General features: G+C 61.1%; 54 protein-coding genes (2 of these 54 only partly in view). 23 read left to right on the top strand and 31 right to left on the bottom strand.

Features of this window, described 5'->3' with window-relative positions; genetic code table 11:
* On the top strand, positions 1-92 hold the end of the coding sequence (locus ACP3TE_RS12460; protein ID WP_105657082.1) for a potassium channel family protein. 547 nt of this gene lie to the left of the window's left edge; the window shows 92 of its 639 coding nt (coding positions 548-639); its start codon lies off the left edge, out of view; its stop codon occupies positions 90-92.
* Positions 93-167: 75 nt separating this feature from the next.
* On the opposite strand, the gene proC is transcribed toward ACP3TE_RS12460, so the two are convergent.
* The 6 genes from proC to ACP3TE_RS12430 form a co-directional block, all read right to left on the bottom strand.
* Positions 168-1,010 (bottom strand): pyrroline-5-carboxylate reductase, encoded by an 843-nt coding sequence (proC, locus tag ACP3TE_RS12455; RefSeq protein ID WP_426733754.1) that lies wholly within the window; start codon positions 1,008-1,010, stop codon positions 168-170.
* 4 nt (positions 1,011-1,014) lie between these two features.
* Complete coding sequence (locus ACP3TE_RS12450; protein ID WP_105656960.1) at positions 1,015-1,839, bottom strand: sugar phosphate isomerase/epimerase family protein; 825 nt, start codon at positions 1,837-1,839, stop codon at positions 1,015-1,017.
* 54 nt (positions 1,840-1,893) lie between these two features.
* Positions 1,894-2,913 (bottom strand): Ppx/GppA phosphatase family protein, encoded by a 1,020-nt coding sequence (locus ACP3TE_RS12445; protein WP_105656961.1) that lies wholly within the window; start codon positions 2,911-2,913, stop codon positions 1,894-1,896.
* 32 nt (positions 2,914-2,945) lie between these two features.
* Positions 2,946-5,735: a type I DNA topoisomerase gene (gene topA / locus ACP3TE_RS12440; protein WP_105656962.1), complete on the bottom strand. Its 2,790-nt coding sequence runs from the start codon at positions 5,733-5,735 to the stop codon at positions 2,946-2,948.
* Between the two features lie 149 nt (positions 5,736-5,884).
* Positions 5,885-6,535 carry an ArsR/SmtB family transcription factor gene (locus ACP3TE_RS12435; RefSeq protein WP_105657083.1) on the bottom strand — a complete coding sequence of 217 codons (651 nt, stop codon included), beginning with the start codon at positions 6,533-6,535 and terminating at the stop codon, positions 5,885-5,887.
* 23 nt (positions 6,536-6,558) lie between these two features.
* Complete coding sequence (locus ACP3TE_RS12430) at positions 6,559-8,148, bottom strand: DUF7059 domain-containing protein (RefSeq protein WP_388063441.1); 1,590 nt, start codon at positions 8,146-8,148, stop codon at positions 6,559-6,561.
* A 73-nt stretch (positions 8,149-8,221) separates the two neighbouring features.
* Here ACP3TE_RS12430 and ACP3TE_RS12425 point away from each other — a divergent pair, with 73 nt between their 5' ends.
* Positions 8,222-8,800, top strand: a complete 579-nt coding sequence (locus ACP3TE_RS12425; protein WP_105656964.1) for a GNAT family N-acetyltransferase — start codon at positions 8,222-8,224, stop codon at positions 8,798-8,800.
* Between the two features lie 54 nt (positions 8,801-8,854).
* Here the strand turns inward: ACP3TE_RS12425 and ACP3TE_RS12420 are convergent, their stop codons facing one another.
* Positions 8,855-9,754 carry a rhodanese-related sulfurtransferase gene (locus ACP3TE_RS12420; RefSeq protein WP_105656965.1) on the bottom strand — a complete coding sequence of 300 codons (900 nt, stop codon included), beginning with the start codon at positions 9,752-9,754 and terminating at the stop codon, positions 8,855-8,857.
* A 165-nt stretch (positions 9,755-9,919) separates the two neighbouring features.
* On the opposite strand from ACP3TE_RS12420, the gene ACP3TE_RS12415 reads away from it, so the two are divergent.
* Positions 9,920-10,576 (top strand): GNAT family N-acetyltransferase, encoded by a 657-nt coding sequence (locus ACP3TE_RS12415; protein ID WP_105656966.1) that lies wholly within the window; start codon positions 9,920-9,922, stop codon positions 10,574-10,576.
* 98 nt (positions 10,577-10,674) lie between these two features.
* Entirely contained in the window at positions 10,675-13,005 is a 2,331-nt protein-coding gene (locus ACP3TE_RS12410; protein ID WP_133833579.1) for a DEAD/DEAH box helicase, read from the top strand.
* 15 nt (positions 13,006-13,020) lie between these two features.
* Here ACP3TE_RS12410 and ACP3TE_RS12405 read toward each other — a convergent pair whose 3' ends face one another.
* The 7 genes from ACP3TE_RS12405 to ACP3TE_RS12375 form a co-directional block, all read right to left on the bottom strand.
* Positions 13,021-13,416 carry an Rv3654c family TadE-like protein gene (locus tag ACP3TE_RS12405; RefSeq protein ID WP_133833578.1) on the bottom strand — a complete coding sequence of 132 codons (396 nt, stop codon included), beginning with the start codon at positions 13,414-13,416 and terminating at the stop codon, positions 13,021-13,023.
* Positions 13,413-13,748 carry a TadE family type IV pilus minor pilin gene (locus ACP3TE_RS12400; protein ID WP_105656969.1) on the bottom strand — a complete coding sequence of 112 codons (336 nt, stop codon included), beginning with the start codon at positions 13,746-13,748 and terminating at the stop codon, positions 13,413-13,415. Before ACP3TE_RS12400 ends, ACP3TE_RS12405 begins: the two co-directional genes overlap by 4 nt.
* Before the next feature lie 3 nt (positions 13,749-13,751).
* A complete protein-coding gene (locus tag ACP3TE_RS12395) occupies positions 13,752-13,934 on the bottom strand; it encodes a DUF4244 domain-containing protein (RefSeq protein WP_105656970.1) in 183 nt (60 codons plus the stop codon).
* 126 nt (positions 13,935-14,060) lie between these two features.
* Entirely contained in the window at positions 14,061-14,597 is a 537-nt protein-coding gene (locus ACP3TE_RS12390) for a type II secretion system F family protein (protein WP_133833577.1), read from the bottom strand.
* On the bottom strand, positions 14,594-15,274 hold the full coding sequence (locus tag ACP3TE_RS12385) for a type II secretion system F family protein (protein WP_133833576.1): 681 nt from the start codon (positions 15,272-15,274) through the stop codon (positions 14,594-14,596). The genes ACP3TE_RS12390 and ACP3TE_RS12385 overlap by 4 nt, the downstream gene beginning before the upstream one ends.
* A 3-nt stretch (positions 15,275-15,277) precedes the next feature.
* Positions 15,278-16,519, bottom strand: a complete 1,242-nt coding sequence (locus tag ACP3TE_RS12380) for a TadA family conjugal transfer-associated ATPase (protein ID WP_133833575.1) — start codon at positions 16,517-16,519, stop codon at positions 15,278-15,280.
* On the bottom strand, positions 16,516-17,640 hold the full coding sequence (locus ACP3TE_RS12375; protein WP_133833574.1) for a hypothetical protein: 1,125 nt from the start codon (positions 17,638-17,640) through the stop codon (positions 16,516-16,518). Before ACP3TE_RS12375 ends, ACP3TE_RS12380 begins: the two co-directional genes overlap by 4 nt.
* Positions 17,641-17,727: 87 nt before the next feature.
* Here ACP3TE_RS12375 and ACP3TE_RS12370 point away from each other — a divergent pair, with 87 nt between their 5' ends.
* Positions 17,728-19,377, top strand: coding sequence for a bifunctional 3'-5' exonuclease/DNA polymerase (locus ACP3TE_RS12370; RefSeq protein ID WP_426733748.1), 1,650 nt, complete (start codon positions 17,728-17,730; stop codon positions 19,375-19,377).
* A gap of 6 nt (positions 19,378-19,383) precedes the next feature.
* Here the strand turns inward: ACP3TE_RS12370 and ACP3TE_RS12365 are convergent, their stop codons facing one another.
* Both ACP3TE_RS12365 and nth read right to left on the bottom strand, forming a co-directional pair.
* The gene (locus ACP3TE_RS12365) at positions 19,384-20,061 is read right to left on the bottom strand and encodes an NUDIX hydrolase (RefSeq protein WP_105656976.1); all 678 of its coding nucleotides are present in this window, start codon (positions 20,059-20,061) and stop codon (positions 19,384-19,386) included.
* Complete coding sequence (gene nth, locus ACP3TE_RS12360) at positions 20,058-20,852, bottom strand: endonuclease III (protein ID WP_105656977.1); 795 nt, start codon at positions 20,850-20,852, stop codon at positions 20,058-20,060. Before nth ends, ACP3TE_RS12365 begins: the two co-directional genes overlap by 4 nt.
* A 203-nt stretch (positions 20,853-21,055) precedes the next feature.
* Between nth and acs the strand changes: the two genes are divergently transcribed.
* Both acs and aroQ read left to right on the top strand, forming a co-directional pair.
* Positions 21,056-23,032 carry an acetate--CoA ligase gene (acs, locus tag ACP3TE_RS12355; RefSeq protein WP_426733746.1) on the top strand — a complete coding sequence of 659 codons (1,977 nt, stop codon included), beginning with the start codon at positions 21,056-21,058 and terminating at the stop codon, positions 23,030-23,032.
* Between the two features lie 130 nt (positions 23,033-23,162).
* Positions 23,163-23,615 (top strand): type II 3-dehydroquinate dehydratase, encoded by a 453-nt coding sequence (aroQ, locus tag ACP3TE_RS12350; RefSeq protein ID WP_105656979.1) that lies wholly within the window; start codon positions 23,163-23,165, stop codon positions 23,613-23,615.
* Between the two features lie 9 nt (positions 23,616-23,624).
* Here aroQ and ACP3TE_RS12345 read toward each other — a convergent pair whose 3' ends face one another.
* On the bottom strand, positions 23,625-24,815 hold the full coding sequence (locus ACP3TE_RS12345) for a MarP family serine protease (protein ID WP_286134139.1): 1,191 nt from the start codon (positions 24,813-24,815) through the stop codon (positions 23,625-23,627).
* Between the two features lie 204 nt (positions 24,816-25,019).
* Between ACP3TE_RS12345 and ACP3TE_RS12340 the strand changes: the two genes are divergently transcribed.
* Positions 25,020-25,697: a Crp/Fnr family transcriptional regulator gene (locus ACP3TE_RS12340; RefSeq protein ID WP_022874282.1), complete on the top strand. Its 678-nt coding sequence runs from the start codon at positions 25,020-25,022 to the stop codon at positions 25,695-25,697.
* A gap of 68 nt (positions 25,698-25,765) precedes the next feature.
* Here the strand turns inward: ACP3TE_RS12340 and ACP3TE_RS12335 are convergent, their stop codons facing one another.
* On the bottom strand, positions 25,766-26,680 hold the full coding sequence (locus ACP3TE_RS12335; RefSeq protein WP_105656981.1) for an NUDIX hydrolase: 915 nt from the start codon (positions 26,678-26,680) through the stop codon (positions 25,766-25,768).
* Positions 26,681-26,741: 61 nt separating this feature from the next.
* Positions 26,742-27,218, bottom strand: coding sequence for a RidA family protein (locus ACP3TE_RS12330; RefSeq protein WP_426733744.1), 477 nt, complete (start codon positions 27,216-27,218; stop codon positions 26,742-26,744).
* 225 nt (positions 27,219-27,443) lie between these two features.
* Here ACP3TE_RS12330 and ACP3TE_RS12325 point away from each other — a divergent pair, with 225 nt between their 5' ends.
* The 4 genes from ACP3TE_RS12325 (at position 27,444) to ACP3TE_RS12310 (ending at position 34,620) form a co-directional block, all read left to right on the top strand.
* Positions 27,444-29,744, top strand: coding sequence for a transglycosylase domain-containing protein (locus ACP3TE_RS12325; RefSeq protein WP_105656983.1), 2,301 nt, complete (start codon positions 27,444-27,446; stop codon positions 29,742-29,744).
* A 119-nt stretch (positions 29,745-29,863) separates the two neighbouring features.
* Complete coding sequence (locus ACP3TE_RS12320; RefSeq protein WP_105656984.1) at positions 29,864-30,817, top strand: metallophosphoesterase; 954 nt, start codon at positions 29,864-29,866, stop codon at positions 30,815-30,817.
* A 174-nt stretch (positions 30,818-30,991) separates the two neighbouring features.
* A complete protein-coding gene (locus ACP3TE_RS12315; RefSeq protein ID WP_426733741.1) occupies positions 30,992-32,815 on the top strand; it encodes an ABC transporter ATP-binding protein in 1,824 nt (607 codons plus the stop codon).
* Entirely contained in the window at positions 32,812-34,620 is a 1,809-nt protein-coding gene (locus ACP3TE_RS12310) for an ABC transporter ATP-binding protein (protein ID WP_400341982.1), read from the top strand. Before ACP3TE_RS12315 ends, ACP3TE_RS12310 begins: the two co-directional genes overlap by 4 nt.
* Before the next feature lie 85 nt (positions 34,621-34,705).
* On the opposite strand, the gene ACP3TE_RS12305 is transcribed toward ACP3TE_RS12310, so the two are convergent.
* Positions 34,706-35,611: a phosphoribosylaminoimidazolesuccinocarboxamide synthase gene (locus ACP3TE_RS12305; protein WP_332498200.1), complete on the bottom strand. Its 906-nt coding sequence runs from the start codon at positions 35,609-35,611 to the stop codon at positions 34,706-34,708.
* A 15-nt stretch (positions 35,612-35,626) separates the two neighbouring features.
* Entirely contained in the window at positions 35,627-36,913 is a 1,287-nt protein-coding gene (gene purD / locus ACP3TE_RS12300; RefSeq protein WP_426733738.1) for a phosphoribosylamine--glycine ligase, read from the bottom strand.
* Positions 36,914-37,215: 302 nt separating this feature from the next.
* Here purD and ACP3TE_RS12295 point away from each other — a divergent pair, with 302 nt between their 5' ends.
* From ACP3TE_RS12295 to purM, 4 genes are all read left to right on the top strand, one after another.
* Positions 37,216-37,596, top strand: coding sequence for a sterol carrier family protein (locus ACP3TE_RS12295; protein WP_105656988.1), 381 nt, complete (start codon positions 37,216-37,218; stop codon positions 37,594-37,596).
* A gap of 4 nt (positions 37,597-37,600) precedes the next feature.
* A complete protein-coding gene (locus tag ACP3TE_RS12290) occupies positions 37,601-37,927 on the top strand; it encodes a hypothetical protein (RefSeq protein WP_426733736.1) in 327 nt (108 codons plus the stop codon).
* A gap of 105 nt (positions 37,928-38,032) precedes the next feature.
* The gene (gene purF / locus ACP3TE_RS12285) at positions 38,033-39,556 is read left to right on the top strand and encodes an amidophosphoribosyltransferase (protein ID WP_105656990.1); all 1,524 of its coding nucleotides are present in this window, start codon (positions 38,033-38,035) and stop codon (positions 39,554-39,556) included.
* 79 nt (positions 39,557-39,635) lie between these two features.
* A complete protein-coding gene (purM, locus tag ACP3TE_RS12280; protein ID WP_332485915.1) occupies positions 39,636-40,778 on the top strand; it encodes a phosphoribosylformylglycinamidine cyclo-ligase in 1,143 nt (380 codons plus the stop codon).
* A gap of 245 nt (positions 40,779-41,023) precedes the next feature.
* Here purM and ACP3TE_RS12275 read toward each other — a convergent pair whose 3' ends face one another.
* Positions 41,024-41,914 (bottom strand): Sir2 family NAD-dependent protein deacetylase, encoded by an 891-nt coding sequence (locus tag ACP3TE_RS12275; protein ID WP_105657085.1) that lies wholly within the window; start codon positions 41,912-41,914, stop codon positions 41,024-41,026.
* 191 nt (positions 41,915-42,105) lie between these two features.
* Positions 42,106-42,324: a DUF3073 domain-containing protein gene (locus tag ACP3TE_RS12270; protein ID WP_105657086.1), complete on the bottom strand. Its 219-nt coding sequence runs from the start codon at positions 42,322-42,324 to the stop codon at positions 42,106-42,108.
* 222 nt (positions 42,325-42,546) lie between these two features.
* Here ACP3TE_RS12270 and ACP3TE_RS12265 point away from each other — a divergent pair, with 222 nt between their 5' ends.
* Positions 42,547-43,188, top strand: coding sequence for a septum formation family protein (locus ACP3TE_RS12265; RefSeq protein WP_105656992.1), 642 nt, complete (start codon positions 42,547-42,549; stop codon positions 43,186-43,188).
* A gap of 73 nt (positions 43,189-43,261) precedes the next feature.
* Here ACP3TE_RS12265 and clpB read toward each other — a convergent pair whose 3' ends face one another.
* Positions 43,262-45,850 (bottom strand): ATP-dependent chaperone ClpB, encoded by a 2,589-nt coding sequence (gene clpB / locus ACP3TE_RS12260; RefSeq protein WP_426733733.1) that lies wholly within the window; start codon positions 45,848-45,850, stop codon positions 43,262-43,264.
* Between the two features lie 170 nt (positions 45,851-46,020).
* Here clpB and ACP3TE_RS12255 point away from each other — a divergent pair, with 170 nt between their 5' ends.
* The 3 genes from ACP3TE_RS12255 to ACP3TE_RS12245 all read left to right on the top strand — a co-directional run bounded on the left by ACP3TE_RS12255 (position 46,021) and on the right by ACP3TE_RS12245 (position 48,506).
* Positions 46,021-46,515, top strand: coding sequence for a DinB family protein (locus ACP3TE_RS12255; RefSeq protein WP_133833563.1), 495 nt, complete (start codon positions 46,021-46,023; stop codon positions 46,513-46,515).
* Positions 46,516-46,545: 30 nt separating this feature from the next.
* On the top strand, positions 46,546-47,013 hold the full coding sequence (locus tag ACP3TE_RS12250; protein ID WP_133833562.1) for a GNAT family N-acetyltransferase: 468 nt from the start codon (positions 46,546-46,548) through the stop codon (positions 47,011-47,013).
* A gap of 308 nt (positions 47,014-47,321) precedes the next feature.
* Positions 47,322-48,506 (top strand): TerC family protein, encoded by a 1,185-nt coding sequence (locus ACP3TE_RS12245; protein WP_105656995.1) that lies wholly within the window; start codon positions 47,322-47,324, stop codon positions 48,504-48,506.
* Positions 48,507-48,579: 73 nt separating this feature from the next.
* Here the strand turns inward: ACP3TE_RS12245 and ACP3TE_RS12240 are convergent, their stop codons facing one another.
* On the bottom strand, positions 48,580-48,990 hold the full coding sequence (locus ACP3TE_RS12240) for a YccF domain-containing protein (protein WP_105656996.1): 411 nt from the start codon (positions 48,988-48,990) through the stop codon (positions 48,580-48,582).
* Positions 48,991-49,116: 126 nt separating this feature from the next.
* Here ACP3TE_RS12240 and trmB point away from each other — a divergent pair, with 126 nt between their 5' ends.
* On the top strand, positions 49,117-49,974 hold the full coding sequence (gene trmB / locus ACP3TE_RS12235) for a tRNA (guanosine(46)-N7)-methyltransferase TrmB (RefSeq protein ID WP_133833561.1): 858 nt from the start codon (positions 49,117-49,119) through the stop codon (positions 49,972-49,974).
* 50 nt (positions 49,975-50,024) lie between these two features.
* Entirely contained in the window at positions 50,025-50,651 is a 627-nt protein-coding gene (locus ACP3TE_RS12230; protein WP_400341976.1) for a GNAT family N-acetyltransferase, read from the top strand.
* On the opposite strand, the gene ACP3TE_RS12225 is transcribed toward ACP3TE_RS12230, so the two are convergent.
* From ACP3TE_RS12225 to dnaK, 4 genes are all read right to left on the bottom strand, one after another.
* Positions 50,648-51,076, bottom strand: coding sequence for a heat shock protein transcriptional repressor HspR (locus tag ACP3TE_RS12225; protein ID WP_105656998.1), 429 nt, complete (start codon positions 51,074-51,076; stop codon positions 50,648-50,650). The genes ACP3TE_RS12230 and ACP3TE_RS12225 overlap by 4 nt on opposite strands.
* A gap of 113 nt (positions 51,077-51,189) precedes the next feature.
* Positions 51,190-52,164 (bottom strand): DnaJ C-terminal domain-containing protein, encoded by a 975-nt coding sequence (locus tag ACP3TE_RS12220; protein WP_105656999.1) that lies wholly within the window; start codon positions 52,162-52,164, stop codon positions 51,190-51,192.
* Between the two features lie 85 nt (positions 52,165-52,249).
* Positions 52,250-52,831 (bottom strand): nucleotide exchange factor GrpE, encoded by a 582-nt coding sequence (locus ACP3TE_RS12215; protein WP_105657000.1) that lies wholly within the window; start codon positions 52,829-52,831, stop codon positions 52,250-52,252.
* 13 nt (positions 52,832-52,844) lie between these two features.
* Positions 52,845-54,698: a molecular chaperone DnaK gene (dnaK, locus tag ACP3TE_RS12210; RefSeq protein WP_105657001.1), complete on the bottom strand. Its 1,854-nt coding sequence runs from the start codon at positions 54,696-54,698 to the stop codon at positions 52,845-52,847.
* A 249-nt stretch (positions 54,699-54,947) separates the two neighbouring features.
* On the opposite strand from dnaK, the gene ACP3TE_RS12205 reads away from it, so the two are divergent.
* Complete coding sequence (locus tag ACP3TE_RS12205; protein ID WP_426733728.1) at positions 54,948-55,166, top strand: PLD nuclease N-terminal domain-containing protein; 219 nt, start codon at positions 54,948-54,950, stop codon at positions 55,164-55,166.
* An 82-nt stretch (positions 55,167-55,248) separates the two neighbouring features.
* Here the strand turns inward: ACP3TE_RS12205 and ACP3TE_RS12200 are convergent, their stop codons facing one another.
* Entirely contained in the window at positions 55,249-55,722 is a 474-nt protein-coding gene (locus ACP3TE_RS12200) for a small multi-drug export protein (RefSeq protein ID WP_105657003.1), read from the bottom strand.
* A gap of 191 nt (positions 55,723-55,913) precedes the next feature.
* Positions 55,914-56,524: the 3' portion of a DEAD/DEAH box helicase gene (locus ACP3TE_RS12195; protein WP_133833560.1), read on the bottom strand. It continues 931 nt past the right edge of the window; only the last 611 of its 1,542 coding nucleotides appear in the window; the start codon falls outside the window, past its right edge; it ends in the stop codon at positions 55,914-55,916.

The raw sequence follows: 56,524 nt of genomic DNA, 5'->3' as shown, positions 1-56,524 counted from the left end.
ACGCCATGCCGGATACCATGGTGACTCGCCGAGATGTCCTGATCGTCTCGGGGCACGTGGACCTGCTCGAGCGTTTCGCAGCACGCCCGTAGGGCACGAGGATCGGGAATACGGCGGTGGCCGGCAACCAATTGGTTGCCGGCCACCGCCGTATTGAATGCTCGTTCCTAGCCGAGCTCTTCACTCAGCTGCGCTGCACGGGCGGCTGCCGCTTGCGTGCCCGCAGCAATAATCTTTGGAATTCCCTGCTCATCGAAGGTGGCGATAGCCTGCTCGGTGGTGCCCTTCGGGCTGGTTACTGCCTTGCGCAGGGTCGCGGGATCCGCGTCAGGGTTCGAGAGCATCTTGCCGGCACCGGCCACAGTGGCACGTGCCAGCGCGATTGAAAGCTCTTCATCCAAGCCCATGGCCACACCGGCATTGGCCATGGCCTCAGCCAGGTAGAAAGCATAGGCCGGACCGGACCCGGAAATTGCCGAGAGCGCATTTTGCTGCTCTTCGTCGATGACGTGCACGTCGCCGGATCCGGAGAGCAGATCGGTGACCAACTTGGTCTGCTCGTCGCTCACGCTTGCCGCCGGGCTGATTCCCACCACGCCGGCACCGACCATCAAAGGGGTGTTCGGCATGGAACGGATGACCGGCTGGCCAGCTGGCAGATGAGACTGCATGCTGCTCAGGGTGATAGCGGCGGCTACGGAAACAACGACCTTCTGCGCGTCCAGCGATCCGGAAATCTCCTCGCACAGTTCGGTGATGCCTACCGGCTTCACGCCCAGGAAGATAATGTCTGCGCTGGCGGCAGCCCGGCGGTTGGCTTCGGGATCTTCCTCGCTGACCAAGACGTTGATGCCCAATTCGCGCAGTTCCGCTACGCGGTTATCGCTTCGCACGGTAGCGGTGATGAGCTGCGGGTCATGGCCCGAGGCGATGATGCCACGCAGGATGGCGCCGTTCATGGAGCCGGCGCCGAGGAAGGACAGGGACAGATTCTTTGTTGCTTCACTCATATGGCTATTGTGTCATTGGCTTGGGGTCGCTGCCGACTGTTAAGTGCTGGCGGGCAAATTCTAGGGTCTTTCCCAGCCATTCTTCTTTTTGCCCGGTGTTGCGAGCTTTGCGTGTGGAGACCTCGACCGCTACGGTTCCGCTCCAATTGGCATCACGCAGATATTGCAGCGTTTCGGCCACCGGTTGGGTGCCCAGGCCTGGCACAAGGTGCTCGTCTTTGCCGTTATCCAAACCATCGCACAGATGAACGTGCGCCAGTCGCTGGCCCAGGTCCTCGACGGCTTGGCGCGAATCCATATTGGCAATCGCCGCATGGGAGAAATCCCAGGTCACATGCTGGTAGTGCTGCGGGACTGGGTTCCAGTGCGGAAGGTACATTTTCGCTTCACGGCCCCGGGCACGCCATGGGTACATGTTTTCCACGGCGATTTTCATCCCCGTGGTCTCAACCAATCGCTGCACGCCTTCGGCGAATTCTTCGGCGTAGGCGCCCTGCCACCTGAATGGCGGATGGGCGACAACCACATTTGCGCCGACCGCTTGGGCCAGGATGACCGAACGTTCGATCTTGGCCCAAGCAGAGCCCCACACCTGCTGGGTGAGCAGCAGTGTCGGTGCGTGGATGGCCATGATCGGCAGTTGGTACTTGTCCATCAAGGCTTTGAGCGCGGTCGCAGATTGGCTGGCTGCGTTGCCGGTAATCAGCACTTCCAGCCCGTCGTATCCCACGTCCTTGGCCATCGCGAAGGCGTCATGGACGGTCAGCGGATAAACTGACGCGCTAGAGAGGGTGACTGGCACCTTCATTGTGCTCTTCTGGTCTTCCATGCTCTTGCCTCCTGTTACCGTGTCCACTGTGCGGGCACCGCTTAGCCAAGAAGGTTAGCTGCTGGGTTTGGCGAGAAATTTGTACTTCTCGTTATCCAGAGCTACTTCCCCAACTCCAACGCTACTACTGAGCGGTGTCGCAGAGTCAAACATCACGTGATCAAAACGTCGCAGCATCAAGCCTTCACGAATCGCCCAAGGGCAAATCCGCACAGATTTCAGTTTCAAGGCATTCATCGCTTCGTGAGCGACAATCGCCCCGGCAAGCAGTTGCGGGGCGCGAATCTCCGAGACACCGGGCAGTTCTGCCCGTTCAGCCCAGCTCATCGCGGTCAATCGGTTGGTCCACAATTTCAATGCGTCACGATTGAGCACGCGCTTAACATAGGGGCCTTCCGTGCTCGGCGCGGCTCCGGTGATGCGAGCCAGCGAGCGGAAAGTCTTGGAAGTAGCGGTGGCCAAGGTGGGCTTGCCATACTGGCGCAGCTCGGTAGTCGGGTCCGTGAGAACGTCGCGCACGTACGTACGCAGTTCCTTGACTTCCTTAATGGACGGCAGGTCGTTAGGAAGCCATTCGCGGGTCAGACGGCCGGCGCCCAGGGGCACGGAGAAGGCTGTTTGCGGGAACTCGTCAACGCCCAAGGCCAGCTCCAGCGAGCCTCCGCCCATATCCAGGTTCAGGATGGATTCCGAAGACCAGCCAAACCAACGGCGTACGGAGTAGAAGGTCATGCCGGCTTCTTCTTCGCCGGTCAGTTCCATCAAGCTCACGCCCGTCTCGACTTCGACGCGTTCCAGGACGGCAGCACCGTTGGAGGATTCGCGTATCGCTGAAGTGCAGAAAGCCATGAAGTCCTCAACCTGGTGGTTTTCGGCGAACTTGGCGGCTTCCTTGATGAAGGAGATCAGCTCGCGCTGGCCCTCTTCAGTTATGGCGCCATACTCATTGAGGTAGCGCACCAAGGACAAGGGTCGCTTGTGCGAGGCATAGGGAACCGGGCGGGCTCCCGGATATGCATCGACGAGCAACAGGTGAACGGTATTCGAACCGATATCCAATACACCGAGTCTCATGGTGCGCTCCTCGTTAGGCCTGGCAAGAAAGACTAGTCAGTCTTTTTCGCGGTCGTCTTCTTGGCCGTAGCCTTCTTCGCCGGGGTCTTCTTGGCTGCTGGCTTCTTGGCCGGCGCCTTCTTTGCCGTGCGCTTCACCGGTCCGCGGGCACGTTTGTCGGCCAGCAGCTCGATAGCCTGCTCGCGTGTCAGTTCCTCCAGGGAGGTAGTGCGCGGAACGGTGATGTTGGTGACGCCGTCGGTGATGTATGGACCGAAGCGGCCATCCTTGACCACGATGTTCTTCTCGCTGGTCGGGTCCACTCCGAACTCGGCCAATGGCGGTACCGCGGCACGACGGCCACGCTGCTTCGGCTGCGCGTAGATCGCCAGCGCTTCGTCCAAGGTGATCGTGAAGATCTGCTCTTCGCTCTCGATCGAGCGCGAATCGCTGCCCTTCTTCAGGTACGGACCGAAGCGGCCGTTCTGCACGGTGATCTCTTCGCCGTCAGCGTCAGCACCCAGTACACGAGGCAGGCTCATCAGCTTCAGGGCATCTTCCAAGGTCACTGATTCGACAGTCATGGACTTGAACAGCGACGCGGTGCGCGGCTTGACCTTGGTTGGCTTCTTCGGCGGCTTCGGCTTGCCATTCTTGTAGTACTCGACCGGCTGGGCCGCCAATTCCTCTTCGGTTGGCTCCGGGATGATCTCGGTGACGTAGGCGCCGTAGCGGCCATCCTTGGCTACGATCTGGCGACCGGTTTCCGGATCAATGCCCAAGTGCATTTCGGAGACCTGCGAGTTGGCAAAGAGCTCCTCTGCCTTTTCGGCAGTCAGCTCATCCGGGGCCAGATCCTCAGGCACGTTGGCGCGCTGCGGCTCGGTGCCTTCCTCGGCGCCTTCCGGGATGGCACGTTCCAGGTACGGGCCGAACTTGCCCACACGCAAGGTGATGTCGTCGGTGACCTTGATCGAGTTGATCGCACGGGCGTCGATGTCGCCGAGGTTATCGACCACATGCTTCAAGCCTTCGGATTCGGTCTCCGCGCCCTTGCCGAAGTAGAACAGGTTCAGCCAGTCGGTGCGGGCACGATGGCCCTTGGCGATCTCATCGAGATCATCTTCCAGGCGGGCGGTGAAATCGTAGTCCACGTACTTCGCGAAGTGCTCTTCGAGCAAGCGGATCACCGAGAAGGCGATCCAGCTCGGCACCAGGGCGCCGCCTCGCTTGGTGACATAGCCGCGGTCCATGATCGTGGAGATGGTTGGCGCGTAGGTCGACGGGCGGCCGATCTCGCGCTTTTCCAGCTCGGCCACGATCGAAGCTTCGGTGTAACGAGCCGGCGGGGAGGTTTCGTGGCCTAGAGCGGTCAGCTCATCGCCGGCCAGCTGCTGGCCCACAGCCAGCTGCGGCAGGCGGGCTTCGGCATTCTCTGCCGCGGCTTCCAGGGCCTGTTCGTCCTTGCCCTCCTCATAGGCGGAAAGGAAACCGCGGAAGGTGATTACGGTGCCGGAGGCCGAGAACTCGGCCACGCGCTGATCGCTGGCGGTGCCCTGCAGCTTGATGGTGGCGGTGAAGCCCTTGGCATCGGCCATCTGCGAGGCGACGGTGCGCTTCCAGATCAGCTCGTACAATGCGTACTCGTCCTTGGACAACGAGGAACGCACGTCCTTCGGGCGGCGGAACATGTCACCGGCCGGGCGGATTGCCTCGTGGGCTTCCTGCGCGGCATCGTTCTTCGCCTTGTAGACGCGCGGCTTGGCTGGAACGGAATCCGCGCCATACAGTTCGGTTGCCTGCTTGCGCGCGGCATTCACTGCCTCGCCCGAGAGGAAGACCGAATCGGTACGCATATAGGTGATGTAGCCGTTTTCATACAGCCGCTGAGCGATCTGCATGGTGATCTTGGAGCTCCAGCGCAGCTTGCGGGATGCTTCCTGCTGCAGCGTGGAGGTGGTGAAAGGGGCGGCCGGACGACGGGTGTACGGCTTGTCCTCGACGGAGGTCACCGCAAAGCCGGTGTCCGACAGGTTCGCCACCAGCGACTGGGCCGACTCCTGATCCAGGTGGGCCAGCTTATTGCGGGTGGTCTTCAGCTGGCCGCGGTCATCGAAGTCACGGCCGGAGGCGACACGGGCGCCGTCCACTGCCGAGAGCTTCGCTGCGAAGCCTTCGCCTTCACTGGTGGCGAAGTTGCCCTTCACATCCCAGTATCCGGCGGGGATGAAGGCCATGCGTTCGCGTTCGCGCTCGACGACCAAACGGGTTGCCACGGACTGCACGCGGCCTGCGGACAGCCCGCGAGCCACCTTGCGCCAGAGCACCGGTGAAATTTCGTAACCATAGAGGCGGTCCAGGACACGGCGGGTTTCCTGGGCGTCGACGAGGTCGGTATCGAGCTCGCGCATGTTTTCCAGTGCGCGGGCGATGCCTTCCTTGGTGATTTCGGTAAATGCCAGGCGGCGTACCGGAACCTTTGGCTTCAGGACCTGCAGCAGGTGCCACGCGATGGCTTCGCCTTCGCGGTCCGCATCGGTTGCGAGGTAAAGTTCGTCAGCTTCTTTGAGCTTCGCCTTCAGTTCGGAAACGCGCTTCTTCTTGTCCGGGTAGACCATGTAGTAAGGCTCAAAGTCGTTGTCCAGATCGACAGCGAACTTGCCTACTGAGGTCTTTTTCAGCTCGGTTGGCAGTTCTGAGGGCTGCGGAAGGTCGCGGATATGGCCCACTGAGGCATCCACGTCAAAGCCTTCACCCAAATATTTGGCGATCGACTTCACCTTGGCAGGAGACTCCACGATTACGAGTTTCTTACCAGTCTTTTCCTTGGCCTTGGGGGGCACAGCACTCCTTTAGACAACACGGACCTAGGACACCCATTTCCGGGCCCTGATCGATCCGCCATCGCAGCTTCGTTCTTCATGCCTACTCTATAAGCACATTTCCCGATGATCTTACACCGAAGAATCTGCGCTCCCTGAGCCGGGCATACTTATGATGATGCCTCCCCCATGCTCTGGTATTCGGGAAGCAATGAGATTAAGTAGAACATACGCCGCGAATCAATACTGCGTTCCTCGGCTGTTGCCTGTGCCTCGTATTCGTAGACCAGATCCAGCATTCTGCGGTTGAACTCGCGTTGCTTGGCTTCCGAGAGGAAGACCAAACCGCTAGTCAGCATCGGCGGACGATCCGGGTCCGGAGCGATTCCGGTCTTCGCTTCTGCCTCGCGCCGCTGGACTTCAGCATTGAGCCGGGTGCGGAATGCGTTCAATTGCACGTTCAAGTACGCAGTTTTGGCGTTCGCCGAGTCGATCTGCGTGTTCAGCTCTAGCCGTTCACCAGCCGCTCGCCACCGCCGCTCGCGTGCGTCTCCTTCGCTGGCAGCACGAATCACGTACCCGTACTTCTCCAGGGCCCGGAGGTGATAGCTCATGGCGCTAGGTGTCAGCGCACACAAGGATGCAAGTTCTGTAGCGGTGCGGGTGGTCTGCGAAGCAAAGAGCTCATCCAAGACGATCAGTCGAGCGTCATGGGCCAACGCTCGAATCGCCTGAGGGTCAGTGATCGAGACAACTTGTGGGATTTCCGCCTCATCGCGCGAGGCGGCCCCACCTTGTTCCTCAATTGTGTTCCGTGTCATAGGGAAAAACTTTAGCGCTTGTTTCACATTTTCTGAAGCAGGCCATGTCGCAAGAGTCGCTTCACTGCTTCATAAAGCAGGTCCGCGAAGTCTTCTTGCCCTTCTCCAATCAAGGAATCCAACGCGTTGACTAGTTGCGATACCGACAAATCACCATCGCAGGCGGAAACAAATCCTGCCTGCGCGGTATCAAGCAATTCAGTACGGCGCAGCCCTGCCCCCTGCCGCAGCAAGATCACGCCGGGGTGCTCCGCCCCCGGACGCTGATGGCGCTCCTCAGTAACATCCTCGGCCACCAGCAGGTGCCAATCCTTGAACCCTTCATTGGCGGCGGCCAGCTGGTCGGACATGGCAATGTCCCGCTGCAGGGTCGGGGCCAGCGGCTGTTCCACCTGGTGCGAGATCTGCTCGTAGCGCTGCAGTACCGGATGGCCTGCGGCTGGACGGCGGAAGTACACCAGACCGAAGCCGATGGCACCCACGCCGCGGGACTCGAAGTCATCGAGGTATGCGTTGTAGGCGGAGATGTATGAAGTGCTGTCCTCGGTCTGGGAAGCGTCGCGCAGCCATGTCTCGGCGTAGCCGCTTGGCGTTGTTTGCTCGCGCTCGATCACCCATACGTCCAGCTGGTCGCCGAACCACTGGCGCACGCGGGCATCCCACGGCTGGTTGGATTCATCATCTAGGCGAGGAATCTCCCAGTTTGACAGCATTTGCATGCAGCCACCCGGCGCCAGGAAGCCAGGAGCCTGCTCGATCAAGGTGCTCACCAGCGTATCGCCGGCCATCCCGCCATCACGGTAGGTGAACCGGTCCTTGGCGCGCTCGTTGCTGCTTCGCGGGGTAATCACGAACGGCGGGTTGCTGGCGATCAGGTTGAAAGTGGATCCAGCCACCGGATCGAACAGGCTTCCCTGGAGCAGGGTGACCCGCGATTCGAGGTTATCCGGATCCAGCTCCAGGGCCTGGTAGTTGAGCATCAGGTTGAAGCGGGTGAAGCCCAGGGCTCGGGCCGACAGGTCTGTGGCCGTAACATGCTCCGCGTGCGATAGCAGATGGAACAGCTGGATGCCGCAGCCGGTACCCAAGTCCAGTGCGCGCTCGACCTTTTCGCGGATCGTGATCTGCGCCAGGGTCAGGGACGCCTGGCCAATGCCCAGCACATGGTCGGTGCGCAACACGCCGGGACGCTGGTGGGCACCCAGGTCGTGGGCCACCCACAATTCACCGTCAGCATCGGAGGAATGCAGCGCCAGGGCAATCTTGGCCCGGTAACCGGTAGCCCAGGACTCGATCAGGCCCAGCTTGAGCAATCCGTCGGTCTTCAATGTCGGGAAGGCGGCATTGATGGCCGCGTCTTCCTGGGTCTGGCCCATTTGGAAGAGGCGAACCACACAGGCAAGCGAGCTATCTGGCCTGCTACGATCCAGGTTTCGCAAGGCAGGGTGGAGCTGGTCGCGGGCAAATGCTGCCGCAGCTTCCTCACCAAGCAGCCCCGCAACATTTTCATAGTTGTACCCGACATCAGTGAGGTCTTTGGCTAGCGAGTCGATGAGCAGTTGATTGTAGCTCTGGGGAGCGTCATCAATGGAAGAAAATTCAGCAGCATTCACACCTCCAAGTCTACCGAGTAACTCAACGGGTGATAGCTAGGCCAGGCAAACTACGGCGACCTATGATGTGGGCATGACCCAAGTAACGGTGACCTATCTCCAGCAACTCGACTCCGCTGATGTCATTCGCTCGGCCAAGTCCTTGCCCGAGGACGCCCGGATCGAGCTGGCCAAGGAGATCACCCCGGAATTTTCGCGGTTTCTGTATCAGAGCGTGGGCAGCGAATTGAACTGGTCTGACCGCCTGGGTTCGACCCGAGACCAGTGGGACGAAGTGCTCCGACGCCCGGGCTCAGAAACCTGGGTGCTCTACCAGCACGGTGCTCCCCAGGGGTACGTGGAGCTCGTCACGGAAGTCGCGGACGCCGGCAGCGAGGTCGAGATCTTCTACTTCGGCTTATTTCCCGAAGCTACCGGCCGCGGCCTTGGCGGGGTGCTGCTCAGCGAAGCACTGCAACAGGCCTGGGCCCTGGGTTCACGATGGCCGCAGCTGCCTGAGGTCAGCCGGGTATGGCTGCATACCTGCTCACTGGACGGACCGGCGGCGCTACCGAACTACCAGGCGCGAGGGCTGAGAATCTACCGGACCGAGGTGGAACAGGTCGACGTCAAGGATGCGTCGCGCGGAATGTGGCCGAAGGTGACCGCATAGAAAACGCGGCCTGGACTTATGGAAAGTCCAGGCCGCGGTTGGTGAAAGCTGAAGTTAGGCGTCTACGGTGCTGCAGTCTGGGCAGCGGCGCAGTGCTTCGTCCTTTGCGCAGTCCTCGCAGAACAGGCGCAGGTTGCGGCAGGCCGGGTCCGAACAGTTCTCGAACTTGTTGGTTGGACCTTGGCAGCCCACGCATTCACCGATGGTGACAGCGTCTTCGGAGAATTCGGTATGCATGCGCTTATCGAAAACGTAGAGAGAGCCTTCCCATAGGCCTTCATCCCCGTACTTCTCGCCATAGCGGACGATGCCGCCCTGCATCTGGTACACCTCTTGGAATCCGCGTTTGACCATCAAAGCCGAAAGCACTTCGCAGCGAATGCCGCCGGTGCAGTAGGTGACCACCGGCTGGTCCTTCAGGTGGTCGTACTTGCCCGAATCCAGCTCGGCAACGAAATCGCGGGTGGTGTCCACTTCGGGGACAATCGCGTCCTTGAACTTGCCGATCTGCGCTTCGAATGCGTTGCGGCCATCGAAGAAATGGACCTTCTCGCCGGTCTTCTTCTTGTTGTCAACCAGCTCGTGAAGTTCTTCGGGGCGCAAGTGGGTGCCACCACCGACAACACCGTTCTCGTCAACTTCCAGTTCGCCAGGAGCGCCGAAGGTCACGATCTCGTCGCGAACCTTGACGGAGATACGCGGGAAGTCTTCTGCCGAACCTTCCGACCACTTGATATCCATCTTCTTGAAAGCTGGCAGTTCTCGCGTGGCCTTGACGTAGGCCTTGACTGCGGAGATCTCGCCACCAACGGTGCCGTTGATGCCGTCTTTGGAGATGATGATGCGTCCGCGCAAGCCCCAGCGCTCCAGCAGCGAGCGCTGCCAAAGGCGGATTGCCTCCGGGTCTGGGAGCGGAGTAAAAGCGTAATACAGAACAATACGATGAATGGCCACCCTACAATGTTAGTAGCTTTTGGCCGCGAAACGCCGAGGAAAAGAGCAATGTCACATTGATCTTTCCCGAAAATATCGAGCTCTCGGCCAGTGCAATAGTTCCAAGTAGGCAACGATTAGTTCAATGTCAGCTAATTCCTAGGAAAGACAAGGTAGGGTCAAATTATGGCATCAAACGCAAGCGATGAACTGATTGGCACCTGGGTAGCAGGCTGGGCTGGGGCTCGTGGTTATGAAACCCGCAACGAAGGACGGGTCCACGCTGCGCTGCGCCACGACACCACTGAAGACTGGGAATACGTCATCTATGGTCCCTCCAAAGAGGAACTCGCAGCAGTAGCCGAGACCCTGACGAAGCACCCGAACCGTCGGCTGACGGCTTTCGACGACTCCGCCGAGAATCTGGTTGCCATTGCGGCTGAAGTAGGCCTGCAGGTCACTGCCGATGACGAAGCACTGATGGTCACCGAACTAGCCGTGCACGACGTCGAGGTCCCACTGCCTGCAGACGGGTTCGTCTTCCAGATTGAACGCGATGGCACTCATGCCTACGTTTCGCTGCATCCCGAGGACAACCAGGAAGTCGTTGCGGCATCCGGCCATGTCTCAGCAGTTGGCGGATACGCAATCTTCGACCGCATCATCACCGGCGCCGATTTCCGCCGCAAGGGCCTAGGTACCCTGATCATGCGTGCGCTGGCTTCGCTGGCTCAAGAACACGATGTTGATGAAGGCCTGTTGATCGCTTCGGTCGATGGCCAGCAGCTTTACGCTTCGCTGGGCTGGACTTCGCTGGGCAAGGTTGTCATGTTCAAGGCCTAGGGCCTCCAAGATTACTCTTATCGCCGTGCTTGACGCTTCCGCGTCAAGCACGGCGATAGTCTTTAACTCCAGCAGTTCTCGGTCCGGAAGGCGTCCTCGTGAAGTCAGTGCGTTCTCTCTTAGATCCCTATGACCGGACCAATGATCCCGATGCTGTGGTGCACCGCCGCACCAGGACTGCCAAAGACGAGATCACCAGCCAATGGCCAGCGTGGCTCAGCGCTGAACTAGTTGGGATATTCCAGGGACTGGGCATCCAACAGCCTTGGCTGCACCAGGCCCAAGCAGCCAACCTCATCCACGAGGGCCACCACACCATAGTTTCCACCGGTACCGCCTCAGGCAAGTCCATGGCCTACCTGATGCCAAGTCTGGAACAGTTGTACCAGGCGAAGGACAGCGGATTCAACGATGCTGATGCCGGTGCATCGGTGCTTTATATCTGCCCAACCAAAGCACTGGCAGCCGACCAGCTTTCCGCTGTGGAGTCCCTAGGCGTTCCCGGGGTCCGAGCCGCTCCCTACGATGGCGATACCGACCAGGCCACCCGTGCTTGGGTACGCCAGCACGCCAACTTCGTCTTCACCAACCCAGATATGCTGCACCGCGGCATCCTGCCCAACCATCCGGCCTGGTCCAGATTCTTCAAGCGCCTTCGCTACATCATTATCGACGAGGCCCATTCCTACCGTGGGGTCTTTGGCGCACACGTAGCCAACCTGATGCGCCGGTTGCGTCGCATTTGCGCCTATTACGGCAGCTGCCCGGTCTTCATCGGTGCGTCCGCGACGAGCTCAGACCCCGAAGCATCCTTCGGGCGTCTCATTGGGGCGCCAGCTCAAGCGGTGACCAACGATTTCTCCGCCAGCGGTGAACTGGTGATGGCCTTGTGGGAACCTCCGATGAGTGATCACCGCGGTGAAAACGGTGCGCCGGTACGGCGTACCGCCATCGCCGAGAGCGCTTCGATCCTCACCGATCTGATGGCTGATCATATTCGAACCATTGTCTTCATCAAGTCCCGCCGCGGTGCTGAAACAATCGCAACGCTCACCCGCAAGCATCTGGAAAAATTTGCACCGGATCTATCCGTCCGGCTTGCAGCGTACCGCTCGGGCTACTTGCCTAATGAACGCCGTGAGGTGGAAAAGCAATTGCGCAGTGGCGAGCTGCTGGGTGTCACCTCAACTTCGGCGCTGGAACTGGGTATCGATATTGCGGGGCTGGACGCGGTAGTGGTGGCTGGGTGGCCAGGCACCCGCGCATCGTTCTTCCAGCAAATCGGCCGTGCCGGACGTTCGGGCCAGGATGCGCTGGCGATCTTTGTCGCAGCTGAAGATCCGTTGGACACCTACCTGGCACATCATCCCGAAGCCATCTTCGATTTGGGTGTCGAAGCGACAGTCTTTGATCCGCAGAATAAGTATGTGCTTAGCGGCCACCTCTGCGCCGCCGCGCAAGAATCTCCCCTGCGCCCGGAGGAGTTGGAAATTTTCGGTCCGCAGACCGAACAGCTTCTGGATTCGCTGGTGCAACGCGGCTACTTGCGCCGGCGCCCGGCTGGATGGTTCTGGACGCATCCGCAACATGCGGCAGGGATGTTCTCCATTCGGGCCGATGGCGGTGGACCAGTGGACATCATCGATGCGGAAACCGGCGCTCTGCTAGGCACGATGGATTCCCCGCAAACGCATTATCAGGCGCATCCCGGGGCCATCTACGTCCATCAGGGTGCCAGCTACCATGTGGAAGAACTTGATGAGCAGAACCACGTGGTGATCGTGACTCGGGTGAATCCTGATTACTACACCACGGCGCGTGATCTCACCACGGTTGCCATTGATTCCGAGGAACGCAGCCGTAACCACCGAGAACTGACGATTCATTTCGGTGAAGTCACTGTGACCACCCAGGTCGTGTCTTTCCAGCGGAAGTCGGTGGCTTCTAATGAAGTGCTGTCCGAAGAACCGTTGGAGCTTGAAGCCCGGGATCTGAATACCAAGTCCATTTGGTTCACCCTGACCGAGCAGCGATTGCTTCGAGCTGGTTTGGAGGTAGATCAGTTCCCCGGAGCCTTGCATGCTGCCGAGCATGCCATGATCGGGTTGCTGCCGCTGGTTGCTACCAGCGACCGTTGGGATATCGGCGGAGTATCCACTGCGCTACACATGGATACCGGCCATCCGACAATTTTCGTCTATGACGCGCAGCCTGGCGGTGCTGGATTCGCCGAGCGTGGTTTCGAGCGCTTCACCGATTGGATCCGGGCCACCCGGGATGCCATCGAGGCCTGCGAATGCCAGCACGGCTGCCCAAGCTGCGTGCAGTCCCCCAAGTGCGGTAACCGCAATAATCCATTGGACAAGGCTGGAGCGATCTTGCTGTTGACGGCCGTGCTTGACGACGTGGAGCCAGCGCACCACCGCTAACCGCTTCCGCCATGCTCACCGCCCCGGTGCATCCAGTGGCGGTGCTCCCGCCCGTGCCTGGGCTTCGGCCAGATACAGTTCTATGCCCAGGGCACGGAATCCGACAGGAACGTTAGTCGTAACGCGCACCGACTGGCCGTCGGGTTCCACCGTGCATGCTGCCAGCAGTGCACCGTTGGATTCGGCCAACAACGCCGCAACTGTGCAGGGGTCCCCGGGGCGCAACCCGCGGGCCGTATCCGCAGCAGCCAGCGCCGACAGATCGGCGGCGCTGGCAGCCTGCATCGCGGCTCGGGTTGCTGCAACCCATGCTAAAACGGCACCGGCAATTAGCAGTGCAACAACCACGAGCGCTGTTGCCATGACCGTTCCGCTACCCTGTTCGCTTCGAAGGCTCCGCCGCTTTTTCATTCGACGGCCACACTGGCTTGTCCATGGATTTGAAGGCTGCCAACGATTGGAAGGCTCACCGATTTGCTGACGTGAACCTGCCAGTAGCCGTTGGCTGTTGAGAGCGAGAAACGGGCTTGGCTTCCTGCCAGCCTCACGCCGCTGGCGCGAGCGGTTGCATCGTCCTCGCCGCGGGCCAATTCCCTGGCCATGGCACCGGCTGCCTGCTGAACTTGGATCTGCTGGATCCCGACGACACCCAAGCACAAACCCAAGGACAGCATCATGGCAACCGCGGGTAGCAGCACCGCAAATTCGGCGGTACTGCTACCCGATTCGTCGCTGAAGCTCATGGCCTACAGCGACAGCGCTTTAGTAATCAGGCCCATCAGCATGCCACGTACGTCGCCGCTGGACAGGATGCTGATCAGCAAGCCGGCAAAAGCCACGGCAGCCAGCGTGACCATAGCAAATTCGGCGGTGGTGGATCCCTGCTCTTCTCGCAGCAGATCCCTGATTTCCCGGAACCGTCGGTTCATTGTGTTGTCCTTTCTAGACTGTCATCCCCGGCGTCGATACCGTGGATGTTGTGCTTCTACCATCGGCGAGCGCCGCGGGCAGCAACATGGGTTTCCTACGAGCTGGGCATAACCTTCGGCCGGGGATTACTGGTAGCTGGGGAATAGCGCGATGATCAGTGGAACCACGCCCAGGGCGATGAAAGCCGGCAGTGCGCAGGCCCCTAGAGGCAGTACGAGCCTGGTACCGAATTGTGCTCCGAGGCGCGCGACTTTCTGTGCATGTTCACGGCGTTGCAGAATCGCGGTATTTCGTAGCAGATTGGCTGCCGGCGCTCCGGTCATGTGGGCAAAGTGCAGTGCTTTCCGCAGCGGGTCGAGCCAGGGCGGAACGGCTTCCCAGGCTTTGTCCCACGCCATGTTCATTTCCAAGCAGCGCGCTACGCTGCGCAGCACCGCGCACTGTTCAATGCTGTGACCGAGCAGATCGAGGATCTCGGTGATGGGCATCCCCGAGTCCAACAGGCTGGCGCTCAGATCCAGGATCAGCTCGACAGGTTTTTCATCTTCCTGCCGTCTTTTCCCAAGGCACTGCGGCGCCTTGCCTTCTCGACTTTTCGAGTTGGGCCGTCCTAATGCCAAAGCGATGGAAAGCGCCCCTAGAAGCAGAATCAGAACGATCATGACAGTGCCTGGCTAGTGGTTGCCTGCATGAGCCGCCGGCACCAGATCCGGTTGGCGATCCACAGCAATGCTCCAATGAGCACGCTGAGTTGCGCCGCCCATGATCGGCCTATTGTGCCCAGAACATCAATGCCCACAAGCAGACCGAATCCAAACCCGACTAGTGGAAGCCATGTCAGCAACTTAGTCGTTGCTTTCGGGCCAGCCATAGCCGCCTCGAATGCTTGCTGGGCTACTAGGGCGCATTCGAGGTCTTCGGCTAGCCGTTCCAGCACATCGGCAAGGCTTGCGCCGCTGCGTTCGGAGAGTTCCAGGCACCAGTGCAGTCGTCGCACCGCTGGACCTTGTCCCTGCTCCGCCGGAAGACCGGGTCCGGGAGCGCTGTTGCTTAGCCGATGCGTTGCTTGGAGGTCTTTGAGCGCTCGGATGATGTTCCCGCTGTCGTCCTCGGCCTCCAGCAACGCATCAACTGCGGGATGGAAATCCAATCCGCTTCGGAGCAGCGCCGAGAGTTCACGAATGATGCGGGCATCGGTGCTCAGTACCTGGTCATCGTCCGTGTGGCGTTCCGCCCCGCGATCCCGGAGCCTGCGCAGGGAACCCGCTTTGATTTTGCTTGCCGGGTGCGCGGGGATCCACAGCCACAAGGCCAGTGCGCCAAAGATGAGGATCAGCATTGGTCAACGCTCCTTGGCGTGCTCATCGCCTAGCGCCTTGGCAATGGTGCACGTGAGCGATGGGCCAAATCTGTTCGCCAGGAAGTTGTGCCCGTAGTCGGCCAGCGGTTCGGCGGCGTCCAGGTCTATCAGGCGCCGCATGTGCATCTGGCCATCGCTACCGGTGTCCAGGCATCCAAGGGCCACCGGTCCGCGCTGACCTTGGCTCCCCCTGTTCATGTGAATGACAAGATCCAAGGCGCTGGAGGCCTGCAACGAAGTCGCCTGCACGCTCCATCCGGCGAGCGCACCCAGCGCCGCCAAGCGGGCCGGAACTGACTGCGGGTTGTTGGCGTGCATGGTGCCTGCGGCTCCCTGATGCCCCGTGTTCATGGCTGCCAGAAAATCGCGTATTTCCTCCCCACGGCATTCGCCAACGACCAGACGGTCAGGGCGCATGCGCAGGGCTTGGACAACCAAATCCTTCAGCTGCACCTGGCCGGCAGATTCGACGTTGGCCGACCGGGTTTGCAAGGACACAACATGCGGGTGCGGTACATGCAGTTCTTGCGAGTCTTCCACGATGACCAGACGGTGCCGCGGATTGGCTTCGGCAAGCATGGCTTGCAGGAGGGTAGTTTTGCCGCTGCCTGTTCCTCCGGTAATCAGGAAGTTCATCTGGCGTTCCACGATGGCTTGAAGCAGCGGTAGCCAGAACCCGTTCGATCCTTCCAGGACGGTGCCCAGTTCGAGCTGGGCACTGCGCTTGACGCGAATCGAGATCAGCGGTCCGGCTGTGGCAATTGGAGGCAGTACAGCGTGGACGCGGTAATTCTTCAAGCTCATGTCCATGAACGGGCTAGCTGAATCGAGCCGTCGGCCCGCAAGGGTTGCAAGATGGACGGCCAGGGTCCGAACCTGCTCTGGGGAAGAAAACCGGAATTCGGTGGGCTGCAGGCCGGCCGGAGAATCCGTCCAGACCATCCCTTGCCCGTCGACCAGGACATCGGTCACCTCGGGCCGCTGTGCGAAAGGCTCGAGGATTGATAATCCTGCCACTTCGTTCTGCAGCGATTCCAGCGATTGTGCGGCACCTTGGGAACCCAGAGCCGCGCCGGAGTCGTGAACGGCTCCTGCCAAGGCAATCGCATCAAGCTGCCCGCCGGTGAGCAATGCGCGTTCACGCACGGATTCAAGGATTTTGGCATCCAGCACAGGCCCGCCCGTTGATGGGTTGGCGTTGTGGCTATGCCGGCCCGGGCTCATGGGTGCTGCTCCTTCATTTGCGGTATCAGGCAGAGGTTGGACAGGTGCTGGCGCAATGCCCGGGATTTGAAACTGTCGTATAATTGGCCGCGCTCGATCGCTTTGCTGATCCGGGGAAAATCGGGGAAGGCACCAAGAATCTGAGGAAAACCCGCAGGGGTGCTGCGTAGTTTCTGTTCCCCGCACAGCACCACTTCCCCAGAGGCTGGCACGGTCAGCGAACTGACAGTGGCGATATTCCGGTCTATGAATTGGTTCAGTGCCAGCCGTTGCGGATGCGGTGCGCGCCCGGCATCCACTACGACCAGATCGAATCCTTGCCGGGCGGCGGCCAGCAGGCGGATCACCAGCTGGTCCTCCAGCTCATGCGTTCTGCTTGCCTGGGACCAGGTCAAGATCGCGGTATCGCGAAGCTTCGGCAGCGTTTCAGCCAGTTGATGAGCAGCAAGCGCGCCACCGGATTGCCGCAATTCTTCCCATCCAATTCCCGTTGGCGGTTGGGTGCAAACCAGCGGCCAAGCGCCCTGGGAATGCGGATCCAGATCAATCATGGCGCTGCGAAGACCACTTAATGTCCCGGCATGCGCCAGCAACAGGGCCAGGGTCGTTGTTCCCAGCCCGCCTGCTGTGGAATGCAGTGCCAGTGTGTGTCCATGCCCTGCCCTCATGGCCCATAGACCCAGGTACTCGCCGAGCCATTGGCTGGCCGAGGGCAAAACTGCCACCCTTGCCTTGGGAATTCTGCTGGCCAAGCTCCACACGATGGCCTCGCCATCTTCCAGACCGACCAGGACATCCACCGGCCGGCTCGTATTTTCGGCTAGTGCTGCCATGTCGCTGCCCCACAGCACCGGCCCAGAACCATCGGCGGGCAGCAGCTGCGGGTCGGTGCATTTGTTGATTCTCACCGCCGCGCCGACCGCGATCACTGCGCATCGCTCAATAATCCGTGCATCGTTGCTCACGATGGTGCAGATCGGTTCATCTTCCGCCGTGTGGTCAGCCGCTGCCGGCCTCCTGGTGCTGTTCGGAGGCGCCTGCGCGAAATCCAGTTCAGTCATCACGAATCGTTGGGTGTCCTTCAGCGGTTTAGCCGATGAGGACTCTGATAGCCATTTCATGCATCGAGCGTGGCATCTGCCTAATCATTTGCGTGCCGCTCGCCAACCAACTGGGGATATCGGCCGCTGGCACGGCACAATAGATCCATGAGTGCCATCGCTTTCCTTGCTGCCGATCCTGATGGCTATGCCCTGATCGATCTTCGCGACCAGTATTCTGGCAACTCGCTGCAGCCGGTCGTCTCGGTATCCCGGGATGATTTTGCCGGATTTGTTGCCGAAATCGAAGCACGGCATTCGCCCCGATGGGCCATGCTCCGCACCACCCCGTGGATGCAGCCACTTGTTTCTGCGGGTGTTCATCTGGCCAAGGCCTGCATTCTCTCCTTGGCCCAACGCATCTTGCACCGCTCGCCGCTGAGTGAGGAAAAGCTCGAAGACTTCGATCTTGAACGACCAGTTCAGGCTCACGAAAGGGCCAACCAGGATGCGCTCTTTGCCGCCCCGACCTCCGGCGAATCCCTTTCCGAGCTCGTAGCCATGTACGTTGCCCAGCGCAAGGCGTTGCCGCAGGATCCCAGCACCCGTCAGCGTCTGGAATTATTGATCCACGCCGAATCGGTAGGTGCGTTGATTGCCTGCGAGATGGAAGCGGCCGGTTTGTCGTGGGATGAAGCCGGACACCGCGCCCTGCTGCGCGAGCAATTGGGCGAACGCGTATCCGACTATGGACGGCCGCCGAAACTCGCGGCCAAGGCCCGGCAATTGGCCAAGGCATTAGGCAGTCCCGGGCTCAACCCGGATTCGCCGCAGGAGCTGTTGCGCGCCCTGCATAAGGCCGGTTTCGCGGTGAGCTCGGTGCGGGCCTGGGAACTGGAGCAGATCAAGCATCCATTGATTTCTGAGGTTCTTGAATACAAGAAACTCTCGCGTCTTGCCAGCACCCATGGTGATGCGTGGTTGGATCAATGGGTGAAAGGCGGCCGTTTCCATCCGCATTATGTGCTGGGAACGGTGACTTCAGGACGCTGGGCCGCTTCTGGTGGCGGGGCGCTCCAATTGCCGCATTCCATCCGGCAGGTCGTGCGCACCCGTCCCGGCTCGACGTTTGTGGTGGCCGACGGGAGGCAACTGGAACCTCGAATCCTGGCAGCTATTTCCAATGACCAGCAATTGCAAAAAGCAGGCCAGCAAGATGACCTGTACCAGTGGCTGCTCGATGCCCAGCTCGTGGCTTCCCGAGATGAGGCCAAGCTGGGCATGCTCTCGGTCATCTACGGCGGTGGCGGCGGTGCTTCAGGTGCAGTGGGTGCGGCCCTGACCCGCAGTTTTCCCACCGCCATGCGTTTTGTCGAACAGGCAGCTCTTGCCGGCGAGCAAGGTGAAGGCGTGCGCAGTTTCCTCGGCCGCGGCTGCCCGCCAGCCGATGAGCAGTGGCTGCAGGCGCAGAAAGCTACCAACGATGAAGCATCGCAGCGGGCTGCTGACGGCGCGGCGAGAGCCCGCGGCCGGTTCACCAGGAACTTTGTCGTACAGGCGACCGCCGCGGAGTGGGCTTTGGTGTGGATGGGCCACGCACGGCACCTGATCCATCAGGCCGGGTGGAGCCAGACCTGCCGCCAGGTGTTCTTTGTCCATGACGAAATCGTCTTTGAATGCCCCACCGAATTGGCTGGGCAACTGCAGGAGCTCATCCGGCATGCGGCCATGCTCGCCGGGCGTTCCCTGTTCGGCCAGGCCTCGCCGCGCTTCCCGGTCAGTGTTGCGATCTCCGGGAACTACGCGGATGCGAAGTAGCCGGCTTCAGGCCATGCGCAGTTCACGGCGGTTGTTCCACGGCTGGGTCCAACCCAGCTCGTTGAACAGCCTGTCCAGCACGATCGCGGTGAAGCCCCAGATGATCCGGTCTTCAAAATCGAAGGCCGGGGACTTGAACTTCTGATTGCCGCGCTGCACCACGCCGGTCAGGCGATTCCTCGGCTCCAGCAGGTGCGCCACCGGGGCGCGGAATACGCCGGCGCTTTCGGCCGGGTCAGCCGGATAAACCCTGGATTCGGTATGCCACCAGCCAATCACCGGGGTGACCAGGAAGTTCGAAACCGGCAATTCGGTTTCCCCCAAGGTGCCCAGGACCTCGATCCCGGAGGTGTCCACGCCAGTTTCCTCCCACGCCTCGCGCAAGGCGGCGTCGGCAACGCTCGAATCCTCCTGGTCGATCCCGCCTCCGGGGAAAGCGATCTGGCCCGCGTGCTTGCGCAGGGTCGCGGCGCGCTCCACGAACAGCACGTCCAGATCGCCGGCCCGGGAGTGCGGCTCCAGGGCCGCTTCGCCGGCAGCACCGAACAGGATCAGGACCGCGGCACGGCGCGCAGCACCGAGCTCGATATCGCTCATCACCCATTCGCTGGGCAGTTTCTGCGTTGCCCCGACCTGTGCCGTGTGGCGGGCAATTACTTTTTCCAGTTCCAAGCGCGCGCTCATGCGTCCAATCCGTATCCTTCAGCCCTCAGCTCGCGGCGGGTTGCGCCGGCGATCATTTTCGCCAGCAATTCTTCCCGTCCTGGTGCGAGCTCATACTTGAGCAACGCTGTGGCCTTGGCAGGTATTTCCTCGCCGATGCCGAACGAGGGGCAAAGCTTGGCGATGGCGCAGGCCCCGCAGGCAGGTTTGCGCGAGTGGCAGACGCGGCGGCCATGGAAGACCACGCGGTGGCTGAGCATCGTCCAGTCGCGTTTTTCGAACAGTTCCCCCACCGCGTGCTCGACCTTGACCGGATCGGTTTCATCGGTCCACCCAAAGCGGTTGGCCAGGCGCCCGAAGTGGGTGTCCACGGTGATTCCGGGAACACCGAAGGCATTTCCCAGCACGACGTTGGCGGTTTTGCGTCCCACCCCGGGAAGCTTCACCAGCTCTTCGAGCTTGGCTGGCACTTCTCCGTCAAAGCGTTCAACCAAGGCGGCGGATAGCCCGAGCAGGGAGTCCGTCTTGGCGCGGAAGAAACCGGTGGGGCGGATCAGCTGCTCAAGCTCGCCCCGTTCGGCTTGGCTCATTGCGTGGGCGTCCGGGAAACGGGCGAAGAGCGCTGGAGTGATGGCATTGACCCGCACGTCGGTGGTCTGCGCGGAGAGCACGGTGGCTACCAGCAGTTCGAAGGGGTTCTCGAAGTCCAGTTCGGGCACCGCGTAGGGGTAGGCCTTCGCCAGTTCCCGGTTGATCTTGCGTGCCCGGCGCTTCAGCCCCAGCTCGGTTTCGTTGTCCAATTTCTTCGCCACGCTTTAGATCGTGTCATGAGGGCGTGAAGTTTTCACCCTTGGACACCACCTTGGCGTGCTGTTCATCGCGTGCAGCTAACCGCTCGGCGCACAAATTACCCCATTTCCCCTTTCCCGGTGACACAAAGCACACCGGCCCTGCTGGAGGATGTAACTTTGATCACAGAGAAATATTTGTGACTACGCGGAAGGACGCGAACCCAGTGAGTGATTCGAAAACCTTGGATAACCTGTCGACCGAAACCCGTTCCTTTGCCCCGAGCAAGGACTTCAGCGATCAGGCCATCGCAACGCAGGCCCGCTACGACGCAGCCAAGGCAGACCGCTTGGGCTATTGGGCGGACCAGGCACGCCAGGTACTGACCTGGGACACCGATTTCACTGAAACCTTGGACTGGTCGCAGGCACCGGTGGCCAAGTGGTTCGTCGGCGGCAAGCTCAACGCGGCCTACAACGCGCTGGACCGCCATGTGGAAAACGGCCTGGGCGACCGCGTCGCCATCTACTTCGAAGGCGAGCCGGGCGATACCCGCACCTACACTTACGCGCAGCTGACCGAAGAGGTCAAGAAGGCCGCCAACGCTTTCGAATCCCTGGGCGTGGCCAAGGGCGACCGCGTGGCCGTCTACCTGCCAATGATCCCGGAAGCCGTCATCACCATGCTGGCCTGCGCCCGCATCGGCGCCATCCACTCGGTGGTCTTCGGCGGCTTCTCCGCCGACGCGCTGCGCAGCCGCATCGATGATGCGGACGCCAAGCTCGTGGTCACCGCCGATGGCACCTGGCGCCGCGGCAAGCCGTCCTCGCTGAAGCCGGCAGTCGATGCGGCGCTGGAAGCACCGGGCCACACCGTGGAAAACGTTCTGGTGGTCAAGCGCAACGGCGAGCCCACCGAATTCGGCGCACTGGACAAGTGGTGGGATGACGTCGTCGGCACCGCCGCCACCGAGCACACTGCGGTAGCCCACGACTCCGAGCACCCGTTGTTCGTGCTGTATACCTCGGGCACCACTGGCAAGCCCAAGGGCATTGTGCACACCACCGGCGGCTTCTTGGCCCAGGGCGCCGTGACCCACCGCGACACCTTCGATTTGCACCCGGAAACCGACGTGTACTGGTGCACCGCGGACATCGGCTGGGTGACCGGCCATTCCTACGTCACCTACGCGCCGCTGGTCAACGGCGCCACCCAGGTGATCTACGAGGGCACCCCGGATACCCCGCACCAGGGCCGCTGGTGGGAACTGGTGGAAAAGTACGGCGTCACCATCCTGTACACCGCGCCCACCGCAATCCGCACCTTCATGAAGTGGGGCCGCGAGATCCCCGATAGCTACGACCTGTCCTCGCTGCGCGTGCTGGGTTCGGTGGGCGAACCGATCAACCCGGAAGCATGGATGTGGTACCGCGATGCCATCGGCACCAACAACGGCAAGAACGGCGAGCGCAAGGAACACCCGGCCCCGATCGTGGACACCTGGTGGCAGACCGAAACCGGCGCGCACATGATCGCTCCGCTGCCGGGCGTCACCGCAACCAAGCCGGGTTCGGCCCAGGTGGCCGTGCCGGGCATCGCCATTGACGTGGTGGATGAAGCCGGCGAATCCGTGGCCGACGGCGAGGGCGGCTTCCTCGTCATCCGCGAGCCGTGGCCAGCGATGCTGCGCGGCATCTGGGGCGACATGGAACGCTACAAGGACACCTACTGGTCGCGGTTCGAGAACATGTACTTCGCTGGCGACGGTGCGAAGAAGGACGCCGATGGCGATATCTGGCTGCTGGGCCGCGTGGATGACGTGATGAACGTCTCCGGGCACCGCCTGTCCACCACCGAGATCGAGTCCTCGCTGGTCGCCCACCCATACGTGGCAGAGGCCGCCGTGGTGGGAGCGAAGGACGAGACCACCGGCGAGGCCGTGGTGGCCTTCGTGATCCTGCAAACCGAGCCGGCGGAAGGCGAGGATGTGGTGGCGACCCTGCGCAACCACGTGGGCAAGGACATCGGCCCGATCGCCAAGCCGAAGCATGTGCTGGTGGTTCCGGAACTGCCTAAGACCCGCTCGGGCAAGATCATGCGCCGCCTGCTCAAGGACGTGGCCGAGGGCCGCGAGGTCGGCGATGCCACCACGCTGTCCGATTCAACGGTGATGAGCCAGATCGCGCAGTCCATGGGCAAATAGCCTCAGCACGCCCCAGTGCAGCAAGCCGCCGTTCGTCCACACCGCTGGTGTGGACGCACGGCGGCTTCTTGTATTACGGGGCCAAAGAATTCGGGCGGGAATTTCCCGGTTGTGTAATAGATTTGAGTTCATGACTGAGAACGCATCGAACACCATCTTGCTGCTCAACGGCCCCAACCTGAATCTGCTGGGCACCCGGGAGCCGGAAATCTATGGCCACGACACCCTGGCCGATGTTGAGCAGCTGGCCCGGGAAACCGCTGCGGCCCTCGGCTTCGAATTGCGCGCCTTGCAGTCCAACCATGAGGGTGTGCTCATCGACGCGATTCACGAGGCCCGCACTACCGCAGCCGGCATCATCATGAACCCCGGCGCATTCACCCATACATCTGTGGCTATTGCCGATGCCATCAGCGGCGTGCAGTTGCCAGCCATCGAGGTGCACATCTCGAACGTGCACAAGCGTGAAGCGTTCCGCCACCATTCCTTCATCTCGCCGGTAGCCAGCTCGATCATCATCGGTGCGGGCGTGCACGGCTACAAGCTGGCGGTTCAGCAGCTCGCGCATTTGCTGGGCAAATAGCCGCAAGCCCTAGCCGGTGACGCAGTCGCCTGTTTTGATGCTGGTGCGCCGATCGCCGCCCAGCTCCATGGCGTTCTCGATCTCTTCGAGGCTCAGGGCGAAGCCGACCTCGTCATCGCTGCGCGACTTGGCGAAGATCAAGCCCACCGCGTCGCCGGATTCATCCAGCAGCGGTCCGCCGGAATTGCCCTGGGCTACTTCCGCGGTGAGCTGGTAGACAGAGATTCGAGATGGGTCCGCGCCATAGATATTGGCAATGGAGACGAAGGCACGGGAAGCGATCAAGGCTCCGCGGATCTGCTGCGGGCCGCCCGCTGGGTGCCCGACAAAGGTTGCCGAGTCGCCGCGCATCAGGTCATCAGCGGCGAGGTCGATAGGCTCTGCCTCCAGCCCTTCGACGTAAAGCAGCGCGATGTCGGCCTTGGGATCGAAATAAACAACCTTTCCGCGGTGAACTTCGTCACCGCCGACCTCCACGGTTGCCGCGCTCAATCCGGCGACCACGTGCGCGTTGGTCATGACCAGCTCGTGGTCGACAACGAAGCCTGAGCCGGTCAGGTTCACACCGCATTGCACCGCGGTACCGGAGATCTTGGCGGCCGATTGGGCAGCGGCCAGCTGCAGGTCGTTAGCTGCCCATTCGGTGTTGGCCGGCGCCTGGACCGGGGGCGCGAAAGGCTCCAGGAATGCGGGGAGGGTTTCGGCGATCACCTTGGAGCGTGCGGTGGAAATCGCGGCATCGACAAACTCGGGTGTCAGGCCACGAATCGAGTCGATCATCTTGGACTTGCTGATCTCCAGCGAAAGCCTTGGAATACCCATGCTTGAAGTGGAAAAGGCCAAGCCACCGATGATTGTGGCGGTAATGAACACCGACAGCACGCCACCGGCAATGCGGTCCGCGGCACGCAGGAAATCGACATTCATCCAGTGGCGGATGCGGGTTGCAATCACCCGTCCCAGAGCTTGCCCGAGAATGATCAGCACGGCTGCGGTAGCTATCATCAGGCCGACCCGCCACCAGGGGTTCGTGGCGAAGGTGGAAACCAGCGGGATGGCGAAGAATGCGGCGACGCCGCCGACAATCAGGCCGAGCATGTCGCCAATGGTCAGCAGAAAACCTCGACGAACTCCAACAACGAAAAACGTCAGCAAAACAGCGCAGATGACTACGTCGAGCCAGCTGAAAATTCCGAGCACCAAGACCCCAGTTCATTCATAAAGTTCGTATAGACCCAAGGTACCCTTAGAAGCTGATGGATTTCTGCGAGCAGATTCGCGAGTTTTAGTCGAATGTGCGTGATTTTCAACATTTTCTTGGTTAAACCACGTGTGGAAACTGTCACATTGTTACCGAATACGGCACAATGAAGTAAGCGCCTACTACTGTTGACAGGAGATTTAATGGATATCGAGGTACTGCGTCGCGCGCCACTGTTTGCGTCGCTTGGTGATGAAGTATTCGCCGCGCTAACCGAAGAATTGACCGAGGTTGATCTCTCCCGCGGCGCATCGGTGTTCCGTGAAGGCGATCAGGGTGACCGTCTGTACTTCATCGTTTCGGGCAAGATCAAGCTGGGTCGCACCTCTTCGGATGGTCGCGAGAACCTGATTGCTGTTCTTGGCCCAGGCGAACTGTTTGGCGAGATGGCATTGTTCGATCCACACCCACGCAACGCAACTGCAACCGCCGTGTCCGAGACCCGCTTGGCGGGCCTGAGCCACGAGAACATGCGCAAGGCTATCTTGAACTCCCCTGAGGTCTCGATCCAGCTGCTGCAGGCTCTGGCTGCACGTCTGCGTCGTACCAATGAGTCCCTGGCCGATCTGGTCTTCTCTGACGTTCCTGGCCGTGTTGCCAAGGCTCTGTTGGATCTGGCTGACCGCTTCGGTCGCCCAGCTACCGACGGCATCCTGGTTGCCCACGAACTGACTCAGGAAGAGCTGGCTCAGCTCGTTGGTGCTTCCCGCGAAACCGTGAACAAGGCTCTGGCCGAGTTCGTGCAGCGCGGCTGGCTGCGCCTGGAAGCACGCGCCGTCGTGATCCTGGATATCCAGCGTCTGCGCCAGCGCTCGCGCTAAACCGCAGTGATGCAAACAGGCCGGGAATCCTTCAAGGATTCCCGGCCTGCTTTGTTTAAGTTCTGCTCTCAGTGCCCGGCAGTAGTCTGCCATGGGCGGGAGGATTCAGCGCTCATGGAGCCAAGGACTTCCAGATAGTAAATGCCATCGCGCACCAGCAGGTCCGGATGCTTGAGATTCAACGAACGGGCCCGCGAAAGGTAGGCGACCACTCCATTGGCCTCCGCCATGGCTTCCAGGATCATTTCCACCGCCGGGTAGCTAATCTCCGAGAGCGCGAGGTTCACTGTGTTGGGTTGGCCAACGCTGTCCCCCAGCTCGCTGGTGCTGCGTTTGGCCAATATTTCCCCGGCGGCACACCAGCGCCCCCATTTGCCTTTGCCGCGCAGCAAGGCAGCCTCCTGGCGGTTGGGCACGGTGGCAGTGAAGTACCAGGTGTCGAAGCGGCGCAGGGCAAAGTTCGGGTTGAGCCAGTGGGATACCGGACGCAAAAGGTCTGTGCGCAAGCCCAGTCCGCGGCGGCGCAGGAATTCGTCGAAGGCCAGGTCCTGTCCGGCGATTGCTTCGCGGGCGGTCATCCAGTCTTCTGCATCGGTCATTTCGACCACGGATTGCTCATCGGTGCCGGCCAGCAGGATTCCGGTCTCTTCGAAAAGCTCGCGAATGGCGCAAACGATGTATGCCTGCGCCAACTGCTGGTCCAGCATGTCCATGCGCTTGGACCATTGGGACAGGCTCGGACCGAACCATTGGTAGGTGGCACGGTCGCTCGCCTCGTGGCTGCCGCCTGGAAAGGCCACGTTGCCCAGTGGGGAGCCCCCGGGGCGATAAGTCAGATAGGTCTCCACGCCGTGGGAAGAATCCCTCACAAGGCAGATGGAGGACGCGCGCCGCGGGGTGCGCGGCGTGCGCGAACCGAAAGAGAACCAGTTTTCGGCGGTGGCAATTTGATGCGGTGGCAAATCAAAGAGCCGGCGCACCATACCGCTGCGCGGCCCCGCCGGGAATGCCCGTCGGGACCGCGCAGCAGGAATCTGGCTTGAATTACTCAAATTCGGCGATGACCTCGACCTCGACAGGTGCATCCAGCGGCAGAACGGCAACGCCGACGGCCGAGCGTGCGTGCAAGCCTGCATCGCCGAGTACCTCGCCGAAGAACTCCGATGCCCCGTTGATGACGCCTGGCTGTCCGGTGAAGTCCGGTGCCGACGACACGAAACCGACAACCTTCACGATGCGCTTAATGCGATCTAGATCACCAATTTCGGCCTTGATGGCGGCTAGCGAGTTAAGCGCAGCGGTCTGCGCCTGGGCCTTCGCCTCCTCGGCCGAAACCTCGGCACCAACCTTTCCAACGGCTGTGAGTTCACCCTTAATCAGCGGAAGCTGGCCGGAGGTGTAGACATAGTTGCCGGTGGTAACGGCTGGCAGGTAGGCGGCTACCGGCTTTGCCACAGCTGGCAAGGCATGACCGAGCTCGGCCAGACGAGCCTCGACACGCGAGGAAGTAGCTTCTTGCATGGGATTTCTCCTTCAGTAAATGTTGTTGCTAGTTACGCTTTCGGACGCTTCATGTAGGCCACTGGAGATGAGCCGTTGGGGCCTGGAACCACGGTTACCAGCTCCCAGCCATCGTCACCCCACTGGTCCAAAATCTGCTTCGTAGCGTGAATCAAAAGCGGCAAAGTGGCGTATTCCCATTTAGTCATACTCGATACGTTAGCGCGTCCTTGTAAACTAGTGGGTATGGCAGCCAAGAAGTCCCCTTTTTTTGATACCGCTACCACCCTGGGAAAAGTCGTTGCATTCTTCGGAATCAGCGCCCTGTGTGGTGTGCTCGCAGCAGGCATGCTCGTGCCCATTGCAGCTATCGCAAAAACCGGTTTGACCACCGGTAACAACATCGTCAGCGCGCTCCCGAGCTCGTTTGAAAAGCTCCCCATCCCGGAGCCTTCCACGATCCTTGACGCTGATGGCAAGGCCATTGCGAACTTCTACCAGCAAAATCGCCAGCCTGTGAAGCTAGATGACATCTCGCCGAACATGCGCAAGGCGATCATCTCGGTGGAAGATGAGCGTTTCTACGAGCACAAGGGCATCGACCCCAAGGGCATCGCCCGTGCAGTAGTTGGCAACCTCACCTCTTCGAGCCGCTCTGGTGCTTCCACCCTGACCCAGCAGTACGTGAACAACCTGCTGGTGAATAACCAGGTGCTCACCGGTTCGGACGAATCCACTGTTTCCGGCCAGAAGGGCTACTCGGATAAGATCCGTGAGCTGAAGTACGCGGTGGCCATCGAGAAGGAAATGTCCAAGGACCAGATCCTGGAGGGCTACCTGAACCTGGTGCTCTTCTCGGGTCGCGAGTACGGCGTGCAGGCTGCCGCTCAGCACTTCTACTCAACCGATGCCAAGGACTTGAACGTGCAGCAGTCGGCCATGCTTGCCGGCATGGTCCAGCTGCCAAACGTCTACAACCCGATCAACAACCCTGAGCGATCCATCGACCGCCGCAACAAGGTGCTGGGCAACATGTACCGCACCGGTGCAATCACCAAGAAGGAATACGACAAGGCGGTGAAGTCGGACCTGGAACTGGATCCGCGCACGTCCCCTTCCGGTTGCACCGCGGCCAAGGAAAATGCGTACTTCTGCGACTACGTCACCAATCTGATCCTTTCCGATGACACCTATGGCAAGACCAAGGAAGATCGCGAAGGCCTGCTGTACCGTGGCGGCTTGACCGTCAAGACCACCCTGAACAGCAAGCTGAACAAGAAGGCCGCCAAGGACGCAGCGAAGGCTATCGATCCAAAGGCCAAGTCCAATACCGACATTTACTCCTCGATCGTTTCGGTCGAGCCGGGCACCGGCAAGATCCTGACCATGGCGCAGAACACCACCTACGGTCCGGAAGTCAAGAACTCGGGCGAGAACACCTATTACAACTTCGCTGTCGAGCGTTCCCTGGGTGGCGCTGGCGGGTTCCAGGGTGGTTCTACCATGAAGCCGTACACCACCTTGGGCTGGCTGTCCGAAGGCAACCGCATGTACGACAAGATCAATGCCAAGAAGCAGGTTTTCGTACCCGGCTCCAAGTGGCGGGCATCTTGCCTTCCCGGAGGAACGACAACTGTTGGTTCTAATTGGGAACCGAAGAATGCATCGCCTGGCTTCTACCGCTCGATGACCGTGGATACCGGCCTGTACTGGTCGATCAATACCGCGACCGTGCAGGAGGCCTACAAGACCGACCTGTGCACCATCGCCGATTACACCAAGAAGCTTGGCGTACTGGATCAGGGCGCCAAGGGCGGCCCTGCCCCGATCTCGCCTTCGAACCCTTCGTTCATCATCGGCTCGGCAGAAATCACCCCGTTGTCGCAGGCCGCCGCATTCGCTGCATTCGCCAACAAGGGCGAGTACTGCGAACCACGCGCCATCAACAGCGTGACCGACAAGGACGGCAACGAGTACAAGGTCAAGAAGGAATCCTGCTCCCAGGAAATCGACCCGACCTACGTTGCCGATCTGAACGGCACCCTGAAGAAGATCGCCACCAACCGCGTCTCCAAGGGCCGCGTCGACGGCCCAATCGCTGGCAAGACCGGTACCAACAACTACGCGTCCTCGACCTGGTTCGTCGGCTACACCACCGGAATTTCCACCGCCACCTGGGTCGGCCGACTCAAGGGCAAGGCCGGCGAAGAGAAGAACCAGATGCACGGCGCGATGGTCAACGACAAGAAGGCCCCTTGGATGGTCGATTCCTCGACCTTCGCCGCCCCGCTGTGGGTGGACTTCATGGAGGAGGCCGTGCACGAATACGAGCGGAACAACTTCGGTTCGGCCCGTCGCCAGCCGCCTCCGCCAAAGCCGAAGGAAGAAGACGATTCCAAGTCCGACTCGGATGAGAAGGACAATGACAAGGAAGAGTCGAAGGAAGATTCCAAGCCTAAGGAAGAATCCTCGCCGAAGCCCGACTCCGATAACAAGGGCAACGGAAACGGCAATGGAAACGGCAACGGCAAGAAGTCCGATGACTAGCTGAATATTCGAAAGGCCGCGTTCAACTTTGGTTGGACGCGGCCTTTCGGTTTAGATTGGCATAGGAGAACTCCACCAGAAGTTGCCTCCGGGCTTGAAAGGACGATGGCACAGAAGTCATGGTTGAACAGAATAATTTCGCTTCGGCATTACGTCATGCCAGCGGTACTGCGGCCCTTGCCGCCACCGGCGCTCTGGCCATCGGCGGAGCTCTGGTGGGCTATGGCATGCTGGAGGCCCAGAAGTTCGGGCTGCGCCACGAATCGCTTAAGGTCCTGCCCCGCGGATACGGCGACATCAAGGTCCTGCACCTTTCGGACATCCACATGGTTCCAGGGCAGGAAGCCAAAACCCAGTGGCTGCGCGGTCTGGCTGATCTGAAGCCCGACTTTGTCATCAACACCGGGGATAACCTCAGCCACCGCAAGGCCGTGCCGGCTTTGATCAAGGCGCTGGAACCGCTGATGGCTTTCCCTGGCGCCTTCGTTCCCGGGTCCAATTGCTACTACGCTCCGAAGCTGAAGAACCCGTTCAGGTATTTGGCTCCTTCCACCGGAACTCCCAACCCTGCCCCGCGGGACCAGTTGCCGTTCGAAGAAATGCACCGGGCCTTCGGCGGAGCCGGCTGGATCAACATGTCCAACCGTGCGCATTCCACGGTGCTCAATGGCCTGCGCCTGGATCTTACCGGCGTGGATGATCCGCACATCGACCGGGACCTCTTCGCTGGCTGGCCGCGTGGTTCCTCCTCAAGCAGCCAGGCGCCCCACGTGCGCATTGCGCTCACCCACGCGCCCTACCAGCGGGTTCTTGACCAATTCACCGAGGCGAAGGCTGATGTCATTTTCGCTGGCCACACCCACGGCGGCCAGGTGTGCATCCCGGGCTATGGCGCATTGGTCTCCAACTGCGATCTGCCTACGTGGCGCGCCCGCGGCCTGAGCGATTGGGAATACAACGGCAACACCGTTCCGTTGAATGTTTCCGCTGGCGTGGGCACCTCGCGCTTCGCTCCGATTCGCTTCGCCTGCCCGCCGGAAGCCATCATGGTTACCCTGGCTGCCCGCGACTAAGCCACGAAATTTCTTCGGGTAATCCCCGGTCAAGCACCTTCTTGGTGCTCGACCGGGGATTATTTGCCTCCAATGTGAAGCACTTCTTTCCAATAGTTGCCTATTGATTGAATTATCCCAACTACTGCCGGTAGTCTGTAACTCTGTCAAACTTCTGGATGAATGCGGGGTACCGTGGCTCAAGCTCAACAGGCCGGTTCGAAAGATCCGGTCCCGCTCTCCGCAACACTGAAACGGCTTGCTCCATTCGTCAAGCCGATCTTCCCCCGGCTCTTTTGCGGTTTCCTCTGCGCGCTCGGCGCCGGAATTGTCGCGCTGGCCATCCCCCAGGTGCTCGCCTGGCTGGTCAATGTCGTCCTGCATCGTGATGGGGCAGCCTCGGAGGTGTGGCTCTCTGTTGGCATCGTTGCCGCATTGGGCCTTGTCGAAGCCCTGCTGATCTTCCTGCGCCGCCAATTCGTGCTGAATCCCGCAGCAGGCCTTGAAGCGCAGATGCGCATCCGCTTCTACAAGCACCTGCAGCGCCTGCCCGTGGCGTTCCACGAACGCTGGGGCTCGGGGCAGCTTCTCTCCCGCTCCATGTCGGATCTCTCCTTGTTGCGCCGTTGGCTCGCGTTCGGCGCGATGATGCTGGTTGTTGAAACCGTCACCGTCATCACCGGGCTGGTGCTGATGTTCACCCATTCATGGATCCTGGGACTGCTCTACCTGCTGGGATCCATCCCGATTGCCATCAAGGCCTACCGTTTCCGCAACGACTACCGGGCCGCCAGCCGCCGCAGCCAGGACCAGGCTGGGGACCTGGCCACCGCGGTGGAAGAATCAGTGCACGGCATCCGCGTCATCAAGGCCTTCGGCCGCGGGCCGCATGTCTACGCGGGCTTCAGCGCCCAGGCAAAGTCCCTGCAGGAAACCGAAATAACCAAGGCCAAGACGCTGGCCAGCTTCCTGCTCACCGTCGTTGCGGTGCCTGAAACCATTCTGGGCATCGGCCTGCTGATCGGCATTGCCCAGGTCGCCAACGGCACGCTGAGCGTCGGCTCGCTGGTGGCCTACTTCGCCATCGCCGCGGTCATCGCCGGCCCCGTCGAGGGCATGGGAATGCTGCTGGGCATGACACTGAGCACCAAAACTGCGCTGGACCGCCACTTCGAGGTCATGGATTCAATCAATGACATCGATTCCCCCGCGCAGCCCCGGGTCCCTGCAGAACGCGATGGCAGCGTGAAGCTGGAGCATGTGCGCTTCGCCTACCCGGATACCGCCGGTACCCACCGGCCGATCCTGGCCGACATCAATCTGGAGATCCGTCCCGGGGAAACCATGGCCCTTGTCGGCATCACCGGTTCGGGCAAGTCCACCTTGCTGAACCTGGTTCCGCGCCTGCATGAAGCGACCTCCGGCGAGGTGCTCATCCACGGACAGGACGTCAAGGACTGGGACCTCCAGGAACTGCGAACCGAGATCGCCGTGGCTTTCGAGGACACCACCTTATTCTCCACCTCCATCCGCGGCAACGTGCTGCTCGGCGCCCCGGAAAACCTGGATGAGCAGCAGCGCGAAGCCCTGCTCGCCGAAGCCCTGGACGTCGCCCAGGTGCAGTTTGCCTACGCGTTGCCCGAAGGGGTAGACACCTTGATCGGCGAGGAAGGCCTGTCGCTATCGGGCGGGCAGCGCCAGCGCATCGCCTTGGCCCGCGCCATCGCAGCGCGCCCGAGCGTGCTGGTCCTCGACGATCCGCTGTCCGCCCTGGATGTGCGCACCGAGGAACTGGTCACCGAGAGGCTGCGCGAAGTCCTGGCCGGAACCACCACGCTGATCGTGGCCCACCGGCCCTCGACCGTGATGCTCGCCGACCGCGTGGCGCTGCTGCGCGATGGCCGCATCGACGCGGTGGGAAGCCACGCCCACCTGTTGAGCACCAATGAGCATTACCGATTCGTCATCGCCAGCCTGGATGACGAAGACCAGCCAGCCACCGTGGAGGTCTCCCGATGAGCAAGCCACTGGGCGTCGCCAATGAAGACGCCATCAAGCTCTCTGCCGCCGAACGCAAGGTCGTGCGGCAACGTTCCTTCCGGCTGCTGGCCTCGCTGGCCGTGCCGCAGAAGAAGCTTTTCGTCCTCACCGTGGTGCTGGTGCTGTTCTCCAACGCGGCACGCGTGCTGCTTCCGGTGCTGATCGCCTTCTCGATCGACTGGACCCTGCCGCAGGTGCGCGAAGGCAACTGGGGTGCCCTGGGGATGACCGGGGCCGGATACATCGTGTGCGCCGTGCTCAGCGGCGTGCTGCTCTCCTGGTACATCACCAGCGCGGCGAAGATCTCCCAGGCGATGCTCCTGGATCTGCGCCAGCAGGTCTTCCGCCATACCCAGCGGCTGAGCCTCGAATTCCACGAGAACTACACCTCCGGGCGGATCATTTCCCGGCAGACCTCCGATCTGGAAACGCTGCGCGAGCTGCTCGATCAAGGCGTCTCGGAACTGGCCTCCTCCTGCGTGTTCGTGGTCTTCACCCTGGTCTCGATTTTCTTCCTCGACTGGCGCAGCGGCCTGGTGGTCTGCGTGGCCGTCCTTCCGGTAGCGATCCTCTTCTTCTGGTACCAGCGCCGCTCCGAGCTGCTCTACCGCGAATCCCGCGTGGTCTCGGCCAAGGTCATCTCCACCTTCGTGGAAACCATGACCGGCATCCGCGCGGTCAAGGCCTTCCGCCGCGAGGAAGCCAACGACGCGAACTACTCGGATCTCGCGGAGCAGTACCGGGTGAACTCGGTGCGTTCCTTCAACCTCTTCGGCGTCCTGCAGCCGGGACTGGTCCTGATCGGCAACCTGACGGTGGCGGCATTGCTCGCCTACGGCGGATTCCGCATCATCGACGGCACCATGCAGGTCGGTGCGATGGTGGCCATCCTGCTGGCCTCCAAGCGCCTGTTCCAGCCAGTCGAGCAGATCGCCATGTTCTATTCCTCGCTGCAGTCGGCCACCGCCGCCCTGGAGAAGGTTTCGGGGCTGCTGGAGGAAGAACCGACGGTGCGCGAGCCTGCGGCCCCTCGCACCATCCGCAAGGTGGCCGGCGAGCTGGTCTTCAAGGATGCGGTCTTCGGCTACGGCGAGGGCCCGGTGATCATGGAGGAATTCGACCTGCGGATCCCGGCGGGCCAAACGGTGGCCGTGGTAGGCCAGACCGGTGCCGGCAAGTCCACGCTGGCCAAGCTCATTGCCCGCTTCTACGACCTGCGTTCGGGCACCTTGGAACTGGATTCGGTGCCGATCAACGAGCTGTCGAACAAGGAACTGCGCCAGCACGTGGTGATGGTCACCCAGGAGGCGTTCCTCTTCTCCGGATCGGTGGCCGAGAACATCGCGCTGGGCCGGCCGGGCGCCTCGCCGGAGGATATCGAGTACGCCGCCCGTGCGGTCGGCGCCCACGAGTTCATCTTGGATCTGCCTGAGGGCTACGGCACCGACGTGAACAAGCGAGGCGGACGGGTCTCGGCCGGCCAGCGCCAGCTGATTTCCTTTGCCCGCGCCTTCCTTGCCGATCCTGCGGTGCTGATCCTTGATGAGGCCACCAGCTCCCTGGATATCCCTTCGGAACGGGCAGTGCAGCGCGGACTGCAAACCCTGCTGGGCAACCGCACCGCGCTGATCATCGCGCACCGCCTGTCCACCGTGCAGATCGCGGACCGCGTGCTGGTGGTCCACGATGGCAAGATCACCGAGGACGGCACCCCAGCGCAGCTGATTGCCGATGAGGGGCGCTTCGCGGCCCTGCACAAGGCGTGGAAGGACTCGCTGGTCTGATCCCGTCCAGGACAGCGCAAAGCCCTCCGCAGATCACTTCGATCAGCGGAGGGCTTTGCCGTGCGTGGTTGTTCTTCGCCTGCGCCTAGGCGCTGAAGACCTGGCCGGTGAGCCGTTCGTAGGCCTCGATGTAGCGGGCACGGGTCTTCTCGATGATTCCGGCTGGCAGCTGAGGCGGTTCTTCGCCCGAGTTCTTGTCCCAACCCGATTCGGCGGAGGTCAGCCAGTCGCGGACGAACTGCTTGTCGAAGCTGGCCTGCGCCTGGCCCGGCTTGTAGGATTCGGCATCCCAGAAACGCGAGGAATCCGGGGTCAGCACCTCATCGCCCAGGGTGATCTCGCCGGTGGCCGGATCAGCTCCGAACTCCACCTTGGTATCGGCCAGGATGATGCCGCGCGCGCGGGCGATCTGCTCGGCCTGCTCGTACAGGGCCACGGTCTTCTCCCGCAGCGCCTCGGAAACTTCGGCGCCAACGCGTTCCACGGTCTGCTCGAAGGAGATGTTCTCGTCGTGCTCCCCCACCTCGGCCTTGGCCGATGGGGTGAACAGCGCCGGTTCCAGGCGCGAGCCATCCACCAGTCCTGCCGGCAGTGGCAGCTCGCACACGGTCTGCGAGGCCTTGTACTCGGCCAGGCCCGATCCGGTCAGGTATCCGCGGGCGATGCACTCGATCGGGTACATCTCCAGCTTCTTGCACACCATCGCGCGTCCGGCCACCTCGGCTGGAACATCGGTGGAGATGACATGGTTGGCGAAGTCGCCCAGCTGCTCGAACCACCAGAGGCTGAGCTGGGTCAGCACCTTGCCCTTGTCCGGGATTTCGCTGGCCAGCACGAAGTCGTAGGCGCTGATGCGGTCGGAGGCCACCACGAGGACACGGTCGGTGCCTTCGAAGCTGGCGCCCGCAGGCACGTACAGGTCGCGTACCTTGCCCGAGTAGTAATGGTCCCAACCTTCTAGGTCGAGCACTTCGGTCTGGAATCCTGCCATGAGTTCTGTAGTCCTCTACTTGCTTTCGTTGGCGATGGCGATTTCGCCGCGTTCGGCCTTCAACGCAATGTCGGTGCGCGACTGGGCACCGTCCCAGCTGATCTCGGCAACCCCGGCGTACGCTGCGGCGCGGGCCGCGGCGAGGTCATCGCCCAGGCCCACCACGGCCAGTACGCGGCCACCGGAAACAATGATGTTCCCTTCAGCATCCGCGGAAGTTCCGGCATGCATCACGTGCACGCCGTCAATTCCGTTGGCTGCCTCCAGCCCGGAGATCACCGCTCCCTTGACCGGGGTGTCCGGGTAGTTCTCGGCGGCGATGACCACATCAACTGCGGTCTGCGCGGACCAGGTCAGCTGCTCGGCATCATCGAGCCGGCCCTTGGCGGCAGCCAGCAGCACACCGCCCAGCGGAGTCTTCAGCCGGGCAAGGACAGCCTGGGTTTCCGGGTCGCCGAAGCGGGCATTGAACTCGATGACGCGGATGCCGCGCTTGGTGATCGCCAAGCCGCAGTACAGCACGCCGGTGAATGGGGTGCCGCGCTTTTCCATTTCGCGCAGGGTCGGGTAGGCGACGCGGTCCATGACCTCGTCGACGAAGCTCTCCGGCAGCCATTCCAGCGGCGAGTAGGCACCCATGCCACCGGTGTTCGGGCCTTCGTCGTTTTCGAAGATGCGCTTGAAGTCCTGTGCCGGGGCCAGCGGAACAGCATGCTTGCCATCGCAGATGACAAACAGGGAAACTTCTGGGCCATCGAGGAATTCTTCGATCACTACGGTTCCGCCGGCGGCAAAACAGGCTTCTGCGTGCTCCAGCGCTTCGTCGCGATCGCCGGTGACCACGACGCCCTTGCCGGCGGCCAGGCCATCGTCCTTGACCACGTACGGCGCACCGAAGTCATCCAGCGCGCTGGCGGCTTCCTCGCGGTTGGTGGCCACATGGGCCATGGCGGTGGGAACCTCAGCGGCAGCCATGACGTTCTTGGCAAAAGCCTTGGACGCTTCGAGCTGCGCGGCAGCCTGGGTCGGGCCGAAGACCGGGATCTGCGCTGCGATCAGCGCATCGGAAACACCGGAAGCCAGCGGCGCTTCGGGGCCGACGACCACCAGATCGCTGCCCAGTTCCCGGGCGAGCGCGACGACTGCGGCAGGATCCTGCGCATCGATCGCGTGGGTAGTGACGTCCTGTGCGATACCGGCGTTGCCGGGGGCGCAATGAACTTCGTTGACGTAGGGGTCTGCACTCAGTGCACGGACAATTGCATGCTCACGGCCGCCTGGGCCAATAACCAGTACCTTCACCCGGTCGAGTTTACCGGAGATCCAGCGGGTCAACCGCGTCTATGACGCGCAGGCATTAGCCGCAGGCCCCGTCCATCTGGCCGCCCGCCTGGCACCGGGCCGAGGGGCGAATTCGGCGCCAGCAAGCCCAAAGCGCCCCCTGGAAGTCTTCGGCACAGCATCATGCCGGCATCCAACCGGCGCTGCGTTGGCTGAACTAGAGTTGGCATGGCTGGATTTCTCGGTTTTCCAGATCCACAGTAGATGCCCAGCGCACGCAAATATGACGTTTCTCCGTCATTGAGAGAAAGTGGAATCGACCCATGGCAATCAAACGGCGCGTTGATGAAACCGCTGGCCGAGCGGCCCTGCGCGAATGGTCCGGAACCACGCAGGGACAAGGAAAAATAGCCCGCCCGGTGCTCGCCACCGCGGTGCGCTTTTCGCTGGAGGAGCTGGCCTCCCGCGCCGAGGGCAACTCGGTCGAGGTACGCGTTCCGCCCTTCGGTGTGACTCAGTGCATAGCGGGTCCCCGGCACACCCGCGGAACACCTCCGAATGTAGTCGAAATGCCTGCTGAGCTCTGGCTTTCCCTTGCTACTGGGCGTATCGGCTGGGCCGAGGCCTTGCAGACTGGGCAATTGCATGCTTCGGGACTTAGGGCAGACTTGTCAGCGCACCTACCACTTATTGAGTACCCTTAAGGGTATGGAGCAACACCCCGCTACCCCGTCTTCTGCCGATCAGAGTGTTGAAGTGCATATTCACTCGTCGCCCAAGTTCTGGCCGTTCATTTTGACTTTCGCGGTCCTTGGCGCGCTAGCCGGTCTCATCATTGGCCTGCTTGGCGAACCATCGCAGGATTACACCCGCACCTCGGCGTCCGGATTCTTCGCCATATTCGGTGCAGGCCTGGGCGTAGGCATCGGCGCATTGGCGTATGTGATTGTTGATCGCGTGACCTCACGCAAAACCACCAAGCATCTGGCAGTTCCTCTGGCCGAGGGCACTGACTCCAGCGGACTACAAGGCTAGGCAGCTTTTCTCCTGAATTAGAAGAGCAGGCGGCCGCGCACCTGGCCGCCACCCACCACATTTTTGGTCGGTGTCGACCAACTGGAACATGAGAGAATAACCAACATGGCGCGTGGCGATGGATTCTTAAATCACGACCTGCTTCCAAACGAAAAGGGGCCGCAGGATGAATGCGGCGTTTTTGGCGTTTGGGCTCCTGGCGAAGAGGTCGCAAAACTCACCTATTACGGCCTGTATGCCCTGCAGCACCGCGGACAGGAATCCGCTGGTATTGCCACGAGCGACGGTGCGCGTATCAACGTCTACAAGGACATGGGCCTGGTCTCCCAGGTGTTCGACGAGAATACGCTGAACTCCATGGCCGGCCAGCTGGCTATCGGCCACTGCCGCTACTCGACCACCGGTGCCAGCCACTGGGCCAATGCGCAGCCGACCTTGGGCCCGACCCAGGCCGGTACCGTCGCCCTGGCCCACAACGGCAATCTGACCAACTCCGCTGATCTGGCCGATATGGTCTCCGCCAAGCAGCAGGCCGAAGGCGGCAAGGTCCGCGGCGAACTCGCCCAGGGCAACACCACCGACACCGCCTTGGTCACCGCCTTGCTGGCCGGTTCCGAAGGCCAGTCGCTGGAAGAAACCGCGCTGGAGCTGCTGCCGAAGATCGAAGGCGCCTTCTGCTTCGTCTTCATGAACGAGGACACCCTCTACGCAGCCCGCGACCCGCATGGTGTTCGCCCCCTGGTCCTGGGCCGGCTGGACCGAGGCTGGGTTGTTGCTTCGGAGCAGCCTGCACTGGCTACCGTTGGCGCCTCGTTCATCCGCGAAATCGAACCCGGCGAAATGATCGCCATCGACGAGAACGGCGTGCGTTCCACCCGCTTCGCCGAAGCCACCCCCAAGGGCTGCGTCTTCGAGTACGTCTACCTGGCTCGTCCCGATGCTGCCATTGCCGGCCGCTCGGTCTACGAATCCCGCGTGGAAATGGGCCGCCAGCTGGCCCGCGAGAACAGCGCGGACGCGGACATCGTGATCCCGGTTCCGGAGTCCGGCACCCCGGCCGCCATCGGCTACGCCGAGGAATCGGGCATTCCATTCACCCACGGCTTCGTGAAGAACGCCTACGTGGGCCGTACCTTCATCCAGCCATCGCAGACCCTGCGCCAGCTGGGCATCAAGCTCAAGCTCAATGCGCTGGAAACCGTGCTGCGCGGCAAGCGCGTCGTGGTGGTGGATGATTCGATCGTCCGCGGCAACACCCAGCGCGCGGTGGTGCGCATGCTGCGCGAGGCCGGTGCCGCCGAGGTGCATGTGAAGATCTCCTCGCCTCCGGTCAAGTGGCCTTGCTTCTACGGCATCGACTTCGCCTCGCGTGCCGAGCTGATCGCCAACGGCGCTGCCGTGGCTGAGATCGCGACCTCCATCGGCGCGGACTCCTTGGCCTACATTTCCGAAGACGGCATGATCGAAGCGACCCGCCAGCCGCGCGAGCGCCTGTGCACCGCGTGCTTCACCGGCGAGTACCCGATCGCCTTGCCGAACGAGGAGCGCCGCGGCAAGAACCTGCTGGAGCGCAGCAACCAGGGCGGCTGCGAGCCAGGTCCTGATGCCGAGTTCGAAACCAACAGCTAATCCCCTCCACGATCCCAACCATCTCGTTGCAAAGGGCGCCGGAAATGCGGCGCCCAGAACAGAAAAGGAACCGACTGCCATGAGCGGCAATGATCAGCAGCCAACTTCCATCACCTATGCCGGTGCCGGCGTTGACGTTGAGGCCGGTGACCGTGCCGTTGAGTTGATGAAGGGCGCGATCAAGGCAACCCACACCGCGGGCGTTGTCGGAGGGGTCGGCGGCTTCGCCGGGCTCTTCGATGTATCGTTCCTGACCGGTTACAAGAAGCCGTACCTGGCTACCTCCACCGACGGGGTGGGCACCAAGGTTGCCATCGCCCAGAAGCTGGACATCCACGACACCATCGGCCAGGACCTGGTCGGCATGGTGGTCGACGATATTGTCGTGGTGGGCGCCAAGCCGCTGTTCATGACCGACTACATCGCCACCGGCAAGGTCGTCCCGGAGCGCATCGCGGATATCGTGCGCGGCATCGCGGAAGGCTGCAAGCTGGCCGGCACCGCGCTGGTTGGCGGCGAAACTGCGGAGCACCCGGGCCTGCTGGCCGAGGACGAATACGATGTTGCCGGTGCTGCTACCGGTGTCATCGAAGCTGACCAGCTGCTGGGCCCGGAGCGCGTGCGGGCCGGCGACGTCGTCATCGGCATGGCGTCCTCGGGCATCCACTCCAACGGCTACTCGCTGGTGCGCCGCGTCATCGCCCACGCCAAGTGGGAGCTGGAACGCGAAGTTGCAGAGTTCGGCAAGACCCTGGGCGAGGAACTGCTGGTTCCGACCCGCATCTACACCACCGCTTGCCTGGATCTGGTGGGCGAGCTGAACGACGGCGAGAACTTCGGCGTGCACGGCTTCAGCCACGTCACCGGTGGCGGCCTGGCTGCCAACCTGGCTCGCGTGCTGCCCCAGGGCCTGATGGCCCGTGTGGACCGTTCGACCTGGTCCCTGCCAGCAGTCTTCTCCACCATCGCCCAGCTGGGCAACGTGCCACAGCCTGACCTTGAGCGCACCCTGAACCTGGGTGTGGGCATGGTTGCTGTTGTTGATCCAGCTGTAGCTGATCGTGCCGTAGAGCTGCTGAACAAGGCTGGCATGGGAGCTTGGGTCATGGGCGGCGTCGAGAATATCGATCCAGCGGCAGCCGATGCCGGACTGGACTACGTCCAGGGAGCCAAGGGCGTTGACGGCGGCGCAGTGCTGCTGACCGGCAACTACGCCAAGTAGTACTCGCAGGATCCGCTTCCTTGCCGATGCGCCGCACTGATCCCAGTGCGGCGCATCGGTTCTTTAACGCCATCGCCATGCGAATGGGGATGCAGGGTTGACCGGAGCCCTCTTGCCCGGCTTCCAGGCGCCAGGCAATGCTGCCGGTGGTGCTGCACCAGTGCGAGCTTCCTGCCGGGCTGAGTGCCCAGAGCAGCATTTGGCACGCTTCATTGGTGTCCCTTGCGGGACGAAATACCGGCCTGCTAGTCCAGTTGTTTCAGGGCGTGCTCCAAAGGCACACGCCAGCGCCAGGTTGCTTTTTGTTCACCGCGGACGTGGCCGTTGGTAATCAGCGCCACCGGCAAATCCCGCTTGACGAAGTTCAACAGGATCTTGTACCCGCTCATCACTGCAAGGGAGGAGCCCAGCACCAAGAGCGATGTGGATTCCGCTTCCAGTGCCGCAATGCGTTCCTTGCGTTCAACCGGAACGTTCTCGCCGAAATACACCACATCAGGCTTCAGGGCCAGCGAGCCGCAGCTCAAGCAGGCCACCATGTTGAACCGGTCAACCAGATACTGGGGCAGCTCCACATCCCCATCGGGGTTCACCGCGCTGGGGTCGATTTCCACGGCTTCCAAATAGCCTTCGTTGGCCGCCTGCAGGCGCAGATCAAAGTCATTGCGGTTCTCGCTGTACCCGCAGTCCAGGCAGCGGACGATCGACAAGTCGCCATGGACCGGAATGACCCGTTTGGATCCGGCCTGCTGGTGCAGCCCGTCAACGTTCTGCGTAATGATTCCACTGATTTTCCCGTGCTCTTCCCACTGCACCAAGCGCTGGTGAATGTGGTTAGGCTCGGCTTTGTCCATATGGCGCCAGCCGACGTAGCCACGGGCCCAATAGCGCTGCCGGGCTTCAGGACGGAATCGGAATTCTTGATAGGTCATCGGCCTGTGGCGCTGCAATGAACCGTTGGGTCCCCGGTAGTCGGGGATTCCGGAATCGGTAGAAACACCGGCTCCGGTGACCACCAGGACCCCGCCAGCGGAAAGCATTTGGCGCACCCCGGCACGCGCTTCAGCTTCCGGGGATTCAGGTGCCTGCTGCTCGACAATGCGCTGCATCGACCGGATGGCCGAATGATGCGCCATCTGGATGGATAGCTCTTCTGGAGTGCTCACGTTCCACCTAACAATTACTGGGCACGACAAAGGCCGCAACGACTAAAAGCTAATTTAGCTTAGTCGCTGCGGCTTGTCGCAAAATGTACTGAAGAGCTGTACCACTCAATGCTTAAGGTGTGGCACTCTGAGCCAAGGACTCCCGGCATCAGAAGACGAGGCTACTCGTCTTCGTCATCTCCCGAGTACTTCTTAGTCAGCTCGTCGTATTCCGAATATTCTTCGTCATACGATGAATCATTACGCTCAGTGTTCTGAGCATGATGATCGGACTGAACGCCCAACTCGCGTTCAAGTGCCGAAAGGTCAGTGGACGGCGAGTAGTACTTGATATCTCGCGCCTGACGCTGTGCTTTAGCCTTTTGACGGCCGCGCCCCATGGCGTGACCCCCTCTTTTCAGTAGAGTCGGGAGGTGGTCCACCTTGAAAAGATGAAGGCCCCCGAATATGTGATCAGTTCTTTCGTAATTAAAGGTTAACACGATTCACCGGCGAGCGCTGAATGCAACACCCTCCGAAACCGCTAGACTGTCGATTAGTCCAACGACTATGTATTGAGCCGGCGAGCGATCGCCCGACCCAACCACGAAGGAGCTCAACAGGTGGTGGAAAACAATCTGCCCGAGCCGCAGGCGGCTTTGCCGCCATTGCAGCCAGAACCGGAGAAGCCCAAGCGTCAAAGTGCCCAATGGGCCTTGATGATTGTCGCCGTTCTCGCACTGGCCGCGGCAGTGGTTTTCGTGGTGTTGAGACTAGTGGATCCCCCTGCTTCGCCAACTGCGAACAACGTGGAGCGCAACGAGAATCCAGGCCTCGACGGCATTGTTGCCACCGAGATGCCTCCAACCCAGTTGGAGCAAGGCGACTGCCTGCGCGGATTCAATTCACCACTGGATCCGCAGACGGTCGTAACCTGTGATTCCTCCCACAATGCCCAACTGATCGGCATCTTCCAGGTCACTGGCGAGGAGTACCCGGGAGCCAACGTGCTGCTCACCCAATCCGAAGACCTGTGCAAATCGGTGTCACTGGATCCTCGTGCAGGGCTGGACTCCACCTGGACCTATCACTTCTCGCGTCCCTCGGAGAGCACCTGGGGCCAGGGCGACCGCACCGTTTCGTGCTTCCTGAGCCTGTCCGAGGGCGACGTCCGCAACTCGTTGCTGCCAGAGGGCGCTACGGATGGAGAATCGGAGAACTCCGAAGAGGAGCCGTCCAAGGCACAGGAGACCACCGACAGCTAAGTCTGCGTTCAGGAAAAATGGCGAGGGCATGAACGGGATTCCATCCGTTCACGCCCTCGCCATTGCCAGGCTCCTAGGCCTTCTTGGCAACTTTGAGCTTGTCGCCAACTTCGTCCAGGGTGACCCCTACAGTATCCCCGTCCTGCACCGTTCCAGCCAGGATCTCCTTGGCCAGCCGGTCTCCGATCTCGCGCTGCACCAGGCGGCGCAGCGGACGAGCGCCGTAGGCAGGATCGTAACCGGTCAGGGCCAGCCAATCGCTGGCGGCCTGATCCACCTCCAGGTTCAAGCGGCGGTCGGCCAAGCGCTGTGCGAGCAGGTCGATCTGCAGCTTGACGATGCTGCCCAGCTCTTCGATGCTCAATGGGTCGAAGAGGATGACCTCATCGAGACGGTTCAAGAACTCCGGCTTGAACGATGCATTGACCACGCTCATCACCGCTGACTTCTTGGCCTCGTCTTCCATGCTCTGGTCCACCAGGAACTGGGAACCCAGATTCGAGGTGAGGATCAGAATGGTATTCCTGAAGTCCACGGTGCGGCCCTGGCCATCGGTCAGCCGCCCGTCATCGAGCACCTGCAGCAGGATATCGAATACTTCCGGATGCGCCTTTTCCACCTCGTCCAGCAGAATCACCGAGTACGGGCGGCGGCGCACAGCTTCGGTCAGCTGCCCGCCCTCTTCATACCCTACGTAGCCCGGAGGGGCACCGACCAGGCGCGAAACCGCATGCTTCTCCGAGTATTCGGACATGTCGATCCGCACCATCGCCCGTGGATCATCGAAGAGGAAGTCAGCCAGGGACTTGGCCAGCTCGGTCTTGCCGACACCGGTAGGACCCAGGAACAGGAAGGATCCGGTAGGCCGGTTCGGGTCGGCAATGCCGGCGCGGGTACGGCGAACGGCGTCAGAGACAGCGGCAATAGCCTGCTTCTGCCCCATCAGGCGCTGCCCGATGATTTCTTCCATATCCAGCAACTTCTGGCTTTCGCCCTGCAGCATGCGCCCGGCCGGAATACCGGTCCACGCCGAGATGACTTCTGCAATGTCATCCGCGGTGACTTCCTCGGCAACCATGGTGTGCGTATCGGCCTTATCGGCTTCGGCAGCTGCCGCCGCATCCAGTTCCTGCTGCAGCGTTGGGATCTCCCCGTAGAGCAGGCGAGAGGCCTGCTCCAGGTCGCCCTCGCGCTGGGCCTTGTCGGCCTTGCTGCGTAATTCGTCGAGCCTGACCTTCAGGTCACCGACGCGGTTCAAGCCAGCCTTCTCGGCTTCCCACTGGGAGTTCAGCGCGTCCAGCTGTTCCTTCTTGTCGGCCATGTCCTTGCGCAGCGCATCCAGGCGTTCCACCGAAGCTGGATCCGTTTCATCGGACAGCGCCAGCTCCTCCATGGTCAGCCGGTCCACCTCGCGGCGCAGCTCATCGATTTCCTCCGGAGCCGAGTCGATCTCCATGCGCAGGCGGCTAGCGGCCTCATCAACCAGGTCGATGGCCTTGTCTGGCAGCTGGCGGCCGGAGATGTACCTGTTGGACAGCGTGGATGCTGCCACCAAGGCGGAGTCCGCAATGGAAACCTTGTGGTGCGCCTCGTAGCGCTCCTTCAACCCACGCAGGATGGCAATGGTGTCATCCACGCTGGGCTCACCGACATACACCTGTGCGAAGCGGCGTTCCAGGGCGGGATCCTTCTCGATGTTCTCGCGGTACTCGTCCAAGGTAGTAGCACCAATCAAGCGCAACTCGCCGCGGGCGAGCATTGGCTTGAGCATGTTCCCCGCGTCCATGGCGCCTTCGGAGGCTCCGGCGCCGACCACGGTGTGGATCTCGTCAATGAAGGTGACAATCTGGCCGTCCGAAGCCTTGATCTCTTCCAATACCGACTTCAGCCGCTCTTCGAATTCGCCACGGTACTTGGCGCCGGCGACCATGGCGCCCAGATCCAGCGAGATCAGGGTCTTGCCACGCAGGGATTCCGGCACGTCGCCCGCGATCATGCGCTGGGCAAGCCCCTCAACTACAGCGGTTTTGCCAACGCCTGGCTCGCCGATCAGCACGGGGTTGTTCTTGGTTCGGCGGGAGAGCACCTGGACCACGCGGCGGATCTCGCGGTCGCGGCCGATGACTGGATCCAGCTTGCCCGAGCGCGCCAGGGCGGTCATGTCGGTGCCGAACTTCTCCAGGGACTGGAAGGTGGCCTCCGGATCCGGATTATCGACCTTGCGGTCGCCGCGGATGGTGGGCAAGGTGCCCACCAGCAGTTCGCGGGTGGCCCCGAATTCGCGCAACGCGTCGCCGGCCTTGGTCTGGTCTGATGCCAAGGCGATAAGCAGGTGCTCGGTGGAGACATAGGTGTCCCCCATTTCTGCGGCAGCCGCTTGGGCGTTGCTCACAACCTGCAGCAGCTGTCGGGAGTACTGGGCTTGGGCCACTGAACTGCCGGAGCTGGAAGGCAATGCGTTGATGACAGCGCTTGCCTTGATCGAAAGCGCGTCGACATCCAATCCGGCGGTCTTCAGGAGGGCGACTGCGACGGAGTCGCGCTGGTCCAGCAAGGCCTTCAGCAGGTGCGCAGGTTCAATCTGCGGATTGCCTGCGGTTGAAGCGTTCATCCCGGAAGCCGAGAGGGCTTCTTGGCTCTTAGTGGTGAGTTTGGTGTCCACGCGCATCCTTTCTCTAATTGGGTGAACCCATAAACTTGAGTGTACTTAACTCAACTCTACTCGCACTCTTCGTATTCCAGCTAGAGCAAGATTTTCGAAAGATTTTCCATTTCACTTGCCCCAGAGGCAAAATACCTTGTCACTGACGATTTGCCGACTTAAGATAAGGCATGGCCAACCCGGATTCCAAAGACATTTTTTCACTGACCCACGATGATATGGTCCAAGTTTTCATCGATCAGCACCGGCAGATGCTGCTTTCCTGCACCGGCGGACTGAGTGAAGCCGAAGCCAGATTGAAGTTGGTTGAATCCAAGACCACGCTGCTCGGGCTGGTGAAACATGCGATCTTCGTGGAACGGGTCTGGTTCGGTGAAGCAGCCACCGGCCGGAGCCGTGCAGAGCTGGGCATTGCCTCTTCGCCCAGCAAATCATTCGACTTGGAGGCTTCCGACACCATCGATTCGATTCGGCACGAATATGCCCAAGCCATCGAACTGTCGCATCAAGCAGTCGAAGGCAAAACAGGAGATGACGTCTTCTCAGGCAACCGGCGTGGACCGCTGCCGCTGCGCTGGATCCAGCTGCATATGCTGCGTGAACTGGCACAGCATTGCGGACACGCAGATATCCTGCGTGAACAAATCCTGGCCGCGCGGAAATAGCGTGCCGCCCTCAACCGGTAGACTCCGGGCATGCCATTAGAACTCCACCCGCTTCCCGCTGAAGAATTCCATTCGTGGATGGCACGAAGTACCGCCGAGTACGTATCGGACCTTGTTGCCGCTGGCAGTTCCCAGCACAAGGCGCAGGAAGATGCAGACCGGGCCATGACCCGGGCCTTTCCCACCGGATTGCCAAGTTGCACCAATGCGGTATTCACCCTGGAGCATGGCATTTTCGGCGATGTGGGCTATGTCTGGATCGGCCACGACACCTCAGGCGATCCGGCTTCATGGTGGGTTTGGGACATAGTTGTCGACCCCGGGCACCGCGGCAAGGGGTTCGGACGCCAGGCCATGAATTTGGCCGAAGAATACGCCCGTGCCCACGGCGCACGTACCCTGGGGCTGAATGTGTTCGGATTCAACCAGAGCGCTCGCGGCCTCTATGAATCGCTTGGATATGAAACCACCAGCATCAAGATGCACAAGTCGCTCTAGCAGCGCCTAGTTCCTGCCCCTAGCCCACGTTGCTCCAAGCAAAGTGCATTCTTCGAATTGCTATTGACGCCTACCCAACTGCACAAAGACAAAGTACATTACAGATCATCATGACATCCACGGACCAAGATTTTTCCAGAAGCATCGCATCAGGATAAGCTGGTAGAACGTAAGGGAGTATTCATAATCGTTGAATCCGTCAATACGCAGGACTTCATGGTCCTGCCGGGTTTTGCGGCCAGCCCCGGGGTCGGTGAAGAGACTTACTCAGATGCGTTCGCGCGCTACTTACGAAAGCAGGAATCCCTATGGGAGTTTCCCCTATGATTTGGGGCATCACGATTGTCGTGATTCTCGCCCTTCTGGCCTTCGACTATTTCTTCCACATCCGCAAGGCCCACGTTCCATCGCTGCGTGAAGCAGCGATCTGGTCCAGCATCTATGTTGGCTTGGCCCTCGTTTTCGGTGTGCTGGTGCTGGTCTTCGGCGGAATCGACATGGGTGCCGAGTACTTTGCCGGCTACATTACCGAGAAGGCCCTGTCGGTCGACAACCTGTTCGTCTTCCTGATTATCATCGCCAGCTTCCGCGTACCCCGCGAAGACCAGCAGAAAGTCCTGCTCTTCGGCATCGTCTTCTCGCTGATCGCACGTACCGCCTTCATCTTTGTCGGCGCGGCGCTGATCAACCAGTTCGCTTGGGTCTTCTACCTGTTCGGCCTGATCCTGCTGTTGACCGCAGGCAACCTGCTGAAGAAGGATGACGAATCCGATGAGGCCAACAACTTCATCATCCGGATCGCCAAGAAGCTATTCCACACTACCGACAACTATGACGGCGACAAGCTGTTCACCAAGATCGATGGCAAGAAGGTCCTGACTCCGATGCTGCTGGTCATGGTGGCCATCGGCGGTACCGATATTCTCTTCGCTCTGGATTCCATCCCTGCGATCTTCGGACTCACCCAGAACGTCTACATCGTGTTCACGGCTACCGCCTTCTCGCTCATGGGACTGCGCCAGCTCTACTTCCTGCTCGACGGATTGCTGGACCGCTTGATCTACCTGTCCTACGGGTTGGCAGCAATCCTGGCATTCATCGGCGTGAAGCTGATCCTGCATGCACTGCACGAGAACAACTTGCCATTCATCAATGATGGTGAGCACGTGATGGTCATTGAAATCAGCACCGGCCTGTCGCTGAGCGTCATTATCGGCGTCCTGGTGCTGACAATTCTCGCTTCGCTGTTCAGCAAGGCAGGCAAGGCCCAGACTGCCATCGGCAACCTGCGCCGCCATGCCAACAGCTACAACGACCTGAGCTACACCTCGGACGCGGTCGAACGCGAACGCATCTACCGCGCCTTGGTGGAGGAAGAAGCGTATGTGAAAACCATGGAAAAGAAGTACCGCGACAAGGCCAAGGACGTGGACAAGATCCGTGTCGAGGTCGCCGAAGCGCACCGCCAGCACGATGAGTACCTCAAGAGCTGATCAGGTTCGTACATAAAGCGAATGGCTGCCAACCCCATCAAGGGTTGGCAGCCATTCGCTGTCTTGGCGCAGCCTAGCGGCGAACACCGCCGATGAAATAGTCCGAAGGCACAATGACCTTGCCCAGAGGCATCAGGGAAACCGGGATCATCTTCAAGTTTGCGATCCCCAGCGGGATGCCGATAATCGAAATGAACATCGGGATCGCGGTTACCACGTGCCCAACGGCAATCCAGATACCAGCAAAAATGATCCAGATGATGTTGCCCAGGGTGGAGAACGCGCCTACCGGGCCGTTGTCGACCACGGTGCGGCCAAACGGCCACAGCGCATAGCCGGCAATGCGGAACGAGGCGATGCCGAATGGAATGGTCACGATCAGCACGCAGCAGATGATGCCTGCCAACACGTAGCCCAAGGCCAGCCACAGGCCGCCGAAAAGCAGCCAAATAATGTTGAGAATACCGCGCACTAAATCAGTCATGGTTATATTCTCTGTCTTTTGCCTGTTTTACTCCATCGGGGATCCCCCCGATTTTCTTCTAGGGGTGTCCAATCCCCTACCGTTCGGCAAGCATCGAAGCAGCTTGCTCGGATAGGATTAATCATCATGAGCGAATCGAGCGAGCAGCAGCGCCCAGCCCACGGCACTGCCCCTAGGAACCCAGACCTTTTCCGTGCCGAGCCGGTATCCTTCGTGCGCCGCGGCAACCGCCTGCAGGGCCGCCGTGCCAGCGCCTGGGAGCGCAATGCCGATCAGTACGTCATTGAGCCGCCCCGCAAGATCGCCGACACTTCGGTTGCCGATGACTTCCAGCTCGATCCTGCCGAGGCTTTCGGACGCACCGCACCGCTGATCGTGGAGATCGGCACCGGCCTGGGCGAATGCATCGCCAACGCCGCCAAGGATGATCCCGAGCGCAACTACCTCGCCGTTGAGGTCTACCGTCCGGGCCTGGCCCAGCTGATGCTGAAGGTCGAGTCTTTCGGCATCACCAACGTCCGCGCAGTGCAGGCCAATGCCCCAGAGGTTCTGGATGTCATGCTGGACGAGAACAGCGCCGATGAGATCTGGATCTTCTTCTCAGATCCATGGCACAAGCCGCGCCACCATAAGCGTCGCCTGATCAAGGCCTCGTTCCTGGACAAGGTCTCCCGCGTGCTCAAGCCGGGAGGCACCCTGCGCTTGGCCACCGACTGGTCCAACTACGCCGAGCAAATGCGCGAAGTCCTCGAAGCCCATCCGGACTTCGAGAACCAGCATCATGGCAATCTGTCCGGCACTGAGAGCAACCTGACCAAGGTGCGCCGCGAGGGCATGGAAGGCTTCGACCCCGAGCCAGAATTCACAGATGCCCAGGGTGGCTGGGCCCCGCGTTTCGAGCGCCGGATCCTGACCAGCTTCGAAGGCAAGGCGCTCAAGGCTGGTCGTCTGGTCTTCGATCTGGCGTACACCCGCATCGGCTAGTCGCCGAAATAAAGCATTGAAGAGGCCATGGAATCCCTAGGATGGATTCCATGGCCTCTTCTTCTGCGCAAAGTCTGCACTACGCCCAAGCTCCGAGAATGGACTATGCCGGGGTGCGGCTAGAACAATTGTCAATGGACCACGCCCCGGATCTGATCCAGCTCGCAGCCAACGGCCAGTTGGATGAAGCGTGGTTTGCTACCACTCCATCGGCCGAATCCATGCGCTTGGATATCCAGCGCCGCTTGGCATTGCAGGAAACTGGCGAGATGGCTCCCTTTGCGATCATCGACCTGTCCACCGGCAAAGCGGTGGGGGCCACGACTTACTTGAATATCGACGCGGCAAATCACCGCGTGGAAATCGGCTCAACGTTCCTGGCCATGCCAGCCCAAGGCACCGGGATCAATCCAGCTGCCAAGTTCATGCTGCTGCGCCGGGCTTTCGAGGAACTGGATTGCTATTCAGTGGCTTTCTGCACGCACTGGCACAATGCCGCTTCACGCGCCGCGATTGCACGGCTCGGCGCCAAGCAGGATGGCGTGCTGCGCAATCACAAATATGATCCAAAGAGCGGCACCCTGCGCGATACGGTGGTGTTCTCAATACTCCCGCACGAATGGCCTGCCGCGCGCACCCAATTGGAAGCGCGCTTGGCCCGGCACGGACGGATCTAGCGTCCGATAGCGCGGCGCGCGGTAAACAGCGTCACGGTCGGTTCACGGCGTTCAGGGCGCATGCCCCTAGCCAACGAAACGATGTCGCCTCCAGCGGTGCCCGCAGCGAAGATGCGAGATTGGCCCTGGCGTACGGCGGAAAGTTCTTGGCGAAGCCCATTGACTTCGGTTTGCAGATAGGCGACTTGATCTTGCAGGTCCAGGATGCGCTTGATGCCCTCGAGCGAGACGCCTTCCTTGCTCAGGGCCTGCACCTGGCGCAACAGTGATACGTCGCGCTGCGAGTAGCGGCGTTGCTTTCCGCTCTGGCGGCTGGGCGAAACCAAACCAATGCGGTCATACTGGCGCAGCGTCTGCGGATGCATGTCTGCAAGTTGCGCGGCGACGGAAATGACGAAGACAGGTCGCAGGTACTCCCCGTTCACGTTGCTTCTACCACCTTTCTGCAAGGACCTTGGATTCGGTCCCTATTGCCTTCGAGTCTATCTTCCCTGCCCAGCCAATTCGATGACGGGGCAGGGAAGACAGCCTATTGGGTTCAGAGCTTGGCTTTGGCAGCCAAATCCACTCGTGGATCCTCGCCCTCGGTGGCTGATGCGAAGTCCTCCACGGCCTTCTTTGCAGCATCCGAGAGGTTCTGCGGAATCGCGACATCCAGGACGATCAGCAGATCGCCGGTGGCCTTGGAGGTCTTCACGCCGCGGCCCTTCAGACGCAAGGTGCGCCCGGAGTTGGATCCAGCGGGAACCTTCACCGCAACGGAATCCCCGTCCAGGGTCGGTACGTGGATCTTTGCTCCAAGCACCGCTTCAGCGAAGGTCACCGGCACGTGGATGCGGATGTTGTTCTCTTCGCGCTTGAAGAACGGGTGCTCGCTGACCTTGACCTTGACCAGCAGGTCGCCGTTGCCGGCAGCACCAGGCTGGCCCTTGCCGCGCACGCGCACCGACTGGCCATCCTTGATGCCCGCCGGTATGCGCACGTCAATGACCTCGCCATTCTGCTCGCGCAGGCCAATGGTGGTGCCCTTAATTGATCCGGAGAAGGAAATCGTGGTGCTCGCCGTGCGGTCAGCACCCTTGCGCGGTGGTGCGCTCTGGCCGAAGCCGCCGCCACCGAAACCGCCGCCACCACCGAAGAGGTCGGAGAAGTCCGGCTGCCCGCCGCGGCCACGTGGGCCCGCTCCGCCGCCTCCGAAGAGGTTGGAGAAGATGTCCTCGAAGCCGGCTTGCCCGCCGGGGCCGCCCGGTCCGCCACCAGCAGAGAATCGCGCTCCGCCGCCCATGGCGCGGATCGCGTCGTACTGCTCGCGCTCTTCCTTGTCCGAAAGCACCGAGTTGGCTTCGGAGATGTCCTTGAATTTCTTTTCAGCGGCCGCATCACCCTGGTTGGTATCCGGGTGGTACTTGCGCGCAAGCTTGCGGTACGCCTTCTTGATGTCCGCCTCGCTGGCGTCCTTGGAGACGCCCAGAATGGCGTAAAAGTCTTTTTCGATCCAGTCCTGACTTGCCATCAGGGCCCCATCCTTTCAGTGCCAATTCGACACTGCCCACTGTCGAAGACTCGGCAGTGGGCAGTATCGATTGTGCTATTCGTGGCTATTCGCCGGTTGCTACCAGCACCTGAGCTGCACGCAGGATGATGGTTCCCTTGCGGTAACCGGTGCGCAGCACCTGTCCCACGTGGTCGGCTGGAATCTCGTCAACAGCCTGGCGAAGCAGGGCTTCGTGGATGTTCGGGTCGAATTCCACGCCGGCCTCGTTGATGCGCTCCAGGCCATGCTGAGCCAGAATTCCATCCAGCTTGTTGGCGATCGATGCGAACGGGCCGTCGGCGAGGTCGCCGTGGGCTCGCGCCGCATCGATGTCGTCAAGCACCGGAAGCAGGGTGTTGAGCACGGACTGCACGGCGTTTTCACGCGCTACGGCCCGGTCGCGTTCCACGCGCTTGCGGTAGTTGACGTATTCGGCCTGCAGGCGCAGCAGGTCGTTGCGCAGTTCGGTTTCCACCGCACCGGCCTCTTCCGGCTGCGCCGAATCGGCTTCAGCGCCAGCAGCAGCTTCGTTCAGGATCGCCTCGGCCTGACCCAGGGCGTCAGCGGTTGGCTGCTCGTTGGCGGCCTCTGGCTGGTTCTCCGGCTCCTGGCCGGAGTTCTCGTTCTGGTCCTTTGCCTCGGACATATTCCTAAACTCCTTACTTCTTGTCGGCTTCGTCTTCGTCGATGACCTCGGCGTCGACGATGTCTTCATCAGCGTTCGGTGCCTGCTCGCCCTCAGGAGCCTGGGCGCCCTCGGCCTGCGCGTTGGCGTAGATTGCCTCGCCCAGCTTGGTCTGCGATGCCTGCAGCTTCTCGAACGCGGCCTTGACCTCGTCGTCGTTGTCCTGCTTCTCCAGGGCAGCCTTCAGGGCGTCGACGTCAGCCTGGACCTCGGTCTTGACCTCTTCAGGCAGCTTGTCTTCGTTGTCCTTGATCAGCTTGTCTACGGAGTAGGCAGCCTGCTCAGCGGCGTTACGGGTCTCAGCGGCCTCGCGGCGTGCCTTGTCTTCTTCGGCGTGTGCTTCAGCTTCCTGGACCATGCGCTCGATGTCTTCCTTGGACAGCGAGGAACCACCGGTAATGGTCATCGACTGCTCGGTGCCGGTGCCCTTGTCCTTGGCGGATACGTGCACGATGCCGTTGGCGTCGATGTCGAAGGTGACCTCAACCTGCGGGATGCCGCGAGGAGCCGGTGCGATACCGGTCAGCTCGAAGGTGCCCAGCGCCTTGTTGTCGCGGGTGAACTCGCGCTCGCCCTGGAAGACCTGGATGGATACCGAAGGCTGGTTGTCCTCGGCGGTGGTGAAGGTCTCCGAACGCTTGGTCGGGATCGCGGTGTTGCGCTCGATCAGCTTGGTCATCACGCCGCCCTTGGTCTCGATACCCAGGGACAGTGGGGTGACGTCGATGAGCAGAACGTCCTTGCGCTCGCCCTTCAGCACGCCTGCCTGCAGCGCTGCGCCCACGGCGACAACCTCATCTGGGTTCACGCCCTTGTTCGCTTCCTTGCCGGCCAGGTCCTTGACCAGTTCGGCAACGGCTGGCATGCGGGTGGAACCGCCAACCAGGATCACGTGGGCGATGTCCGAAACCTTGACGCCTGCCTCGGCGATGACGTCGTTGAATGGCTTGCGGGTGCGCTCCAGCAGGTCCTTGGTCAGGTCCTGGAACTTGGCACGCGAGAGGTGCTCGTCCAGGTGCACTGGGCCTTCCGGGGTCACCGAGAGGTACTGCAGCGAGATGTTGGTGCTGGTAGCCGAGGACAGTTCCTTCTTGGCCTGCTCAGCAGATTCCTTCAGGCGCTGCAGCGCGATCTTGTCCTTGGACAGGTCCGCGCCCTTGGCCTTGGCCTGGGCCAGCAGCCAATCCACGATGCGCTGATCCCAGTCGTCGCCGCCCAGGCGGTTATCGCCTGCGGTAGAGCGGACCTGGATGGTCGAGAAGCCGTCGTCGTCCTTGCCGACTTCCAGCAGGGAAACGTCGAAGGTGCCGCCACCGAGGTCGAAGACCAGGATGAGCTCGTCTTCCTGGCCCTTTTCCAGGCCGTAAGCCAGCGCAGCTGCGGTTGGCTCGTTGACGATGCGCAGGACGTTCAGGCCGGCGATCTCGCCAGCTTCCTTGGTGGCCTGGCGCTCTGCGTCGTTGAAGTATGCAGGAACGGTGATCACCGCGTCGGTGACCTTCTCGCCCAGGTACGACTCAGCGTCGTTCTTCAGCTTCATCAGGGTACGAGCCGAGATTTCCTGAGCGGTGTACTTCTTCTCGTCAACGTCAATGGTCCAGTCGGTACCCATGTGACGCTTGACCGATGCGATGGTGCGGTCGATGTTGTTGACGGCCTGGCGCTTGGCGATATCGCCAACCAGGACTTCGCCGCTCTTCGAGAAAGCAACGATCGACGGGGTAGTGCGGTTGCCTTCCGCGTTTGCGATAACGGTTGGCTCACCACCTTCGAGCACGGAAACGACGGAGTTGGTGGTTCCTAGGTCGATACCTACGGCACGCGACATAATGGCTCTCCTTTGCCTTGGTTGAAAGTACTAACGCTGAGGACATTTATCCTCATTGAGCGTTCTGCACTCAAGTTTACTCAGCCACTTTCGGCTGTCAAATCAACTTGAGCGAAGGTGACTCAACTTTGCGTTCTGCTCATTTCAACTGCGGTGGTGAGAGAATAATTCCCGTCCTGAAAAAATTTTTCATTCATCCGCTTTCAACGCTTCCAGCGGGCGGGAAAAGCGGCAGCTAGGAGCCACCTCATGGAAACGAAGCGCAAGTTCCAGGATCTGCCACCGGGCGGAAAGATCGCGGTCGCCTCTGCGGCAGTTGCCGAGCTGACCTTGATGGTTGCGGCACTGCGGGATTTGTACAAGCGCCCTGCCGAACAAGTCAAGGGTCCAAAGCCGGCATGGGCAGCGGCCAGCATGATCAATTTCCTTGGCCCCATCGCCTATTTTGCTTTTGGACGCCGCAAGTAATCCCTTGGCATTCCATAGCCACTGGAAAGCAAGCCGTCCTCGTTGGTTCGAGGACGGCTTGTTCGCTTTCAGCGAGTTCCGGTTAGCCCATCAGGCTAATTCCCCGGGCAGCCAGAACGCCAAACGCGGTGCCCCACAAGATAATCGAGATGATCTGCCAGATGATCACCTTCTGCTTATTGGCGCCGAAGGAGACCAAGGCAGCCGAGGTCACCTGCGAAGGCAGGATGGTCTGCCCCAGAAGGCTCACCCCGGCAATGCCGTATTTATCGAAAGCTCGGCGCAGCTTCTCGAACTTGCGTTCCTTCTTCTCCGAGTCCTTGCCCTTGCGAACCTTGTTGCGCACGGCGTGGGCGCTGTTGACGAACAACAGCATGGAAATCACGTTGCCGATCACGGCGGTGGCGATGGCAGCAACCACCGGAACACCGATGACCACGCCAATGGCCGAACCAAAGTAGGACTCGATCAGCGGAATGGCAGCTAGCAAAGCAACAGCCAAGAACTGTAGCGGTTCTGGGAAGGACGCGGCGAAGTTCTGCAGGGATTCAATCATGGCTGGTGCTCCTGAAGCGGTGATGGTTAATCGGCGACTCGTTGCTTCAATCCTATGTATCGCCTAGTCGAGGAGGGATCAATCAGCGGAGCTAAACTTTTGACGCGCAATTTCCCGGGTATAACGCAAAACTCCCCCGCATCCATTGGGATGGATGCGAGGGAGTACTCCGCAAGGATTAGTGCCAGCGCCTAGTTGCCACGACCAGCTGGGCTCGATGCGCGACGCGGGCCACGCGAACGGCCACCGGTTGCACCGCCAGCGGCATTGCGGCCGCCGGTTCGCGGTGAGCGCGAAGGGCTCGACGGGCGTTCAGCGTTGGCACCTCGTGCGCCGCGGGCTGGACGGTCGGAGTTCGCACCGCGGGCGCTGCGCGCTGGACGCTCGCCCTGGCTAGCGCCGTCACGTTCCGTACGGCGGCGTTCGCCGCCACGGCCCTGGGCTTCGGCAGCTGGCTTGGCGCCACGCGCCGGGCGCTGGCCGCGGCCACCGCGGCCGGCACCTTCACCGGCAGGCTTGCTCTTGGCAGGATTGCGCTTCTGCTGAACCGGAGCAACGTAGGCAACCGGCTCGGCAACTTCGCCGACGACCTTGGCCACAACCGGAGAATTCAGGTTGACCTTTTCGAAAGGCACCTTCAGTCCGGCCTGCTTCAGCAAAGTCGAAACGTCGCCCTGCTGATCAGGGGTGCAGATGGTCACTACAGTTCCATCCGAACCCGCACGTGCGGTACGGCCGGAGCGGTGGGTGTAGGCCTTGTGCTCTGCTGGTGGATCAACGTGGACAACCAGCTCCACACCAT

The organism is Glutamicibacter sp. 2E12, assembly GCF_050030965.1.
In the GTDB taxonomy this organism is placed as follows: Bacteria; Actinomycetota; Actinomycetes; order Actinomycetales; family Micrococcaceae; genus Glutamicibacter.
This window is presented reverse-complemented; position numbering and strand designations above follow the sequence as displayed.

Coding starts and splice junctions, on each gene's coding strand:
- ACP3TE_RS12330 (WP_426733744.1), bottom strand. CDS start 27,218: ATGCAAGAAGCTACTTCCTCGCGTGTCGAGGCTCGTCTGGCCGAGCTC.
- ACP3TE_RS12240 (WP_105656996.1), bottom strand. CDS start 48,990: ATGACTGATTTAGTGCGCGGTATTCTCAACATTATTTGGCTGCTTTTC.
- ACP3TE_RS12415 (WP_105656966.1), top strand. CDS start 9,920: ATGGCATCAAACGCAAGCGATGAACTGATTGGCACCTGGGTAGCAGGC.
- ACP3TE_RS12290 (WP_426733736.1), top strand. CDS start 37,601: ATGGAGCAACACCCCGCTACCCCGTCTTCTGCCGATCAGAGTGTTGAA.
- ACP3TE_RS12425 (WP_105656964.1), top strand. CDS start 8,222: ATGACCCAAGTAACGGTGACCTATCTCCAGCAACTCGACTCCGCTGAT.
- ACP3TE_RS12275 (WP_105657085.1), bottom strand. CDS start 41,914: ATGGCGCATCATTCGGCCATCCGGTCGATGCAGCGCATTGTCGAGCAG.
- purM (WP_332485915.1), top strand. CDS start 39,636: ATGAGCGGCAATGATCAGCAGCCAACTTCCATCACCTATGCCGGTGCC.
- aroQ (WP_105656979.1), top strand. CDS start 23,163: ATGACTGAGAACGCATCGAACACCATCTTGCTGCTCAACGGCCCCAAC.
- ACP3TE_RS12340 (WP_022874282.1), top strand. CDS start 25,020: ATGGATATCGAGGTACTGCGTCGCGCGCCACTGTTTGCGTCGCTTGGT.
- dnaK (WP_105657001.1), bottom strand. CDS start 54,698: ATGTCGCGTGCCGTAGGTATCGACCTAGGAACCACCAACTCCGTCGTT.
- ACP3TE_RS12400 (WP_105656969.1), bottom strand. CDS start 13,748: ATGAGCTTCAGCGACGAATCGGGTAGCAGTACCGCCGAATTTGCGGTG.
- ACP3TE_RS12435 (WP_105657083.1), bottom strand. CDS start 6,535: ATGACACGGAACACAATTGAGGAACAAGGTGGGGCCGCCTCGCGCGAT.
- ACP3TE_RS12295 (WP_105656988.1), top strand. CDS start 37,216: ATGGCAATCAAACGGCGCGTTGATGAAACCGCTGGCCGAGCGGCCCTG.
- ACP3TE_RS12395 (WP_105656970.1), bottom strand. CDS start 13,934: ATGAACCGACGGTTCCGGGAAATCAGGGATCTGCTGCGAGAAGAGCAG.
- ACP3TE_RS12445 (WP_105656961.1), bottom strand. CDS start 2,913: ATGAGACTCGGTGTATTGGATATCGGTTCGAATACCGTTCACCTGTTG.
- ACP3TE_RS12320 (WP_105656984.1), top strand. CDS start 29,864: ATGGTTGAACAGAATAATTTCGCTTCGGCATTACGTCATGCCAGCGGT.
- ACP3TE_RS12270 (WP_105657086.1), bottom strand. CDS start 42,324: ATGGGGCGCGGCCGTCAAAAGGCTAAAGCACAGCGTCAGGCGCGAGAT.
- ACP3TE_RS12200 (WP_105657003.1), bottom strand. CDS start 55,722: ATGATTGAATCCCTGCAGAACTTCGCCGCGTCCTTCCCAGAACCGCTA.
- ACP3TE_RS12305 (WP_332498200.1), bottom strand. CDS start 35,611: ATGGCAGGATTCCAGACCGAAGTGCTCGACCTAGAAGGTTGGGACCAT.
- ACP3TE_RS12325 (WP_105656983.1), top strand. CDS start 27,444: ATGGCAGCCAAGAAGTCCCCTTTTTTTGATACCGCTACCACCCTGGGA.
- ACP3TE_RS12230 (WP_400341976.1), top strand. CDS start 50,025: ATGGCCTCTTCTTCTGCGCAAAGTCTGCACTACGCCCAAGCTCCGAGA.
- ACP3TE_RS12205 (WP_426733728.1), top strand. CDS start 54,948: ATGGAAACGAAGCGCAAGTTCCAGGATCTGCCACCGGGCGGAAAGATC.
- ACP3TE_RS12255 (WP_133833563.1), top strand. CDS start 46,021: ATGGCCAACCCGGATTCCAAAGACATTTTTTCACTGACCCACGATGAT.
- proC (WP_426733754.1), bottom strand. CDS start 1,010: ATGAGTGAAGCAACAAAGAATCTGTCCCTGTCCTTCCTCGGCGCCGGC.
- ACP3TE_RS12405 (WP_133833578.1), bottom strand. CDS start 13,416: ATGAAAAAGCGGCGGAGCCTTCGAAGCGAACAGGGTAGCGGAACGGTC.
- ACP3TE_RS12450 (WP_105656960.1), bottom strand. CDS start 1,839: ATGGAAGACCAGAAGAGCACAATGAAGGTGCCAGTCACCCTCTCTAGC.
- ACP3TE_RS12375 (WP_133833574.1), bottom strand. CDS start 17,640: ATGAAATGGCTATCAGAGTCCTCATCGGCTAAACCGCTGAAGGACACC.
- ACP3TE_RS12245 (WP_105656995.1), top strand. CDS start 47,322: ATGGGAGTTTCCCCTATGATTTGGGGCATCACGATTGTCGTGATTCTC.
- ACP3TE_RS12365 (WP_105656976.1), bottom strand. CDS start 20,061: ATGAGCGCGCGCTTGGAACTGGAAAAAGTAATTGCCCGCCACACGGCA.
- ACP3TE_RS12250 (WP_133833562.1), top strand. CDS start 46,546: ATGCCATTAGAACTCCACCCGCTTCCCGCTGAAGAATTCCATTCGTGG.
- ACP3TE_RS12310 (WP_400341982.1), top strand. CDS start 32,812: ATGAGCAAGCCACTGGGCGTCGCCAATGAAGACGCCATCAAGCTCTCT.
- ACP3TE_RS12385 (WP_133833576.1), bottom strand. CDS start 15,274: ATGCTGATCCTCATCTTTGGCGCACTGGCCTTGTGGCTGTGGATCCCC.
- purF (WP_105656990.1), top strand. CDS start 38,033: ATGGCGCGTGGCGATGGATTCTTAAATCACGACCTGCTTCCAAACGAA.
- ACP3TE_RS12215 (WP_105657000.1), bottom strand. CDS start 52,831: ATGTCCGAGGCAAAGGACCAGAACGAGAACTCCGGCCAGGAGCCGGAG.
- ACP3TE_RS12335 (WP_105656981.1), bottom strand. CDS start 26,680: ATGGTGCGCCGGCTCTTTGATTTGCCACCGCATCAAATTGCCACCGCC.
- ACP3TE_RS12220 (WP_105656999.1), bottom strand. CDS start 52,164: ATGGCAAGTCAGGACTGGATCGAAAAAGACTTTTACGCCATTCTGGGC.
- trmB (WP_133833561.1), top strand. CDS start 49,117: ATGAGCGAATCGAGCGAGCAGCAGCGCCCAGCCCACGGCACTGCCCCT.
- ACP3TE_RS12390 (WP_133833577.1), bottom strand. CDS start 14,597: ATGATCGTTCTGATTCTGCTTCTAGGGGCGCTTTCCATCGCTTTGGCA.
- ACP3TE_RS12370 (WP_426733748.1), top strand. CDS start 17,728: ATGAGTGCCATCGCTTTCCTTGCTGCCGATCCTGATGGCTATGCCCTG.
- ACP3TE_RS12380 (WP_133833575.1), bottom strand. CDS start 16,519: ATGAGCCCGGGCCGGCATAGCCACAACGCCAACCCATCAACGGGCGGG.